This is a genomic window from Paenibacillus sp. FSL K6-1122 (genome assembly GCF_037977015.1).
Classification (GTDB): Bacteria; Bacillota; Bacilli; order Paenibacillales; family Paenibacillaceae; genus Paenibacillus; species Paenibacillus amylolyticus.
Genome location: NZ_CP150272.1, coordinates 4,662,751 through 4,720,421 on the forward strand (window position 1 = coordinate 4,662,751; position 57,671 = coordinate 4,720,421).

General features: G+C 46.2%; 54 protein-coding genes (2 of these 54 only partly in view). 8 read left to right on the forward strand and 46 right to left on the reverse strand.

Annotation, left to right across the window (positions count from 1 at the left end):
• The 10 genes from accC to spoIIIAA all read right to left on the reverse strand — a co-directional run.
• Positions 1 to 710 carry the 5' portion of an acetyl-CoA carboxylase biotin carboxylase subunit gene (gene accC / locus NSQ20_RS20975; RefSeq protein ID WP_036614375.1) on the reverse strand. Its footprint begins 634 nt before the window's first position, so the window shows 710 of its 1,344 coding nt (coding positions 1-710); it begins with the start codon at positions 708 to 710; the stop codon falls past the left edge of the window.
• Between the two features lie 55 nt (positions 711 to 765).
• Complete coding sequence (gene accB / locus NSQ20_RS20980; RefSeq protein WP_036614903.1) at positions 766 to 1,230, reverse strand: acetyl-CoA carboxylase biotin carboxyl carrier protein; 465 nt, start codon at positions 1,228 to 1,230, stop codon at positions 766 to 768.
• A 139-nt stretch (positions 1,231 to 1,369) separates the two neighbouring features.
• Positions 1,370 to 2,200, reverse strand: coding sequence for a SpoIIIAH-like family protein (locus tag NSQ20_RS20985; protein ID WP_036674997.1), 831 nt, complete (start codon positions 2,198 to 2,200; stop codon positions 1,370 to 1,372).
• Between the two features lie 66 nt (positions 2,201 to 2,266).
• Positions 2,267 to 2,905 carry a stage III sporulation protein AG gene (spoIIIAG, locus tag NSQ20_RS20990; RefSeq protein ID WP_036614381.1) on the reverse strand — a complete coding sequence of 213 codons (639 nt, stop codon included), beginning with the start codon at positions 2,903 to 2,905 and terminating at the stop codon, positions 2,267 to 2,269.
• 15 nt (positions 2,906 to 2,920) lie between these two features.
• Positions 2,921 to 3,751, reverse strand: a complete 831-nt coding sequence (gene spoIIIAF / locus NSQ20_RS20995) for a stage III sporulation protein AF (protein ID WP_036674995.1) — start codon at positions 3,749 to 3,751, stop codon at positions 2,921 to 2,923.
• A gap of 31 nt (positions 3,752 to 3,782) precedes the next feature.
• The gene (gene spoIIIAE / locus NSQ20_RS21000) at positions 3,783 to 4,973 is read right to left on the reverse strand and encodes a stage III sporulation protein AE (RefSeq protein ID WP_036674993.1); all 1,191 of its coding nucleotides are present in this window, start codon (positions 4,971 to 4,973) and stop codon (positions 3,783 to 3,785) included.
• Between the two features lie 20 nt (positions 4,974 to 4,993).
• A complete protein-coding gene (gene spoIIIAD, locus NSQ20_RS21005; RefSeq protein ID WP_017687586.1) occupies positions 4,994 to 5,383 on the reverse strand; it encodes a stage III sporulation protein AD in 390 nt (129 codons plus the stop codon).
• A gap of 31 nt (positions 5,384 to 5,414) precedes the next feature.
• Complete coding sequence (spoIIIAC, locus tag NSQ20_RS21010) at positions 5,415 to 5,618, reverse strand: stage III sporulation protein AC (RefSeq protein WP_017687585.1); 204 nt, start codon at positions 5,616 to 5,618, stop codon at positions 5,415 to 5,417.
• A gap of 29 nt (positions 5,619 to 5,647) precedes the next feature.
• Positions 5,648 to 6,166: a stage III sporulation protein SpoIIIAB gene (gene spoIIIAB / locus NSQ20_RS21015; protein ID WP_036674991.1), complete on the reverse strand. Its 519-nt coding sequence runs from the start codon at positions 6,164 to 6,166 to the stop codon at positions 5,648 to 5,650.
• Positions 6,159 to 7,163, reverse strand: a complete 1,005-nt coding sequence (spoIIIAA, locus tag NSQ20_RS21020; RefSeq protein ID WP_036674989.1) for a stage III sporulation protein AA — start codon at positions 7,161 to 7,163, stop codon at positions 6,159 to 6,161. Before spoIIIAA ends, spoIIIAB begins: the two co-directional genes overlap by 8 nt.
• Positions 7,164 to 7,426: 263 nt before the next feature.
• Between spoIIIAA and NSQ20_RS21025 the strand changes: the two genes are divergently transcribed.
• Positions 7,427 to 8,176, forward strand: coding sequence for a 2-phosphosulfolactate phosphatase (locus tag NSQ20_RS21025; RefSeq protein ID WP_047843624.1), 750 nt, complete (start codon positions 7,427 to 7,429; stop codon positions 8,174 to 8,176).
• Positions 8,177 to 8,262: 86 nt separating this feature from the next.
• Here the strand turns inward: NSQ20_RS21025 and NSQ20_RS21030 are convergent, their stop codons facing one another.
• The 5 genes from NSQ20_RS21030 to NSQ20_RS21050 all read right to left on the reverse strand — a co-directional run bounded on the left by NSQ20_RS21030 (position 8,263) and on the right by NSQ20_RS21050 (position 12,766).
• Complete coding sequence (locus NSQ20_RS21030; protein WP_036614392.1) at positions 8,263 to 9,516, reverse strand: aspartate kinase; 1,254 nt, start codon at positions 9,514 to 9,516, stop codon at positions 8,263 to 8,265.
• A 190-nt stretch (positions 9,517 to 9,706) separates the two neighbouring features.
• Positions 9,707 to 10,264 carry an elongation factor P gene (gene efp, locus NSQ20_RS21035; RefSeq protein WP_036614394.1) on the reverse strand — a complete coding sequence of 186 codons (558 nt, stop codon included), beginning with the start codon at positions 10,262 to 10,264 and terminating at the stop codon, positions 9,707 to 9,709.
• Between the two features lie 290 nt (positions 10,265 to 10,554).
• Entirely contained in the window at positions 10,555 to 11,628 is a 1,074-nt protein-coding gene (locus NSQ20_RS21040) for a Xaa-Pro peptidase family protein (protein ID WP_036674988.1), read from the reverse strand.
• 39 nt (positions 11,629 to 11,667) lie between these two features.
• Positions 11,668 to 12,111 carry a type II 3-dehydroquinate dehydratase gene (aroQ, locus tag NSQ20_RS21045; RefSeq protein ID WP_036614400.1) on the reverse strand — a complete coding sequence of 148 codons (444 nt, stop codon included), beginning with the start codon at positions 12,109 to 12,111 and terminating at the stop codon, positions 11,668 to 11,670.
• A 76-nt stretch (positions 12,112 to 12,187) separates the two neighbouring features.
• Entirely contained in the window at positions 12,188 to 12,766 is a 579-nt protein-coding gene (locus NSQ20_RS21050; RefSeq protein ID WP_047843627.1) for a YqhR family membrane protein, read from the reverse strand.
• A 213-nt stretch (positions 12,767 to 12,979) separates the two neighbouring features.
• Here NSQ20_RS21050 and NSQ20_RS21055 point away from each other — a divergent pair, with 213 nt between their 5' ends.
• Positions 12,980 to 13,972, forward strand: a complete 993-nt coding sequence (locus NSQ20_RS21055) for a DUF1385 domain-containing protein (RefSeq protein WP_036614405.1) — start codon at positions 12,980 to 12,982, stop codon at positions 13,970 to 13,972.
• Between the two features lie 5 nt (positions 13,973 to 13,977).
• Entirely contained in the window at positions 13,978 to 14,310 is a 333-nt protein-coding gene (locus NSQ20_RS21060) for a hypothetical protein (RefSeq protein WP_036674980.1), read from the forward strand.
• Between the two features lie 61 nt (positions 14,311 to 14,371).
• On the opposite strand, the gene NSQ20_RS21065 is transcribed toward NSQ20_RS21060, so the two are convergent.
• The 3 genes from NSQ20_RS21065 to mntR all read right to left on the reverse strand — a co-directional run bounded on the left by NSQ20_RS21065 (position 14,372) and on the right by mntR (position 17,714).
• Positions 14,372 to 15,373, reverse strand: a complete 1,002-nt coding sequence (locus tag NSQ20_RS21065) for a patatin-like phospholipase family protein (RefSeq protein WP_340030812.1) — start codon at positions 15,371 to 15,373, stop codon at positions 14,372 to 14,374.
• A 91-nt stretch (positions 15,374 to 15,464) separates the two neighbouring features.
• Complete coding sequence (locus tag NSQ20_RS21070) at positions 15,465 to 17,075, reverse strand: family 10 glycosylhydrolase (RefSeq protein ID WP_340030813.1); 1,611 nt, start codon at positions 17,073 to 17,075, stop codon at positions 15,465 to 15,467.
• A 210-nt stretch (positions 17,076 to 17,285) separates the two neighbouring features.
• Positions 17,286 to 17,714, reverse strand: a complete 429-nt coding sequence (mntR, locus tag NSQ20_RS21075) for a transcriptional regulator MntR (protein ID WP_036614415.1) — start codon at positions 17,712 to 17,714, stop codon at positions 17,286 to 17,288.
• A gap of 192 nt (positions 17,715 to 17,906) precedes the next feature.
• Between mntR and splB the strand changes: the two genes are divergently transcribed.
• Positions 17,907 to 18,977 (forward strand): spore photoproduct lyase, encoded by a 1,071-nt coding sequence (gene splB, locus NSQ20_RS21080; protein ID WP_036614416.1) that lies wholly within the window; start codon positions 17,907 to 17,909, stop codon positions 18,975 to 18,977.
• 147 nt (positions 18,978 to 19,124) lie between these two features.
• Here the strand turns inward: splB and NSQ20_RS21085 are convergent, their stop codons facing one another.
• The 17 genes from NSQ20_RS21085 to adhE form a co-directional block, all read right to left on the reverse strand.
• Positions 19,125 to 19,838 carry a cytochrome c biogenesis protein CcdA gene (locus NSQ20_RS21085; protein ID WP_127551282.1) on the reverse strand — a complete coding sequence of 238 codons (714 nt, stop codon included), beginning with the start codon at positions 19,836 to 19,838 and terminating at the stop codon, positions 19,125 to 19,127.
• A 49-nt stretch (positions 19,839 to 19,887) separates the two neighbouring features.
• Positions 19,888 to 20,691 carry a metal ABC transporter permease gene (locus NSQ20_RS21090; RefSeq protein ID WP_017687569.1) on the reverse strand — a complete coding sequence of 268 codons (804 nt, stop codon included), beginning with the start codon at positions 20,689 to 20,691 and terminating at the stop codon, positions 19,888 to 19,890.
• A gap of 46 nt (positions 20,692 to 20,737) precedes the next feature.
• Positions 20,738 to 21,496 (reverse strand): metal ABC transporter ATP-binding protein, encoded by a 759-nt coding sequence (locus NSQ20_RS21095; protein WP_036614907.1) that lies wholly within the window; start codon positions 21,494 to 21,496, stop codon positions 20,738 to 20,740.
• A 99-nt stretch (positions 21,497 to 21,595) separates the two neighbouring features.
• Complete coding sequence (locus NSQ20_RS21100; RefSeq protein ID WP_036614909.1) at positions 21,596 to 22,585, reverse strand: zinc ABC transporter substrate-binding protein; 990 nt, start codon at positions 22,583 to 22,585, stop codon at positions 21,596 to 21,598.
• A gap of 312 nt (positions 22,586 to 22,897) precedes the next feature.
• A complete protein-coding gene (metG, locus tag NSQ20_RS21105) occupies positions 22,898 to 24,958 on the reverse strand; it encodes a methionine--tRNA ligase (protein WP_076318961.1) in 2,061 nt (686 codons plus the stop codon).
• Positions 24,959 to 25,376: 418 nt separating this feature from the next.
• Positions 25,377 to 25,628, reverse strand: coding sequence for a membrane protein insertion efficiency factor YidD (gene yidD / locus NSQ20_RS21110; RefSeq protein WP_017687565.1), 252 nt, complete (start codon positions 25,626 to 25,628; stop codon positions 25,377 to 25,379).
• Positions 25,629 to 25,630: 2 nt separating this feature from the next.
• A complete protein-coding gene (locus NSQ20_RS21115) occupies positions 25,631 to 26,095 on the reverse strand; it encodes a Fur family transcriptional regulator (RefSeq protein ID WP_017687564.1) in 465 nt (154 codons plus the stop codon).
• 338 nt (positions 26,096 to 26,433) lie between these two features.
• Positions 26,434 to 28,689, reverse strand: a complete 2,256-nt coding sequence (locus NSQ20_RS21120) for a stalk domain-containing protein (RefSeq protein ID WP_036674972.1) — start codon at positions 28,687 to 28,689, stop codon at positions 26,434 to 26,436.
• A 275-nt stretch (positions 28,690 to 28,964) separates the two neighbouring features.
• The gene (gene nagZ, locus NSQ20_RS21125) at positions 28,965 to 30,593 is read right to left on the reverse strand and encodes a beta-N-acetylhexosaminidase (RefSeq protein ID WP_036674971.1); all 1,629 of its coding nucleotides are present in this window, start codon (positions 30,591 to 30,593) and stop codon (positions 28,965 to 28,967) included.
• A 28-nt stretch (positions 30,594 to 30,621) separates the two neighbouring features.
• Positions 30,622 to 32,253 (reverse strand): response regulator, encoded by a 1,632-nt coding sequence (locus tag NSQ20_RS21130; protein ID WP_047843637.1) that lies wholly within the window; start codon positions 32,251 to 32,253, stop codon positions 30,622 to 30,624.
• Positions 32,250 to 34,085: a sensor histidine kinase gene (locus NSQ20_RS21135; protein ID WP_036674969.1), complete on the reverse strand. Its 1,836-nt coding sequence runs from the start codon at positions 34,083 to 34,085 to the stop codon at positions 32,250 to 32,252. Before NSQ20_RS21135 ends, NSQ20_RS21130 begins: the two co-directional genes overlap by 4 nt.
• A 32-nt stretch (positions 34,086 to 34,117) precedes the next feature.
• A complete protein-coding gene (locus tag NSQ20_RS21140; RefSeq protein ID WP_076327972.1) occupies positions 34,118 to 34,948 on the reverse strand; it encodes a carbohydrate ABC transporter permease in 831 nt (276 codons plus the stop codon).
• A complete protein-coding gene (locus NSQ20_RS21145) occupies positions 34,948 to 35,832 on the reverse strand; it encodes a sugar ABC transporter permease (protein ID WP_076327973.1) in 885 nt (294 codons plus the stop codon). Before NSQ20_RS21145 ends, NSQ20_RS21140 begins: the two co-directional genes overlap by 1 nt.
• 51 nt (positions 35,833 to 35,883) lie before the next feature.
• Entirely contained in the window at positions 35,884 to 37,251 is a 1,368-nt protein-coding gene (locus tag NSQ20_RS21150; RefSeq protein WP_076327974.1) for an extracellular solute-binding protein, read from the reverse strand.
• A gap of 449 nt (positions 37,252 to 37,700) precedes the next feature.
• On the reverse strand, positions 37,701 to 38,453 hold the full coding sequence (pflA, locus tag NSQ20_RS21155) for a pyruvate formate-lyase-activating protein (protein WP_036614436.1): 753 nt from the start codon (positions 38,451 to 38,453) through the stop codon (positions 37,701 to 37,703).
• An 89-nt stretch (positions 38,454 to 38,542) separates the two neighbouring features.
• Positions 38,543 to 40,801, reverse strand: coding sequence for a formate C-acetyltransferase (pflB, locus tag NSQ20_RS21160; protein WP_076327975.1), 2,259 nt, complete (start codon positions 40,799 to 40,801; stop codon positions 38,543 to 38,545).
• Positions 40,802 to 41,747: 946 nt separating this feature from the next.
• A complete protein-coding gene (adhE, locus tag NSQ20_RS21165) occupies positions 41,748 to 44,360 on the reverse strand; it encodes a bifunctional acetaldehyde-CoA/alcohol dehydrogenase (protein ID WP_076250984.1) in 2,613 nt (870 codons plus the stop codon).
• A 430-nt stretch (positions 44,361 to 44,790) separates the two neighbouring features.
• On the opposite strand from adhE, the gene NSQ20_RS21170 reads away from it, so the two are divergent.
• Positions 44,791 to 45,507 carry a Crp/Fnr family transcriptional regulator gene (locus NSQ20_RS21170; RefSeq protein WP_036614443.1) on the forward strand — a complete coding sequence of 239 codons (717 nt, stop codon included), beginning with the start codon at positions 44,791 to 44,793 and terminating at the stop codon, positions 45,505 to 45,507.
• Between the two features lie 87 nt (positions 45,508 to 45,594).
• Here the strand turns inward: NSQ20_RS21170 and NSQ20_RS21175 are convergent, their stop codons facing one another.
• From NSQ20_RS21175 to NSQ20_RS21200, 6 genes are all read right to left on the reverse strand, one after another.
• Positions 45,595 to 46,308 (reverse strand): hypothetical protein, encoded by a 714-nt coding sequence (locus NSQ20_RS21175; RefSeq protein WP_017687552.1) that lies wholly within the window; start codon positions 46,306 to 46,308, stop codon positions 45,595 to 45,597.
• A 197-nt stretch (positions 46,309 to 46,505) separates the two neighbouring features.
• Positions 46,506 to 47,237, reverse strand: a complete 732-nt coding sequence (locus NSQ20_RS21180; RefSeq protein WP_340030815.1) for a hypothetical protein — start codon at positions 47,235 to 47,237, stop codon at positions 46,506 to 46,508.
• A 194-nt stretch (positions 47,238 to 47,431) separates the two neighbouring features.
• Complete coding sequence (locus NSQ20_RS21185; protein WP_074096966.1) at positions 47,432 to 47,728, reverse strand: helix-turn-helix domain-containing protein; 297 nt, start codon at positions 47,726 to 47,728, stop codon at positions 47,432 to 47,434.
• A 331-nt stretch (positions 47,729 to 48,059) separates the two neighbouring features.
• Complete coding sequence (locus tag NSQ20_RS21190; protein WP_017687549.1) at positions 48,060 to 48,788, reverse strand: trehalose utilization protein ThuA; 729 nt, start codon at positions 48,786 to 48,788, stop codon at positions 48,060 to 48,062.
• Between the two features lie 24 nt (positions 48,789 to 48,812).
• The gene (locus tag NSQ20_RS21195; RefSeq protein ID WP_036674961.1) at positions 48,813 to 49,781 is read right to left on the reverse strand and encodes a sugar phosphate isomerase/epimerase; all 969 of its coding nucleotides are present in this window, start codon (positions 49,779 to 49,781) and stop codon (positions 48,813 to 48,815) included.
• Between the two features lie 201 nt (positions 49,782 to 49,982).
• A complete protein-coding gene (locus NSQ20_RS21200; RefSeq protein ID WP_340030816.1) occupies positions 49,983 to 51,095 on the reverse strand; it encodes a Gfo/Idh/MocA family oxidoreductase in 1,113 nt (370 codons plus the stop codon).
• A gap of 190 nt (positions 51,096 to 51,285) precedes the next feature.
• Here NSQ20_RS21200 and NSQ20_RS21205 point away from each other — a divergent pair, with 190 nt between their 5' ends.
• Positions 51,286 to 52,104 (forward strand): AraC family transcriptional regulator, encoded by an 819-nt coding sequence (locus tag NSQ20_RS21205; RefSeq protein WP_036674960.1) that lies wholly within the window; start codon positions 51,286 to 51,288, stop codon positions 52,102 to 52,104.
• 25 nt (positions 52,105 to 52,129) lie between these two features.
• On the opposite strand, the gene NSQ20_RS21210 is transcribed toward NSQ20_RS21205, so the two are convergent.
• Together NSQ20_RS21210 and NSQ20_RS21215 are read right to left on the reverse strand one after the other, a co-directional pair.
• A complete protein-coding gene (locus NSQ20_RS21210) occupies positions 52,130 to 52,444 on the reverse strand; it encodes a hypothetical protein (RefSeq protein ID WP_036614451.1) in 315 nt (104 codons plus the stop codon).
• Between the two features lie 31 nt (positions 52,445 to 52,475).
• Positions 52,476 to 53,414: a Gfo/Idh/MocA family oxidoreductase gene (locus NSQ20_RS21215; RefSeq protein WP_340030817.1), complete on the reverse strand. Its 939-nt coding sequence runs from the start codon at positions 53,412 to 53,414 to the stop codon at positions 52,476 to 52,478.
• A gap of 199 nt (positions 53,415 to 53,613) precedes the next feature.
• Here NSQ20_RS21215 and NSQ20_RS21220 point away from each other — a divergent pair, with 199 nt between their 5' ends.
• Both NSQ20_RS21220 and msrA read left to right on the forward strand, forming a co-directional pair.
• Positions 53,614 to 54,225 carry a VTT domain-containing protein gene (locus tag NSQ20_RS21220; protein WP_036614914.1) on the forward strand — a complete coding sequence of 204 codons (612 nt, stop codon included), beginning with the start codon at positions 53,614 to 53,616 and terminating at the stop codon, positions 54,223 to 54,225.
• A gap of 181 nt (positions 54,226 to 54,406) precedes the next feature.
• Positions 54,407 to 55,369 carry a peptide-methionine (S)-S-oxide reductase MsrA gene (msrA, locus tag NSQ20_RS21225; RefSeq protein WP_340030818.1) on the forward strand — a complete coding sequence of 321 codons (963 nt, stop codon included), beginning with the start codon at positions 54,407 to 54,409 and terminating at the stop codon, positions 55,367 to 55,369.
• A gap of 103 nt (positions 55,370 to 55,472) precedes the next feature.
• On the opposite strand, the gene NSQ20_RS21230 is transcribed toward msrA, so the two are convergent.
• The 3 genes from NSQ20_RS21230 to NSQ20_RS21240 form a co-directional block, all read right to left on the reverse strand.
• Positions 55,473 to 56,708, reverse strand: a complete 1,236-nt coding sequence (locus NSQ20_RS21230; protein WP_340030819.1) for an MFS transporter — start codon at positions 56,706 to 56,708, stop codon at positions 55,473 to 55,475.
• A gap of 81 nt (positions 56,709 to 56,789) precedes the next feature.
• Positions 56,790 to 57,398, reverse strand: coding sequence for a TetR family transcriptional regulator C-terminal domain-containing protein (locus NSQ20_RS21235; protein ID WP_340030821.1), 609 nt, complete (start codon positions 57,396 to 57,398; stop codon positions 56,790 to 56,792).
• Positions 57,399 to 57,535: 137 nt separating this feature from the next.
• Positions 57,536 to 57,671, reverse strand: the end of a protein-coding gene (locus NSQ20_RS21240; RefSeq protein WP_340030822.1) for a lipid II flippase Amj family protein. The gene runs 665 nt beyond the window's last position; the window shows 136 of its 801 coding nt (coding positions 666-801); its start codon lies beyond the right edge, outside the window — the gene reads right to left on this strand; its stop codon occupies positions 57,536 to 57,538.

Consider the following 57,671-nt stretch of genomic DNA (forward strand, 5'->3'; position numbering starts at 1 on the left):
TGGCGACGACGCTGAACCGAGCAATCACGCTCTCCCAAATGTGCTGCATTTCCGTGTTTATCAGCAATGATCTGAATTTCCACGTGTTTCATACCTGTCAGGAATTTCTCCAGATATACACCTGCATTGCCAAATGCCTTCTGTGCTTCCTGCTGAGCAGCGGTAATCTGCTTAATCAGCGTTTCTTCATCTTCGGCAATACGAATTCCCTTACCTCCGCCACCAGCAGTAGCTTTGATAATGATAGGATATCCGATATCTCTAGCAATCATGATGGCTTCATCCATATTTTCAACAAGGCCGTCTGATCCAGGAATAACAGGTACTCCTGCATCTTTCATCGTCTGTTTGGCAACAGCCTTGTCTCCCATTTTGGTAATGGCTTCGGGTGAAGGCCCGATGAATGTAATATTGCAAGACTCACAAATTTCCGCAAAATCAGCATTCTCCGCCAAAAAACCGTATCCAGGGTGGATTGCATCACATTCCGTCAGCGTAGCTACACTCATCAGGTTTGTGAAGTTGAGGTAACTGTCCTTAGACAGTGTCGGTCCGATACAATAAGCCTCATCTGCAAGACGAACATGCAGAGAATCCTTGTCCGCTTCCGAGTAGACGGCTACCGTTGAGATACCGATTTCACGGCAGGCACGAATAATACGTACCGCAATCTCTCCACGGTTCGCAATCAGTATTTTTTGAAATTTCATTTCGTTTTGTCCTCCTTCGAAGCTCATGCGGTTAGCTGTTAACCAGCTATAACGGTTATTCCGGTTTCACCAGGAAAAGGGGCTGCCCATACTCGACCAGCTGTCCGTTCTCAACCAGCACTTCAACGATTTCTCCCTTGATGTCCGCATCAAGCTCGTTCATCAGCTTCATAGCTTCGATGATACATACCGTTGTTTTCTCAACAACTTTATCACCAGCGCTCACAAAAGGACCCGCTTCCGGCGAGGAAGCTCTGTAAAAAGTACCTACCATCGGAGATACAATTTTATGTAAATGACTTGTAGTATCGACCTGCGGTGCAGCTTCACTTACCACTGCTGCCGGCTGTACTTGCGGAGCAGCAATCATTTGCGGTTGCACAGCAGCTGCTTGAACATACTCCGTTTTGCCCGGTTTGCGGATTGATAACCGTGATCCTTCATTTTCAATTTCCAACTCTTGAACGGAACTTTCATCTACCAGTTTAATCAGTTCTTTGATTTCACTCAATTTAAACATTTCCATTATTCACTCCTTCGGCATCATGCCAGTCTCACTAGGACGGTCATATGGCTTTATGTATTATATCATAATCATTAAAAATGGAAAGAGCCCGAGAGTACAACCAGCTCCCGGGACTGCATTTCCATGATTTGGATTACTGTTCTGTGACGTATTGCACGCTGATTTTGTTCTGTGAAACCGCCAATTCTTTCATGACCAGATCTACAATGGATACCGCCTGTTTTACATCCAGTTTGTCACTGAGGACCACAACTTTATACTTGTCGGCATCTTCTTGAACGATCGCATTAGCGAACTGTTGAGAGAGCGTCTCCTCAATGCCAGTGATTTTAGCTTCTTTTTCTTCCAGTGTACGGAGTTGCTCGGTTGCTTTGGCATTCTCCTCTGGCGTTTTGCTCAGATCACCTGCCACGGTCATCAGTTCCTCATACTTACGATTGTTGCTTTCCTCACGTTGCCACTGGTAGTTCTGGAACTGGCTGCTCGCAGATGCTGTCGTATTCTGCTCTTCCATTTCCTTGAGGACTTCCTCATCTGTCTTGGTTGCAGTGCCGCCTGCCTGACCGTCTGTCTCCGGTGTAGTTGTTGCGCCTTTGTCGGTCTCTTTGTTGGTTTCTTTGCCTGTCTCACCCTTATTTTCGCCTGGTTCGACAGCAGGTGTTTTCTCTGTATTTCCAGCTTCTTTACCTTCCGTAGCCGATGGTTCCTCCACAGCGCCAGCCGCACTTGGATCACTTTCAACTTCGCCGCTATTCACCACTTCATTTACAACCAAACCTTCTGTAGGATCAAGAATGCCTGCCGTCTCCTTTGCTTCCCCCTGCTTGATTCCATCCACTTGCTGACTGTCAGCCACCGGCGCGTTGACTGGACCGGAATCCTCAGTGAACAGATAATACGCGGACAAAATGACCATCAGACTCAGCATGGAAACGAGCCATACCGTTTGACGTTTGTTATTCATTAGAACTTCCTCCTCAAATTGGCTTCAATCTTATGAGAATTGAATCTTGTGATTCAACACATCAGATTAGTCTTGTTTGCGCGGTACAACTGAGATCCGGTAGGCTGCCACATTCAGTCCTTTTTCCACAGCATCGGTTATCAGGTCCTTCACAACCTTGTTCTCTGCACCCCTCGCAACCACAAGCACCCCACGGATCTGCGGTTTGAGCTTTTTGGTCACTATAGGTGTCTGATCCCCTGCTATTTCGTAAGTAATAATCTCGCCATCACGGGTATATTGCGTCATATGCCGTTTGCCCCCGCTAGCATCGGTTTCTTCGGTAAGTTGCTGAGAATCCTTCACGTTCCGCTGAACGACCAATTCTTCTGTGGAATCCACGGTAACCATCACATCAACCGTTCCCACACCAACAATGTTTTCCAGCACACCTTTGATTTTGTCTTCAAATGCAATTTCGATCGCCTGAAAAGGATTCTGTTCCGACGGATCACTCTGTATGGATGCCATGGATGTTGCCGGGTCCGGTGGTTCCCGACCGATATTTTCGGAATCAATTTTTTTGACATTGACGAAGGAATTGAACAGCATGATTCCCACCCCGATCAAACCCAGGATAATCAGCCAGCGGAAGGTTTGACTTCGCCTTGCCCCACCCTCTCCGCCACCCATCCAGGTTTCCATCTTTTTGAACCATTGTTTCATCGGACACCCTCCTTCTCAGAGCACTTCAGCACTTTTTGGTTCTGTCACTTGAACGTTGTTTGCATCAACATCCCACTTTTCAGTCAACAATGTAATAATCTGCACCGCATGTTCGGACCTTGTGGATGTCTCACCTTGCTGCTTCGTCTCATCTGCTTGATCACGTATAACAGGCTCCGAAGACGCTTCATTTCCATCACGTTGCCCTCTACTCACATCAATCTGAACATCAGGCACTTCAATCTGACCGATCTGGATGGGCTGCTGTATTTGATGTGATTTATCCTTCTCGACTTCTGTGTCTGTTCCAAATATGGGTTGTGTGTTAGCAGCGACTTCTTGCTGCCCTGCCTTCACTTCTCCTTCTACACCCTCTCCGGCCATCTCGACCAACACACGCTGGATCACAGGCAGTTCGACTGATGAGGCAGCTTCCATCTCCGTTTCATATTTACTCATGGTCAGCTGTACCTCTACGGACCGCACCTTGGCTCCTGTTGTTTCTTCAATCTGACCTTTCATGACATTAGCCAGTTCTTTGGCTGTCCATTGTAAGGATTGTTCCTGTTCATTGGATTGTAGCCGTTTGCCCTGAGCTAATATCTGTTCGAGTGTCGCATTCCCATTCGATGGAGCATCCATTGCAGACATTGCCCGTTTCAGTTCGCCAACCGGATCACTTTTGAGCAGCTTGGTTATGGGTGATAAAAGGGTCAGCAGGATGAGAAGGCTCAGCACAAGCTTGACATAACGTTCCATGGATCGATTGGGCAACAACATATCCACAAAAGTCGCCAGCAGAACGATCATAATCAATTCCTGGAGCCAGTTGCTCAGCCACCCCATCCTTTCCACCCCCTTTCTTGCCAACATACATTCAGCGCATCATGACAGTCAGATTGCCCGCGGTCAGCAAGATGGTAATGGCCAGGAAAAACATCAGCCCGACGGCTGCCAGCGCCGCAAATACGTAGATCATGCTCTTGCCGATGGCCTGGAGGCATCCTACAATCGGGGTGTCTCCTAGCGGTTGCATAATGGCACCAGTTACGTTGTATATCAAGGCAAGAGCCAGAATCTTGAGTGCCGGAAAGGCACATAGAAACAAAATGATGATCACTCCGGTGAGTCCAATTGCATTTTTGACAAGTAAAGAAGCTGTAATTACAGTATCCGTCGCATCCGCAAATGTTCTGCCCACGACAGGGACAAAGTTGCCTGCGATGTATTTGGCGGCCTTCAGGCTAACTCCATCCGCTACGGAGCCCGATGCTCCCTGAACCGAGATTACACCCAAAAACATCGTCAGCAGGATACCCAGCAGTGCCACACTAATATTGCGCAGGAGGTCTGCCAGCTGTGTCAGCTTGTACTTGTCAGACAATGAACTGACGAGATGCAGAACAGCTGAGAAGAAGAGTAACGGGAATACCAGCAAGTGAATCAACGTACTCACCAGATGAATCATGAAAATGATGAGTGGATGTGTCACCGAGACGGTGATGACATTACCCATGGACGCAAGCAGTGTGAATAACAAGGGAACCATGGCCATCATGAAGTTGATCATGCCGGTTATGGCATCCTTAGCATATCCAATCGCCACACTGAAGCTGTTAATCGCAATAATGATGATGACCATATAACAGATGGAATAGGCGATTTTGCTAATATTATTTTTCTCAAATGCGGTCTGAAGTGTCTCCAGAATCATGCTGAGTACACTTAACATCACAATCGTGACCAGAAGTTTGCCATTATATAAAATTTCATGCAGCATGAAGGTTCCTATCGCTACAAACACCGATTTCAGGCTGAACCCTTCATTGCCGGGGATTAACATATCCATGAAGGAAGGGGTCTTCCCATCCGGGAAGAAACCACCGTATTGTTGCATCAGTTGATCCCAGTATTTCTCCACCTGATCCTTGGGAAGGTGATCGGCCTGCTGCTCCATCCACTCACCGGAAGGCGAGGTTGCAGTAACCTGTCCCAGGATACCAAACAGAAAACAGAGCATCAGCACAACCGTAAGGCGCCACTGCGGCTTAAGATGCATTGATTTCATATGAAGTCCGCACGCCCTTTCTACACCGGCATCAGCTTCATGACGGTTTCGATAATAATGCTGATGATCGGTATAGCAAGTACAAGGATCAGTACCTTACCAGCCAATTCGATCTTGGACGCAATGCTTTCTTGACCTGCATCCCTGACAATCTGTGCGCCAAATTCAGCGATGTACGCTATTCCAATAATTTTCAGCACCGTTTTCAGATAAATACTTTCCATGCCTGAATTCTCGGCAAGCCGCTTCAACACTTCGATGACTGCTCCGATTTTGCCAATCAACAACATGAAGATGACAATGCCGGTTGCGGCAGCAATCAGAAAGGCAAACATCGGTTTCTGTTCCTTAATGACCAGAATAAGCACTGTTGCGATGAGCGCCAAACCTACAACTTGGATAATTTCCACAGGTCACCACCATCCGGCTTCATGACCGATTTCATTGAAAAAGAAATATCGATTTGATCTCTTGTAGCAGGCTGTCCAGCATACGGACCACCATGAACAATACAACGACAAATCCGATTACGGTCACCCAGTGAGCCATATCTTCCTTTCCCATTTGTTTCAGTACCGTGTGAATCATGGCGATGATGATTCCGATACCCGCAATTTGAAAGATTGCGTTCACTTCTAGATTCATGACCTTGGCACCTCACTATCCCGGCTATTTCAGAAGATCAGAATGACGATTAACGCTCCGACAAGCATCCCGAGGCTTCGGCTCATTCGTTCATATTTCATTTGATCGGCCTGGGCGCGGGATTCCTCATGCATTAGTTGTTGAATGGCTAACGATATATGTTTGGTCTGATCCTGACGGTCACTTGTGCCAAGGCTGAAGCTTAATTGCAGCATCACTTCCTTCTCGTCAGCCTTCATGGCCGATCTTCCCCACGCCAGATTCACGCCTGACTGCAGACTTTCCCGGGCAGTGAGTCCATGAGGAGGTTCCATCTGTGTAGCTGCATGAAGAAACAACGTCTTTACAGGTTCTTTGGTCTGTGCTCCCATCTTGCCCATGGCATCGGGAAGTGGAGTGAGCCCATAGTTAATCTCCGTCATTAGTCGCTGGAGGGCTGCAATGAGTTCTCGCAACTGTCTCGGTCTTAATGCATACTGTCTGGCCTTGTAAAATCCGGCGAGGGTGCTGGCTAACAGAATAATTACCGCACCAAACATGTTAACCAAAGGCTTCACCTCCTGCCCCGGTCTGCTGCAACCCACGCATTTTGCCATCAGCCAGCCGAAAGGTCATGCCCCGGCTCGTCCGTTGCAGCTGGACATAACGTTGAAACATCTGCTCCGTAATTAAGGTTCTGAGGGCGGGTCTGGCCGACAGCTCCGATAGGTCACGGCCATGCGCAGTCGCAATCACTGAGACTCCTGCATGCAGGGCTTCCATCACCGCCTCGGCATCCTCCGGACGACCGATCTCGTCCACAATCAGGACATCGGGCGACATGGAGCGAAGCATCATCATCATGCCCTCAGCCTTCGGACAACCGTCCATCACATCTGTTCGGGGACCTACGTCGAAGCCAGGTACTCCTTTGTAGCTACCAGCGATTTCGGACCTTTCATCCACAATGCCCACTTTCAGACGTGGACGTATTCCCTGAACCAGTTCAGTTCCCCCTGTAAGCTTTGTACCACTACTAATTTGTCTCGCCAGATCTCGCAGCAACGTCGTTTTCCCTTGTTGTGGTGGTGATAGGATCAACGTGTGCAGGACCTGTCCGCTCTTCATATCGAGAAGATAAGGAAGGATACGATCAGCCACTCCATGTACCTCACGGGCTACCCGAACGTTAAACCCGTTGATGTCACGCAGGTATTCGACACGTCCACCGCTTAGTACCGTTCGTCCAGCAAGCCCGATTCGATGTCCCCCAGGTATGGTGATGAACCCTTTGCGCAGTTCCTCTTCCAATGTATAAAGTGAATGGTTACTGATCAGGTCCAGCAACCTGTGCGTCACTTCTTTCTGAGGAACATACGCTTCTTCAGGATTCCCGGTCGGACAACCTTGAGGTGTCAGGAAGTGGTATGTGTTGCCTGCATTAATCTCCAGGGGTCTGCCTTCTCGAATACGTACTTCCTCCACTTGTTCCAATAGAGCGGGTGGCATTCTTCCAAGAATGGTTCGGATCGGTTCCGGAAAAAGTTCCCTCCAGTTCACCTTCATGAGTAGGCTCCTCCAACCTTGAGATCATTTGGTTCACACTTCTGGCGCTTGTTCATATCTCAAGTTTATGCCTGTACATTTAATTTATGACGCTGAAATCTATCAATTCTTCAGAATACGGTTGAGAGTTGAAACCATAGATGCACCTTCTGTTCTAGGCACCCGTCTAGATGTGCATGCATATAGTAATTGCAGATAGGTAAGTTCCATTTCGGTTCAAAACAGAACTACCGATCCCCAGATACAGAAAGGAGTTGTGGGGAGTGCGAGTTGATGTCGTTGGCAATGTGAATGAAGTACGTACCATTGATATTGCAGGGCGAAGTGCAGTTGTCATTGATGTATTATGTACGACCAGTACGATCGTTACGGCTCTGGCGTATGATGCTTCGGCTGTGATTGCCGTAGAGACCGTTCCACAAGCCAAACAAATGGAAGTGAAAGATTGCATTCGAGGCGGGGAGCGTTTTGACAAAAAAATCACCGGATTCGAAGTGGGGAATTCCCCCTATGAATATATGACTGCAGGCATTGCAGATAAAACAATCATTCTAACCACAACCGATGGAACCCGAGCTTTGATCAAGGCTTCCAAGGGGAAACATGTATTTGCTGGTTCATTTCTCAATGTGCAGGCTGTTGCAGCAGCTCTATGTGAACTTCAACGAGATGTATTGCTGTTATGTGCGGGGAACCAGGATGAATTTGCTCTGGAGGACGGCTTGTGTGCTGGATGTATCATCGATGAACTGCACCGTCAATCCTGTTCTCCCCTCCAGCTTAACGATCTCGGCATAGTGCTTCATCAGGCGGTATCCCAATGTCAGGAGAGCATCCCGGAGTTGGTGCAGGGGTCTGTTAGCGGGCGGAGGCTTGAAAAGTTAGGCAGGGTTCATGATATTTCGTATTGTTCTCAATTAAACCTGCTGGATTGTGTTCCCGAGATGGGGGAGGGGAACCGCATGCAGCCTTATAGAGGCATACGCGGCGGAAAGATGTTCAAGTTGATGTGAGAATTGCCATGAGAAAAACAAAAAAAGGTGTACTGCTGCCCGTTGGCAACAGTACACCTTTGCTAATTTACATATATTGAAGATACTTATCTGCGATCTTGAGGTCCACCGATAACGGCTTGCTCGGCAGTGTCGAGATCATATGCTGTATGCAATGCCTTAATGACGTCATGCAGCTTATCTCCGTCAATAACACAAGATACTTTGATCTCGGAAGTGCTCACCATCTTGATACTCACGCCTTCAGCCGAAATGACTTTGAACATCTTCGCAGCTACACCAGGATGACTGACCATGCCTGCGCCAACAATGGAGATTTTAACGAGGTTCTCCTCAGATGTAACTTCACGGTAAGGCAAGCGGCTGTGAAGGCCTTCAATGACACGTAATGCGTTCTCACGATCAGACAGCGCCACAGAAAACGAGAAGTCCGCTTTGCCATCCATCACACCGCTCTGAACGATAATGTCCACATCCAGCTGATTGGATGCAAGCGCACCAAATACTTCGGCCAGAACTCCTGGTACATCCGGCACACCCAGAATACTGATGCGAGCCACGTTTTTGTCATAGGCAATACCACTAACCACTACGCCTTGTTCCATTGCTGCTTCCTCCTTCACAACCGTTCCTTCATTATGGTTAAAGCTGGATCTTACAATTAAAGGTACACCGGAATGCTTCGCGTACTCTACTGCACGCGGATGCAGCACCGCTGCTCCCAAATTAGCAAGTTCCAGCATTTCGTCATACGATATTTCCTTCAGCTTGCGCGCAACCTTAACGATCCGCGGGTCCGTAGAGTATATTCCGTCTACATCCGTATAGATCTCACACGCATCAGCCTTAATCGCTGCCGCCAGCGCTACAGCTGTTGTATCCGAACCACCACGACCGAGCGTTGTGATCTCGCCGTCTTCCGTCATGCCCTGGAAGCCTGCAACAATAACAATGTTGCCCTCGGCAAGTGCTGCATTCACACGGTCAGGTTGAATATCATGAATACGTGCTTTTCCGTGAACCGGCTCTGTGCGGAACCCCGCTTGCCAGCCCGTAAACGATACTGCCTTACGTCCAAGCGCTTGAATAGCCATCGATAACAAAGAGATCGAAATCTGTTCTCCTGTCGTTAAGAGCATATCCATCTCACGAGCAGGCAGTTCACTATTCAGTTGTTTTGCCTGATCAATCAAATCATCTGTTGTATCCCCCATGGCCGAAACCACAACTACACACCGATGTCCTTCATCAGCTTTTTCTACAACACGCCCGGCCACACGCTTCATGCGTTCTGTATCTCCGACCGAGCTGCCCCCAAATTTCATGACGTACAATGACAACGCAAATCCACTCCCTACCTTGTGCAGTATGCATAATTAATGTCCATCGTCATTATTCTCTACGAGAAATGACTTTAACCCAGTATATTACGAAAGCGCCTGATAGGCTAATCTTTTTTCGAAAAAACCCTCTGCCAAAGGAATGGCAAAGGGTTGTTAATAACCTTTTTTAGCTTACAAGCCGTGAAAGTTACGCACGGGAAGAGTATTTACCTTCACGTGTGTCAATCAGGAGAACGTCACCTTCGTTAATGAACAAAGGAACCTGTACGTTCAAGCCTGTTTCCACTTTTGCATTTTTGGTAGCGCCTTGTGCAGTGTTACCTTTAACACTTGGCTCAGTCTCGATGACTTTCAACTCAACGCTTGTTGGCAAGTCAATTCCGAGAATTTCACCTTGGTAGCTAACAATCTTAACGACCATGTTTTCTTTCAGGAAGTTCAATTCCCATTCCAGTTGTTCACTAGTCAATGTGAACTGATCATATGTTTCGTTATCCATGAACGTGTGCTCTGTACCGCTTGCATACAGGTAGGATACGCCACGGTTTTCGATGATGGCACGACCAATCGTTTCGCCTGCACGGAATGTTTTTTCAACGGTGTTACCGTTACGCAGGTTTTTCAATTTGGAACGTACAAAGGCAGCGCCTTTACCTGGTTTAACGTGTTGGAAATCAAGCACGGTATAGATATCGTTATCTACTTGCACGGTCAAGCCTGTTTTAAAATCGTTTACTGAAATCACAAAAAATCCCTCCTGATATGGTTAAAAAGTAGGTGATATAAGACGACGGGTTAATGTTATATGTAAAATGAGCCCAAGAATGACCACCTCGTTCACTTCGAGTGCAGTACCATCCTCCGATCGCTGTTATCCCCAGATTTTTTTGATCCCATTATCAATGGGAAAATCCGGTGATAAAGGCGAACGCTTCGCTTCTTCAGATTGGTTCTGCACTCTTCGTTATGGTGAAATTTCTTATTTTCAATTTAAATAACACATTAAAAATCGTCTTATATCCCTGTGGCTGTAATTTAGCCGATTACGGTGAACTTCTTGTCCGACTTCGTGAGAATATGAATACCCGTCTCGGTAATCACTACGTCATCCTCGATACGCACGCCGCCAAGCCCGTCAATATATATACCCGGTTCAACGGTAACAACCATACCCGGTTTCAATACATCGTCGCTAAGCTTGGACAAGCGAGGAGCTTCGTGAACTTCCATACCCAGACCGTGGCCTGTGCTGTGTCCGAATTGATCTCCATATCCGTGACCTGCAATGATATCACGAGCCAATGCATCTGCTTCCCGTCCGGTCATGCCCGGTTTCAGGTTCTCCAGCGTATGTAACTGAGCTTCCAGTACAATGTCATAAATTTTGCGCAGTTCAGGTACAGGTGTACCTGTTGCAATGGTACGTGTCAGATCTGAACAGTATCCGTCCAAAAGTGCACCAAAGTCAAATGTAATTAACTCATTCTGTCCGATGACCTTGCTGCTCGCTACACCGTGAGGCATAGCAGAACGTTCACCCGATGCTACAATGGTGTCAAACGAAGAGGACGTTGCTCCATGCTTGCGCATGAAAAACTCCATCTCCAGATCCACTTCACGCTCCGTCATACCTGGTTTTGCAAACTGCAAAACGTGGCTGAACGTGGCATCCGCCAGATCTGCTGCTCTCTGCATGACCGCGATCTCATCTTCATCCTTGAACATACGAAGTTGTTCCACGATCCCGGATACAGCTTTCAGTTCAATAGACTGCAGTGCTTCAGCATAAGCGGAATGCGTGCCAAATGTAACACTATCCTGCTCGAAGCCCACTTCTTTGATATTAGCGGATGTCAGCAATTCGCGCACTGTATCCATCGGCTTGGCTCCATGCTCCACAACGGTGAATCCTTTGGCTTGTTGAGGCGCTTGTGACATATAACGGAAATCAGTCAGCAGATATGCATCCTGTTCCGTAATCAGCACATATCCCGCCGAGCCTGTAAAACCCGTCATATAACGACGGTTAATCGGGTTTGTAATCAGCATTGCAGTGAGTTCATGCTCACGCATGGCTTCACGCAACTTATTTACTCGTTTGTTTTCCATCGGTAACCCTTCTTTCTCTCACATTCCCGGGTTCCCGGCTCAGGTTTGTTTGTCCAGATGACGCACAAGAGCCAGCAATCCCAGTTCATAGCTTACTTCGCCAAATCCGGCAATCTGCCCGATTGTTTCCGCTGCAATCACTGAATGATGTCTGAACGCTTCGCGTGCATGAATGTTGGATAGATGTACTTCCACTGTAGGGACTTTTACAGCATTGATTGCATCACGTATAGCATAGCTATAATGGGTAAATGCTCCGGCATTCAGTATTATTCCGTCTGCCTCACCCATCGCTGCATGAATGCGGTCAATGATGTCCCCTTCATGGTTCGATTGATAAAAAGCGATGGAGACGCCAATTTCATCAGCCTGTCTGCGAATTTTGTCCTCAATATCCTTCAGACTAAGCGTTCCATAGATGCCCGGTTCGCGTACACCAAGCATGTTCAGGTTCGGACCATTGATCACAATAATTCGTTTCATCGCTGCTCCACCCTCTCTGCAAATAACCATCTGCTATTTTAACACAGGCATTGCCGGATTGAGAAGCTTTTTTGCGCTATGCCCCCGCTTGCTCCGGCTCGCGTTTGCGTTCGTCTGTGTACTCCATGGCTACCGTGTAACCAATGAACAGCCCCCATAGCAAAAAGAAACAGAGTTCCGTGATGATTGAATCCCACGTTAAACCGTTCAAAGGTTTCATCATCCCCAGTTTTGGTCCTACCAGTATAAAGAGAATCAGCCACCAGACGATTCCATATACCATGCCGGGTAAAGGTCCTTTCAGTTTTCTAATCGTGAACGTGTAGAGTAAGGATGCCAAGATGGAAAAAACGATAAAAAACAGCCAGCCTGTCAAATGTCCTGCTGCGGTATATATATATTCATGTTTGAAAAAAGGCTCGGCCAGAAATCCGACAGGTACAATCGTAAAATGCAACAGATAGAATAGCCAATGTAGCCCACCCCAGATAAAACCGGCAAAGAAGCCAAGCTCTAACGCAAAGGAAAATGGCTTGGTGTAGTAGTGTGCTTGACCTTGCCTCTGGGTAGGGCGCCTGCCCTTGTCTTTTGACTGCCGTTCTTTCGGACGTTGACCTTCATCTTGTGATGTATCTTCATGCTTACGTTCTGTCATCGATATTCTCCTTCATTCAGTTGATAATCCCGCATTATGCCTCGAATTTCCGCTCCGATTCTACGAGGTAGTATGTTCAAAACAGGACAATCTTAACAACATCCTTCAAGGTTTGACTCACAAACTAGAAATTGGTCTCAAAATTCGATACAATAGGGTTATTAAACTGCCTTTGATCGCGAAGGCCTAGAACAGAATAGGAAGGTGAATAATTTGCCTCAACAATCCAAGCCTGTCAGCTATGGGGGGCAAGCTGTCATTGAAGGCGTAATGTTCGGTGGGAAACATGTCAACGTTACAGCTGTTCGTAGAAAAGACGGCGAAATTACGTATCTGGAAGTTCCCAAGCAAGACAAGTCCTGGGTCACGAAATTGCGGCGGATTCCTTTATTACGCGGAATTGTCAGCATTATAGATTCAAGTGTCAAAGGTAGCAGACATCTCAATTATTCTGCTGACGCCTATGCTGATGATGAACTGGAACCGGAAGAGAAAGCCAATCAAAAAGAGAAAGAAGGTTCGGGCTGGAGCCTTAGCATGATCATTGGTGTGACCGCCGTTGCCATCCTTTCATTCCTTTTTGGTAAAGTTGTGCTCACATTGCTTCCTGTTGTTATCGAGAATTTTCTATTCAAAAATGCATTCGACAATCAGTTTTTGCATAATTTACTGGAAGGCGGCATTAAGCTGATCCTGTTACTCGCTTATCTGTGGTTAATCTCACAGACGCCGATGATTAAACGTCTCTTCCAGTATCATGGAGCGGAACACAAAGTAATCAGCGCACATGAAGCTGGTGAAGAACTGACACCGGAGAACGTGCAAAAGTACAGCCGACTGCACTACCGCTGCGGAAGCAGTTTCATTATGTTGACTGTCATTATTGGAGTGTTTCTATACTCCCTCTTCACGTACGATAACCTCTGGGAACGGATGGGTCAGCGTCTATTGTTATTGCCAGTTGTGCTAGGCATTTCTTTTGAACTGTTAAAGCTCACGAATTCAGTACGTGATATTCCTGTACTGCGTTATCTCGGATACCCGGGATTGTGGCTTCAATTGCTGACAACAAAAGAACCGACCAACGAACAGGTAGAAGTATCCATTGCTTCGTTTAACCGTATGCGTGAGTTGGATGCCAAGCTTGCCAATGTCTCTGCTACGTCAGAAGTACCTGTTGCAACACTCGATCCTGTGAAAGGGTGAATGATATGAACAAGCAGGCAATCTTATTTTGGACGTTCATCGCACTAGCTGCTGTTGGAGTCTTGACTTGGCTGGGGAACGCTAGTCCATCCAGGATCATTATTCCTCTGGTCGTGTTCGGAGCTGTATTCCTGCTGTACAAATATCCGCCTCGTCGCTGGGCAAGCAAAACCAAATCACCAAAGATTAAGCCATCTGCACGAACCATGGCAAAAGTCAATGCACAGTCCAGTGCCAGAAAGAGCAACGGCTCTTCAAAGAAACGCAAGGATTATCCTTTCCAAGTGATTCAGGGACAAAAAGGGAAAAGCGATGAAGATATACCGAAATTTCACTAAAAGGTACTGAACAACCAAAAAAGCAATTCTCCCAACATGCGGAGAATTGCTTTTTTCACGTTTATACAGGAATCAGAGGTGGAGCTTCTGCTTGTTTCTTGCGCAATTCTTTTCGTTGTTTGTCCAACTGTTCACCATACATTTTCGTATTCCATCCGTTGAAAAATTCGCTCCCTGCGGTAGCGCCTGATCGATATAAGGCTGTGCTGTCCTGTAACGATAAATGAAATTGCGTCGGTTTAATGCCAAGCGTTGGTATCTTCACTGTACGAAACCGGTTAATCTGTTCGATGTAGCGTTCATCATGTGCTGTGAGCATCGTCTCCACAAGGGCCTGAAGCATGCTTAGCGGTCCTTTAATCCGGGCGGGTTCTACTTCCGTCTTCCCCACCATTTTGAATCCAACAACCGGAATGACGTCTCCTCCTCGTTCCGAACGATCACCATCGAAGAGCCACAACGGAAAATTGCTAAGCAATCCACCATCCACGACATACACAAACTGATCTTGAAAAGGAAGGCCTTTGGAGAATACTGGTGATTTACGTATGACTACCGGATCGAAAAAATACGGGATACTGCAACTCATACGTACCGCCTTTGCAACATCCAGCTTCGCAGGGTCAATGCCGAACCGTCGAATATCGTCTGGTAGCACCAGAATGGTCCCATTGGATATATCGGATGCGGTAATAAGCAACTTGCCTTGTGGCAGGTCAGCGAATGTGCGAATCCCTTTCTGCTCAAGCATCTTGCGAATCCATGATTCCAGCGCTTCTCCCGAATATAGTCCTTTCTTCAAGAACAGCCTTGCCGCGGGTCCGATCCATCGGGTATTAAATATGGGGGAACGACGCAGCAATGAAACAAAGGGGGTATTCTCAATAATGACTTTCATCTCCTCGGCCCTGTAACCAGCCGCTAGCAGAGCAGCTACAATGGAACCGGATGATGTGCCTGCCACTCGATTAAACTGAATGCCGCAGTCTTGAGCACCCTGCACAGCACCTGCAAGCGAGATCCCTTTGACGCCTCCACCTTCAAACACCGCGTTAATTAACATAACAAAAAACCCCCGTTCTCCAGGCAGCCACGTTTCTACTGCCACTCTATGAGAACAAGGGTTTGTCTTATCACTGTATTGTTAAAATGTTTTATAGACCATAGTAGGCTTTTAATTTGGCAATCAAGCCAAGGGGATTCTTCGTCAGGTACTGTGAACTGAAGAATATATCCCCTTTAACCGAAGAATACTTCTTGTTGTAATTCAGCTGATCGATGATCTCCTGTGAAGTCTGCCAGCCAATTTCCGGCGTACCTAACTTATAAGGCGAGTGGCCGATATACAATTTTACATTTGTGTTAGCCACTTCATTCGCCCACCAGTCCACGACTTTGTCGTATCGGGCTACGTTCAATGTCATACTCCAATATACCTGAGGGGCAACATAGTCAATCCACTCCTGATTAATCCATGTCCGCACATCTGCATTCATGCTGTCATACGCGGTTACCCCTGCTTTGGTATCAGAGCCTGTCAGATCAAGGGATTTATTACGCCATACACCAAATGGACTAATTCCATATTCAACGTTAGCTTTCACGCTGTGAATGCTCTGCCCGAGCTGCTTAACGAACTGATTGATATTGTCCCGACGCCATTCAGCACGGTCTTTAGTATTTAATGTGTTGTAAGTTTTGAAGGCTGCATCATCATTAAAAGTCACATTGGACGGATAGAAATAATCATCCAGATGTACACCATCAATATCATACTGATTGACCACTTCCATGATCGTATCGATAATATGCTGTCTGGCTTCCGGGATACCCGGGTTAATGTACATTTTGCCGGATGCATTCACAATCCAGTCGGGATGAAGCTTCGAGATATGGTTTGCAGCCAAGTTTGATGTACTAGCTGAGTTCGTTGCTCTAAACGGATTAAACCAGGCGTGGAACTCCAGGCCCCGTTTGTGTGCTTCCTCAACCATAAACGCGAGGGGATCATAACCTGGATCTTTACCTTGTGTTCCTGTCAATACGCTGTTCCAAGGTACCAGACCTGAAGGATAGATGGCATCCCCATTGGCTCTCACTTGGACAAATACGGCATTAATGCCCATACCTTGCAACGTATCTAGCTGTTTCGTATACTCCTGTTTTTGCTTCTCTACATTTCCCTTGGCACCAGATGTAGGCCAGTCTCCATTCACAGTGGAAATCCAGGCTCCCCGCATCTCTTCAGAAGCTGGTACAGTGCCCGTGCCTCCAGGCTCCGCTGGGGTTACCGGAGTTGGTTCAGGAGTTGGGACTGATTCGTCTCCTGTGTACAGATCAATGGTCTGGGCAGCCTGATTCCAGTTCACTCGAATGCCCAGGTTCTCACTGACGAATCGAATGGGTACCATGACCCGACCCTGTTTCAATTCGACCGATGCATCCAGACCAACTACAGCGTTATCCACCGTCGCCTGCTGGCGTCCGCTCGTCATAGAGATGACCGAATCGGATTTCTTAATGGTCACGGTACGAGTAGCTTGAGACCATAGAACAGACGCACCCAGTCCTTCGCTAATAACACGCAGAGGCACCATCGTTACATTTACTTTGGGCAAGATGTAGGGTGATACATCCGATTCCAAACGGTTGCCGTCTAGAAAAATAGCGATTTCCTTCTGCCCGGCCGCTTGTGCCGTCATACCTGCTGTCTGTAATCCAAGTACAAAAATGAGCAGCAGCATCAATCCTTTACGAACGTTCATTAGTGCAGTCCTCCAAAATCATTATAAATTTGCGGTAAATTCTACTAGTTTAATAGACGCTCCTACCGTTCGTTTAGTTGCGAAAATCACCAAATTATGGTGTGATTTCACACAAAAAAATGCTTCCTGCCATTGAAACGGCAAGAAGCATCCTTTGAATCACGGGATACGATTCGTTGTATATCACCATGTGTATTCCACTGCTGAAACTTAAGATTCTGTATTACTCATGACATCCTGAAGGTTTTTGAGGTCACGCAACCGGCTCTCATCCTGACGGAAGTATTCAACCAAGGACTCGATGCATGTAATGGAGTCCCAGCTCAGATGATGTTCAATGCCTTCAACATCATTGTAGATATTTTGTTCCTGAACACCAATCGTTGTCAAAAATTGTTCAAGCAGATGATGGCGCTCCATCAAACGTTTGCCCATCTTTTTGCCTTTTGGCGTAAGCACCAGTCCACGGTACTTTTCATAGATCAGATACTCGTCTTTGTCCAGCTTTTGGATCATCTTCGTCACCGATGAAGGATGTACTTCCAGTCCTTCAGCTATATCAGACACACGAGCATAGCCCTTTTCATCAATTAATTTGTATATACGCTCCAAATAATCTTCCATACTGGGCGTTGGCATCTGCTTCCCTCTTTTCTCTCTGACCGGCCCCTATTCGTGCCTGGTCCCTATCTTATAATGATACATGTTATCAATACGCATTGGCAAGTCCTGTACAGTTCGGAGCGCGCTGTTACACAAGTAATTGGCAGGCGTGACTTCTCCCCAAATGAGGCAAACTAAGCAAAGTTCCGCATCGAAAGGAGTGATTTCGTGAGTACAAGTGTAGCCTCACCGCCAGTTCGTAAAGCAAAAGGTACTAAACCCTTTATTCCCGATTTGGTGTATTTTGAACCCGGTGCGTTGGAATATGATAAGGGCAAACGGATTATGGAATGGGTGACATCCAAAAACATACCTTATCAGATGACCACATCCCATAACCGAATCACAAACTTGCCGGGTGAAACCGAACAAGAAAAATATCGGATGGCAAAACGTACTCTGGTCGTTGGTGTGCGCAAAACACTCAAGTTTGACCAGTCGAAACCTTCAGCGGAATATGCCATTCCCATCTCTACAGGCTGTATGGGGCACTGCCATTATTGTTATCTTCAAACTACACTTGGTGCGAAACCTTATGTCCGTGTCTATGTCAATACCGAGGAGATCATTCAGGCTGCCAAAGGATACATTGAAGAACGCGCGCCTGAAATTACACGATTTGAAGCTGCCTGTACGTCTGATCCCGTAGGACTCGAGCATATCACGGAGAATTTAAGTGACCTGATTCGTTTTATGGCGGAAGAAGAATATGGGCGCTTGCGATTTGTAACCAAATATCATCACGTTGATCCGTTGCTGAACCTTAAACATAACGGCCACACCCGTATCCGGTTTAGTGTCAATTCGGATTATGTCATCAAAAACTTTGAACCGGCTACCTCCAGATTTGAGGAACGCATTGAAGCTGCTGGCAAAATTGCACACGCCGGTTATCCCCTGGGATTCATTATCGCTCCGATCATGTGGTATGAAGGCTGGGAAGAAGGATACTCGGATCTGTTGCAGAAGCTGGCAGATACGCTTCCAGAGGAAGCAACCAAGGACCTTACCTTTGAGATGATCCAGCACCGTTTTACCAAAACGGCCAAAGCAACCATTGAGAAACGTTATCCTAAAACCAAGCTGGAGATGGATATCGAGAAACGTAAGATGAAATGGGGCCGCTGGGGTCAGTACAAGTATGTGTATAAGGATGACCAGCAAGATGCACTGCGCGAATTCATTACGGAACGAATCTTTGAACATTTCCCACTAGCCAGTATCGATTACTTCACCTAAACGAACAACAGGATTGCCCAAAATTATATGCAGTTAAACAGCATTCCTAACAAACGATTAAAAAGCAGGTTACATGACCCAGATTGACTCTGGTAACATGTAGCCTGCTTTGTCATGCATTTTTAAATTCAAATTGAGTTCATCCGTTTAAATAATCATCCAGTCTGGTGTAATCTGCTGCAACCAGATCGTAATCTTCGTCATCTGATCTGTAAAAAGCAATATACCAAGGAACAACATTAATGCTCCCCCAACTTTCATCATGACATTGGAATACCGTAAGATCCAGCGTGTTGAACCGATGAAAAACGCCAAAATGAAAAACGGGATTGCAAACCCTGCCGTATAACCTGTAATCAGCGCCAGCCAGGTTGTGGGCTCACTTGCAGCCATCGCAATGATTGTTGCCAGAATGGGGCCAATACAGGGCGACCAGCCTGCCGAGAAACCGATGCCAAATATAAAAGAGCCCAGATAGCCTGCTGGTTTCCATTTCATATCCAGCTTGCGTTCCTTCATCAGAAACTGTGGCTTGAACACACCAAGCAAAAATAACCCCATAAGCATAATCAAAATCGCAGACAATTGCCGAATCAGTTCTCGGTTATCATTGAAAAATTGGCCAAACAGTCCAGCACCCAGGCCAAGCGAATAAAATACAGCCGAGAAGCCTAAAATAAACGCCAGCGTATGCGTCATGGTCTTAAAGCGGACTTCGCGCTGATTGCGGTCATCCTTCAATTGTTGCACCGTCATACCTGTAATGTAGGAGAGGTATGATGGATACAGCGGAAGACAACATGGTGATATAAATGAGACTAAACCTGCTACAAAAGCCATCCATACATTAACATCAGGCATGAAGCGGATGTCTCCCTTCCCCGGGCTCACGTGCTTTCTCGTTCAGTCGTCAGGCTCGGAACCCTTTTTTTCCAATCATCGTCAGAATCAGCATCATGATCAGCAATAATACAATCGTTGCTCCAGGTGCGAGGTTCCAGATACCTGCTACAACCAGTCCAAGGACTACGGCAATTTCGCCAATCACCACGGACAAAATAATAGCGGATTTGAAACTTCGGGCCATCAACAGGCTGACTGCTACCGGAATCGTCAATAGCGCTGACACCAGAAGCGCACCGACAATCTTGATCGCCGTGCTTATGACAAGTGCTGTCATCACAGTGATCAACATGTTCAGAATTCTCACAGGCAACCCTGTAACCGCTGCCGCATCTTCCTCAAAGCTGAGCAGGAAAAATTCCTTATGTAACAATGCCACTACAATCACCACGATCAGCGTAACCACACCTACAAGCTTCAGATCCGTAGCGTCTAACGTATATATACTGCCGAACAAATAACTCATGACATCTGCATTATATCCTTTGCCCAGCGTGAAGAACAAGGAAGCAAGGGCCACGCCACCGGACATGATAATGGCAATCGATAATTCGGCGTAACTCTTGTACGCTTTGCGCAATTTCTCTATCGCAAATGAAGCAAGCACGGCAAATATCAAGCCTACCGCAATGGGATACACTTCAATCAGGAATCCAAGTGCAACACCGGCAATGGTCACATGAGACAAGGTGTCTCCAATCATGGATAACCGCCGTAAGACCAGGAACAGTCCGATTAACGGAGCGGTAATGCCAATTAACAACCCACCCGCCAGGGCACGCTGAAAAAAATCACTCATTAATATTTCCAAAACAAACACGACTCCTTCGGCCTTACTCTAATCTAATGGAATACGGCTAGCGTACCTGTGCAGTGGTATGTTGCAGATTGGTCTCAGCACAATCCTGTACCTCATGCGAATGACGGACATGAAAATTAATTTTTCCATTCGTTACCACAGCTTCAGAGCCCAGATAACTCTCCATCCGATCCATATCATGAGACACCATTAGAAAAGTCATTCGGTGATGTTCATGCATATGGGTAATCAGTTCAAAGAAACTGGCCTGTGATTCAGCATCAATACCTACGGTAGGTTCATCCAGAATCAACAGATCCGGGTGATTGATAAGCGCTCGTGCCAAAAATACACGCTGCTGCTGTCCGCCGGACAATTGACCAATACGTTTGTTCGCCAGATCCTCGATCCGCATGACCTGCATCGCATCCGTGCACTGTTGCTGACATTTGCGAGACATACGACGGAACATGTTTTTGTTATTATACAAGCCTGACATGACCACTTCACGAACGGTCGCAGGGAACAACGGGTTAAATGCATTCTTTTGAGGCACATACCCGATTCGGTCCCAGTCCTTGAACCTCCGGATCGACTGTCCGAATAGTTTGATATCTCCCTGCGCAGGAGGAAGAAGTCCTACCAGCATGCGCAGCAATGTCGTTTTACCAGCCCCATTGGAACCGATAATCCCGACAAAGTCCCGTTCCTGGGCCATAAAATCGAGATTCTCAATCACTCGCTGGTCCCCATAGGAAAATGATAGTTTCTCGATCTCTATAATTGGATCATGACATAGTGGCATGATTTGCTGCATGGCAAAGCCGCCCTTCATTATATATAAGAATCCCATAGCGTCCTAAGAGCCTTCACCGTGAACGGTAAAGACTCTTCGCTCTGAATTCTTCATTATATCTTATTTTAATGCGATCAGCAGATTTTGCAAATTTTTCTCCATGAGGGTGAAATAATCATCCCCGTTTGTTGCCTGCTCCTTGGTCAATCCCTCAACCGGATTAAGGACCATGGTCTCCACTCCTGCTTCACTTGCCAATGTTTTCGCCAATTTGTCAGATACCAGCTCTTCGAAGAAAATGTATTTAATGCCTTCATCTTTAACGAGTTTCGCAAGCTTCACAATATCCTGTCCTGTCGGTTCAGCATCCGGGGAAAGTCCCATAATGGCATGCTGGGTTAATCCATAATCACGTGCAAGGTAGCCAAACGCTTGGTGCGAGACAACAATTTCGTTGTTTGGTACGTTAGCCAATTCATCTGTAAAACGCTGATCCAGCGTCTCAAGCTTGGTACGAAGCTCTTCATAACGTTGTTCGTAACCTGCTTTGTGATCAGGATCTGCCTCGACCAGACTATTTTTGATGTTTTCAGCCATGATCATGGCTGATTTCGGACTAACCCACGTATGTGGATCAATATGATGATCAGCGACATCTTCACTTGCAGCCTCATCAGTATGTTCATCTGCATGCTCGTCTTCGTGCTCTTCGCCGTGACCGTGCCCATCATCACCCTCAGCAGTTAACAGCTTAACACCTTCACTGACGGCAACAGACTTCACCTGTGTATCGCTATTCAGCGACTTCAGGAAATTCGGAACCCATCCTTCCAGTCCAGCTCCATTATAGAGAAACAGCTGTGCCTTGGACGTATTAACGATATCCTGACTCTTCGGAGTCCAGTCATGTGGCTCTACTCCCGTTGGCAGCAGGTTAATAACATTGGCATCCTCACCACCAATTGCAGTCGTAAAAGCATATACAGGATAAAATGTCGTCACAACGTTTACCTTGCCTTCCACAATCTTCGCATTATTGGAACTATCCTGCCCACACGCTGACAATACCAGCAAAGTGAGAATAAGCAAACCCGTCCACAGTAACTTCATGTTGCCTCTTTTGCTCGTCTTCCCTATCCGGTTATCCTGAGCTTGATGTTGCACTTTATAAAATGTCATTATGATTCACTCCGCATCTCTTAATCGTAAACATTACTGAAAGAATTATAGGTAACCTGAACCTACTTGTCAAGCTATCCCGTCCTATTCATTCTTTCCTGAAGTACGGAGTTCATAACAGTATATGCTTGTTCTCTTCCCTTAAGATGCGATTTATATCAACAAAAAAAGGGGCCCGAATTACATCGGGCCACCTTGAGTCATTTTTATGACAGAATTTGAATCAATTTCATAACTAAATTCTTATTTCACTTGTGCGCCATTAGGCATGTTGTCTGGTACTGTAGCAAGTGTAAGCTGGTCGCCATGCGATGCTGCAAGGATCATTCCCTGAGACAGTTCACCACGAAGTTTCACCGGTTTGAGGTTGGTCACACAGATGACTTTGCGTCCAACCATCTCTTCTGGCGAATAGAACTTCGCAATTCCAGATACAACCTGGCGCTGCTCATAACCCAGATCGAGCTGCAATTTCAGCAACTTATCCGCTTTTTTGACCGGTTCGCAGGCAATGACTTGCGCGACACGCAGTTCAACTTTGGCAAAATCGTCAATACCGATCTCTTCGGTACCTTCAGGTGCAGTTACAGGTTCAACAGCTGCTGAAGCTCCAGCATTTGCTTGACTTACTTCAGGCTGTGCCGCTTTTTGGCCACCAGTCATTGCTTCGGAGATATAAGCAATTTCCTGTTCGGAATCCAAACGCGGGAAGATTGGATCACCTTTTTGCAATGCGTTTCCAGCTGGAACCAGACCCCATTGCTTGGCTGTATCCCAAGCCGTAAGTTCACCTTCCTGAATGCCGAGCTGTGCCCAGATTTTATGAGGAGCACGTGTCAGGAACGGTTGCAACAGAATCGAAGCAATTCGCAAGCTTTCGATCAGGTGAGCCATAACGGATGCCAATTCATCACGTTTTGCTTCATCACGAGCCAGCGCCCATGGCTGCGTCTCGTCAATATATTTGTTGGTGCGGCTGACAAACTGGCTGATCGCTGTCAGTGCTACGGAAAACTGCAGGTTTTCCATCGCCTGTTCCACTTTTTCCACCGTAGCATGGCCTGCTTCTTCCAGCGAAGCATCAAATTCCGTTACATTCGATGCAAACGCAGGGGCTTTGCCTTCAAAATATTTGTCTACCATGGCAACGGTACGGTTCAACAAGTTACCCAGATCGTTTGCGAGGTCGGAGTTAACACGTTCTACGAAGCTCTCTGGTGTAAAGGTACCATCGGAACCAAACGGTACTTCACGCAGCAGGTAATAACGCAGTGCATCGAGACCGTAACGGTCAATCAGAGTCACTGGATCAACGACATTGCCTTTTGATTTGGACATCTTGCCGTCCTTCATCAACAACCAGCCATGTGCAAACACTTTCTTCGGCAAAGGCAAGTCCAGCGCCATCAACATAATTGGCCAGTAGATCGTATGGAAACGAACAATTTCTTTCCCTACTAGATGAACATCCGCAGGCCAGAACTTGTTATACAGGGATGCATCGGATGAACCGTAGCCCAGTGCTGTAATATAGTTGGACAACGCATCAATCCACACATAAACCACGTGTTTTGGATCGTCTTTAACTTTGACGCCCCATTCAAATGTAGTCCGCGATACGGCCAAATCTTCAAGACCTGGCTTGATGAAGTTGTTGATCATCTCGTTCTTACGGGATTCCGGCTGAATAAAGCCCGGGTTCTCTTCATAATATTTCAACAAACGATCTGCATATTTGCTCATACGGAAGAAGTAAGATTCTTCTTTGACCAATTCAACCGGGTGTCCGCTATCCGGGCTCTTGGCCGAGATAATCTCACCCTTCTCATTTTTCTCTACATCCACCAGTTGAGTCTCTGTGTAATACGTCTCATCCGGAATGCTGTACCAGCCTTCGTACTCACCTTTGTAGATATCTCCCTGTTTCAGCAAACGGTCAAAGATATCCTGAACAATGGTTTTGTGACGCTCTTCGGTTGTACGGATAAAGTCGTCATTGGAAATGTCCAACTTGTTCCACAGTTCCTTGATCCCCACAACGATATCGTCGATAAAAGCTTGCGGTGTTTGTCCTTTCTCTTGTGCCTTGCGCTCAATCTTCTGGCCATGTTCATCGGTTCCTGTCAGATAATGAGCATCATAACCGCGTAGACGCTTGTAACGAACCATCGCATCTCCCGCCACAGTTGTATACGCATGCCCAATATGCAATTTGTCACTCGGATAATAAATCGGGGTTGTCAGATAAAATGTTTTTTGGTCAGCCATGAATGACTTCTCCTCCTTCAAATGTTCCTGCTTCATGTGATCCCTTCGTCCAAAACAACTAAAAAAGAACACAAAAAACTCCCGCCCCTATGGGACGAGAGTTGCTCTCACGTGTTACCACCCAAATTCCCCATGTTTTTCACAAAACACAGGCTCTGTCGGTCCTTCGACCGCCCATTAACGCTGGATCACGCCTCAGCCTTACGACAGCAGCTCTGAAATCACTGTCTGCACGCTCGAAAGAGGTTCCTCCGGGACCATATTCCATCCTCCTCCCAGACCGGTTCTCAGCTCATCCGGCTCTCTGCACTGGGGGTGTGTCTGTACTTATCCCTTCACTGGAAATCATATAGGAAAAATATACTGAAATGCGGACCCCTTTGTCAAGTGGACAGCATACTCAAGTTCAATCCTGGCCTGCTTCCAGGCCACCCGAATACTTCAAGCTACATCGTTACTCTGATACCATCATGGATTTCTCCGCCTTTGGTGGCACCAGATCTACACCGCCTGGATGAAACGGGTGACATTTGGCAATACGTTTCGCTGTTAACAACGAACCTTTGAGCGCACCGTGCACTTCAATCGCCTCCATGGCGTAAGCCGAACAGCTCGGATAGAACCGACATGTTGGCGGTGTTAATGGAGAGATATAGTTGCGGTACACCCGAATGGGTGCCTGAGCAATTCTGCGCGATAACTTCATGGTCAGTGCTTCCCATGAGCGTGCGTATGTCCCGATGCCGCTTTGGCCGGAGCATGCTCAGCACAGTCCTTGCAATATCCAAATACCTCGAACTTGTGGTCCACAACCTGAAATTGCTCAGGCGCATCCGCAAGCTGCATCGGGCAAAAAATAATAGGATATGTCTTCTGACACTTCAGACAGATCATATGATGGTGATGATGATCTTCACTACAGTGCGCTTTGAATTTAACGCCATCTTCGAAGATGACCTGTTCCAGTACACCCAGTTCCTGCATCACCCGCAAATTACGATATACTGTGTCAAAACTCAGTCCGCTGTATGTCTTACCCATATATTCATAGACGTCCTTGGGTGTAAGATACCCGGGAGACTCAGCAAATAACCGGGCCAGTGTTTTCCGCTGATCGGTAATGCGAAGCCCCTGTGAGGACATGGTCGAAATAATCTGTTCTGTCGACAGCATGATCTAAAGCACCTCCTGTCATACGAGCATTTTGCATCATTCATAGAGCGACAGTTTATTCGGCAAAAGCAAAAACTTTTGCTTTCTTGTATACCTCTAATAATGCATCAAATTACGATTAGAGTCAACGAAGACACCGGGTTAAGTCATTTTAACATCACATAAAAAGGACTCCATGCACATGCATTGCCATTAGTCTAGCTTGAGCTAATGACATTACATTTTGATGGAGTCCCTTCCTGACGGTTCAGATGATCAATCGTTCGGGCGACTTTTGGGGTGAACGGGTATATATGATATAAGCTTTCACTCCAAACCGTCCGTGCATGTTCATGGTATTACTTTTCAGCCGGAAGCGGCGTGAACAGCAGGTTAACAGGCAAGTTACTTCCTGGTGCCGCCGAGAAGAGAATAGTTACACTCTCGCCGTACGAACCTGTGCGATACATAACACTTTGCTCATTAGGTGCAGTTACAGATTTACCTGTGGAAATCTGAACGACCTGTCCATTCACGAGTGCCACACCTGAATATCTGCCTCCACGAGGGTTGAATGAAATCAACGTGCGCGGAGCAACATTATTCAATGTAATTTTGTACAATACACCGAAGTTACCCGCGTTGGACGCTTCAGTGAAAGCCATAGGGTCCGTTCCTACAAGGTTTGGATCACTTGCATTGTCTCCAAGTGGAAGACGTGCAGGTTTCGACCCTACTTCTTGATCATACGTAATGATCCGTGTTGCATTTGGATAGGTACCACGGTTGTGAACTCCATCACGATCCAGAACCGGCAGGCTCGATAACACTTCCATCGGGTCCTTGTTTTCTTCGATCATGATAATGTTGTAATCCAGTTCATAGTCACTGAATACATCCGAATACAAGGAAATGACTTGTCCCTGTTTCATCGGAAGAACGCTCAGATCATTAAGAATAAGCTTGCTTTCTCCTGGCTGGATGTACACTTTCTTTTGTCCGGTACCATTCTGCATCGACTGGAACCAACGGTCAATCGACAGCTTTCCAGCTACCGTTGCAAAAGGAGACGGTCCTGCAAAACCCATGTTTTGCTGGTCAATGGATGCCGTGTATGCATTGTTGTTTGTCGCTACAACATACATTTTTACGCTTTTGCCCGTGTTGTTCACATGGTGAATCATGAAGCGTGTCTGTCCAAAGGAAGATTCCTTGTACACAATGCCTTCCGTATTCACGGTTTCCGGGCTGTTACTGCGGATCAGCAGACTTGGTTCATCATAATAAGTGAAAGGTACTTTCTCCAATGCCGGTACTCCACCACCGTCAAAAGTGAACTTCTCACCGACTGGTGTGAACAATTGATTAAAGTCAGTCACACTATAAAGTGTTTCTCCCGTAATATTGATCATCTTGGTATAGCTATTGCTAGCACCATGTTTATCGGTAACTGTAATCGTTACGGTCTTCGGTCCTGGAACAAAGAATGCAAGTGCATTGTTATCCCATTCGGTTTTTACAATTGCATTCTCATCATCTGTGCTTTGATCAATATAAGTGATTTTCTCACCCATTTTGTATTCTTCTTTATCTGTCGTAAACATTGCCACAGGTGGCAAATTCGGTCTTTCAACCTTAATAGTAACCGAATACGGATCGCTCCATTGACCACTTGAATCCTGGACCGCATAGGTTACTGTGTATACACCTGGTTGGTCGAATGAATCCTGACGGCCTGTCCAACGCTCATCTACAATGCTGAGTCCCTTGGGAGAGCTGGATCTGGTTGTGTAGGTTACCTGGTCTCCGGCAAAGACCTCTTTTTGTACCGTGAAGCTTGCCACCGGTTTGGTACTCAGATTCAATACAACCGTTTTGGCAGATTGATTTACTTTATACGTAATGTCCAGAGCCTGTGTAATTGAAGTCAACGGCACCATGAACGTATTTTTTTGTTGATAAGCCGCGCCCTTCATCGTTCTGGACACACCATTAACGGTATAGATCTTGCTGTTTGTTTTGAAACGCAGCTCATCTTCACCACTAATAATGATCGTTTCTTTAGTTGTGTTATCATATTTGACATCATAGCCAACCCGATCAACGAGAGCACGGATCGCTACATAGGATACACCATTTTTTACAGCCATCGGCTGTCCAGCAAGATATGTTTTGCCATCTTGCATCATTTTATTACTGTTCATATAAAGAGTGAGGTCTCCACCCCGGCCTCCAGCAACAGATGAACCGCCTGTAGATGGTTGCTCCACTTCTACTGGTGCAGGTGCTGGTGTTTCCTCAGCTGTACCTTCTTCGTCCATAGGTTCAATTACCGGCTCAACAGGAGTCGCGTCTGTTCCTGTAGGAACATCTGTCTCAGGAGGGTTCACTTCTTCAGTTGTTTCATTATTTGATGTTGGAGTGTTTGTTCCGGATTTCACTTCGGATTCCGCGATGGTCTGTTCTTTCTTCACAACCTCCACGGATTTAACTTTGGCTGTATTCACTGATGTAGTATCGCTCTGATCTGCTGATTGTGCATTGGCAGGAATCACTGCAAACGCCTGAAACACAGCAAAAGCGGTAAGTATGGACAATTTCTTCTTCAAATTCATTCTTTGTCTTTGGCTCCTTCTGCTCCCATTTTATAAATATCCCCCTCAAAAAGTCATATTATTAGACGCTTGGAACCGGGAAAAGTTGCTAAAAAGTTAAGAGGAGAATTGTAAACTTTTAATAGAAGGAAAATACTATGAAAATAGTTATCTATCAATTATCTTTTTGGCATTCATATCCCAAAATTAACCAATAGAAAATTCCAACAAAAAAATCTCTCCAGGAGATGGTCAATCAGCACCATATCGCAGAGAGATGTAAGGATTAAATAGGTCTAGCGCAAACGGACAGGCAGACTTCCTGTTGGCTGCAGTCCACCGGTTAACACATGGGACAGTACCCGAACAACTGCAGGTGTATTCTCATACGTACACACATAACTTCCCGGCCTCGAAATCTCCAGCAGATCATATGGATTGCGCAGAGCAATTACAATCAGCGAATGATTTTCACTAAGCTTTTCAACCAAAAACTGTTGCCCTTTCGGAAGATGACCTGCCGATGTGTACGTACATACGATAACTTGTTCACTATCTGACACATCAGCCAATATCCGATCTGTTTCATCATAAGTGGGCTGCGTTGTAATTTTGTGCTCACGAACTCTGCCTCGCAGCTGCGATAACGCCATACCCAACGATTCTGTATGGGACCATGGTTCATCCACCTCTGTCCGTTGCACAACCTCAGGCCAGATGACATATACGCCCTTCTCTGGGTCCAACGGCAACAGCCCATCATTATGAACGATGGTAATACTGCTTGAAGCAATCTTGAACAACGTCAATTCGTTGGGCTCAGTGGGTTTAGTGCAATCAACAGGTTCAACATCGGTTGCTTCGACCGTTTCACTCGCTTTCGGCGAAACCAGATGATCATTCTGCTGGCCACAGCGCTTTTTTTTCCATGTCATAATGCGTTCAACCGCCTGATGAATAACCTCTTCCGAGATCCGGCCCGTTCGAACTGCTTCCACAATGGCTTCCAGCGCAGCAACCTGATCTTGCAAGGTATGACTCACCAGAATCAGATCTGCTCCTGCCTCCACAGCACGAATAGCAGCTTCAGCTACCCCATAGGGTTTGGATATTGCATGCATTTCAAGACAGTCTGTAATAATAATGCCTTCAAAACCCATTTCCTCACGTAGCAGACCCGTTAACACCTTATGTGACAACGTAGCCGGAATGGGCTCGGGCTCAATCGAAGGGAACATCACATGAGCTGTCATAATAGCATCAACTCCGGCCTCAATCGCCTTACGGAACGGTAACAACTCCATCTGTTCCAGCCTGTTTCGATCATGAGGTACCGTAACCATACCAAGATGAGAATCTACAGCGGTATCTCCATGTCCAGGAAAATGTTTGGCAGTAGCAGCTATGCCCTGTGATTGATATCCGGTGATGGCTGCTACGCCATGAGCGGCCACACTTTCAGCATGTTCACCATACGAACGCACACCGATAACCGGGTTAAGCGGGTTGTTATTCACGTCGACCACTGGCGCAAGGTTCATATCAATACCGATGTTTTTTAACTCACGACCCAGAATTTGAGCACACTCCAGAGTATATTCCGCATTGCCTGTCGCACCAAGCGCCATATTACCCGGCACTTGGGTCATTCCCTCTTGGTCAATCCGTGCAACCATGCCACCTTCCTGGTCCACCGAAATCATGAGTGGTAGAGCCCCTGCTTCAGCAGCCATCTCTTGCAGTTCGGCGGATAGCCGTGTCAATTGATCTACACTTTCGACATTACGCCGGAAATAAATGACACCCCCGACGTGATAGTCACGGATTAAACGAGTAATCTGTTCATCTGCGTGCTGACTGTGAAATCCACACATCAACAATTGTCCTACCTTTTGCTCCAATGTCAGATCATTCAAGGGTTTCATTCGACCTCTCCTCCCGTTTCCCTTGGTACTACAAACCCAATTGTTTACTCTGCCTGTACTCTGAGGGTTTCATGTGAAAGTGTTTATGAAACACCTTGGAGAAGTAACGGCGCTCCTTGAACCCTGTTGCTTCCCCAATCGCTGTTATGCTCCATTCGGTTGTACTCAACAATAAAGCGGCACTTTCCATCCGTTTCTGCGTCATATATTCCACAAAAGTAACACCCATTTGGGTTTTAAATAGCTGGCAAAAGTATCCCGGGCTGATTCCAAGCCAATCTGAGACTTCATCTATTCCCAAGTCCTGTTGCAGCCGTGCGTCCATATACTCACATGCAGAGAGGATCAGTTCCGATACAGAAGGACGTGGTTGCGTTTGTTTGCCCTGAGAGGCATGGGTAACGACCTCTGCAAGTTCAAGGAGTTCCCTCATGGATACAGCTCCTTGCAGTGCATTCCAAAAGTTCACTTCGTGCTCTTCAGCGAGGGCCTGTATTTCACGCAGTTCCCGAAGCATGTGTACAAGCATAAACCGAAGATTGGTTTCATCTATCCTGTTGAAGGATTGTCCTGAATTTCCCATTTGCTGTTTAAGCCGCTCCAATACATCACATAACCCCTGCTTGTTCCCTTGACGAATCCACCGAGTAACAAGCTCCAGATCTTCTCTTGTAATCCATGAGTTAGCCCCTTTGGAGGCCGTATGATCATACGATAAGGTGGTTTCGGGACAACTCGCCTTCAGCACCTTGTCTTCACTCTCCGAATGGGACATCAGTATTTTTTGACAATGCCGGTATCGCTCCAGAATTTCACTTTCCAGGTTCACGGGCACAGCACCCTGAACAACCCTGACCTTCACACTTGAATCCAAGGACAATATCGCATTTAATTCGAGACACAGTTGATGGGCCAGTTCCTCTGAGCGACGTTTCCACTCACCTGATGCCTCCAGCAAGATGCACCACTCCCCTTTGCGAGTCGAAAGAATCTGACAGTCCCCCTCAATTCTCTCTGCTACTTCCCTAAGTCTGGAACTTAAGGTCTCATGCCATCGTTGGTGCTGAAGCTCGGACCAGCCGATAGAATGGCGAAAATAACCGACCGCATCCACCAGCAGCAACGTATACGGTGTAGCAGTTGTTATGAATTCAGGAACAGAGGCAGGATAGGCAACCTTCAACGGTGCTTCTCCTCGCAACAGGTCAATCAACTGTTTGTGTCTGATCCAGCTTTCCATCTCTTGGCTGCGATAACGTTGCGATTCGTTTTCCAGACGTCTCTTCTGGATCTGTCCGGCAAGTTCACGCAGTTTATGTTCCAGATTCAAATAATCAATGGGCTTACATATGTATTCATGTACGTTATACTTGATAGCAGTTCGAGCATATTCAAACTGCTGATACCCGGTCAGCAAAATAATCTCACACGTTTCACCCTGCTCTCGCAGCAAACGAATAAGTTCCAATCCATCCATAGACGGCATTCGAATATCACACAAGAGAATGTCCGGATGACTTTCTGTTACTTTCCCCAGCGCTTCTACACCACTTCTCGCTGTACCTGTGATTTCAATCCCCATCTCTTCCCAGGGTAAAATGTAGTTCAGATTCTCCAGAATCGGCAGCTCATCGTCGACCAGCATTGCAGTCAGATTCATCCGGCTTCCTCCTGCTCATATAATGGAATGATGCATCGAATAACTGTGCCATACCCCGGTGCTGAACATATAAATATGCCATACCCGGCCCCGTATTGAATACGAATTCGATCTGCCACACTTCGTAATCCCAATCCCCTGCGTTCCGTTATGGACGATAATGATTCCGCCCCTTCCGCGAGCATATCTTCCGGTGGATCTTCTGCCATATACTCAAATCGTGCGAGCATTTCCTGGGGAATACCGATCCCATTATCCTCAACACATAACACCAGATGACCCCGTTCTGCATATGCGCTTATCCGCAGTACACCTGGATAGGTGATCCCCTCAAACCCATGTTGAATGCTATTTTCCACCAGAGGCTGAAGGGTAAGCTTAAGCAGAATTGAGCTGTATAGATGGGGTGGAATGTCAATCTCATAGGTGAACAAATCACTGAACCTGTACTGTTGAATCTCCAGATAACTCTGCAAATGTCTTATTTCCTCACCCAGCGGAATCTCCTCCTGATCCTGAATGCTGATACGAAGCATATTGCCAAGTCTGGTCACCATCTCGCTTACTTTACGGCCCTCCCCACGCAGCGCTAATCCATTAATGGATTCCAATGTGTTAAACAGAAAATGAGGTTTGATCTGGGCCTGTAATACACGTAGTTCCGCTTGGGCCTTCTGCTCTTGCTCTGCACGAACACGACGGAATAATCCCCCGATCCGATCCAATAGTTCATTGAACCCTTGCGCAAGCAGCTGCATTTCATCGAACCCTTTTCCTTCCACCCTTGCATTAAAATCACCATCATCCACACGACGCATAAACCTTACAAGTACAGCAATGTTACCCGTAATGCGATTCATGAAAAAAAGATTAAAGATCATCGCTGCGAGCAGACATGACAGAATAATGATGACAGACCAACCTGCAAAGGCATTGGTTTCCGCAGATAAGGCTTCCCATGAAGTCACACTGACGAGACTCCAGTTATAGTTCTTCAGATGATATTGTGAAATGATGCTCTCCTTGCCGTCAAAGACCGTTCTGACGCTACTAAAGCCAGGACCGTAACGGCTGGATTCAGCACCAAGGTTTTGCATGTTCTCACCGTTATAGATCCCTGCAGGATCATAGACAATGAGCCCTTCTTCGTTAATTAACAGGAACGACGTATCCTGTGCCGAATCGCTGATTTGCAGGTGACGGAAGATCCGGTCGATCTCTCCTTTTTTGATCTGAACAACAAGCACGCCGATATTTTGAAAATAACTGAGTTCTTTGACCAGTCTGATCTGGGTGAAGACAGGTTCTACCCCGGTTAATTCGGGATATTCCAGAGGTGCGAGCCATTTGGGCACACCATTAAGTTGCTGAATTTCGTTAAATAAGGGATGCACTTTGAATTGTTGAAAAGGAAGGGCTTGAAAATTTTCTTTAGTGAAGATGGAGACAATCTGGTTGTTCTCGGACGAACGCAAATCATATAAAAAGGCATAACTGATGAACGGATAATTATATAGAAGGGAACGGAAATTGCGCTGGCTGGCATTCAGGGATAACTGATTACCGGTTCCCAGATCCTGCTTGGTCGGATCTTTGGCATTCAACGCCATTTGAAAAACCGATGTCGCTATCCCGTTGTCGGTCACATTATTAATCTGCTGAAATACATTCTCGATATTGTAGCTGATGGCCTGAAGCGCATATTCGGCCTGTTGATTGTATTTTTTCTCAATCGTATGTGATGTGACCAGAAACATGCCAATGCCCAGCGCACACATCGGTACAATAATCAGCAGCAGAAATGCCAAGGCCAGCTTCATTCGCAAGTTCATATCCCGTTCTCCCTATTCACTGGTTCATGGTATTAACCTTTGACACCACCTGCAGTTACTCCTTCTATAATTTTCTCCTGGAGTATAGCGTAGATCACAAGTACAGGTACAACGCTGTATACAATACCTGCCGACATCTGAGCATAGTTCATCTGATATTGATCCCGAAACTGGACCATGCCCACTGGCAGCGTACGCAATTTATCGGTGGATAAAAAATAGTTGGCGAGCAAAAATTCGTTCCAGTTGCCGAGGAAATTAACGATAAAAACCGTAACAATGGCTGGAACTGTAAGAGGTATCACTATTTTAGCAAAGATACCCGGGGCCCTCAAGCCGTCCATGACCGCCGCTTCCTCAATCTCCCCAGGCAGAGAACGCATAAAAGCCGCCAGGATAATAATTGTAAAGGGGATCGCATTGGCCACATAGGGCACGATCAATGCCAGATGTGTATCCAATATGCCCATTTTGCGTACAAGCAGATAAATCGGCAGCATAAGTGCATTGTTAGGAATAAGCATACCCGCCAGAATCAGGCTGTACAGAAACAGGCTCCATCTCCGGTGTCTCATCCGGGTTACGGCAAAAGCAAACATGGCACCGAGCGCAATCGTACACGCCGATGATAAAATCGAAATGTACAGGCTGTTCCAGAAATACGTGCCAATCTTGGCATTCACCCAGGCCTCCACGTAATTGTTAAACTCCCATGTTGTAGGCAAACCGAATGGATTCAGGGCGATTTCATTGTTATCCTGCTTGAAGGAAGAGAAAATTACAAATAAAAAGGGAAACAAAATCGCGATCAAATACAACATTAACAACACATGAGGTATACTGCTTTTTATGCTTTTCGCCATCAATATTCCACCTTCTCGCCCCGCCTCGCCACCAGCAGTTGATACACCACAGTGAGCACAAGCGTCAGAGCAAAGATCAGCACTGCAATGGTATTGCCATAACCATATTTGAAGTTGGTAATTGCATATTTGATCATATATGTCGCCAGAACCTCGGTGGACCCAGCGGGCCCACCTTTGGTCATGACAATCACGATGTCGGCTGCTTTCATGGCACCTGCGATGGACAACATGATCACCACCGAAATGATCGGCCGGATCAGCGGCAACGTAATTCGCATTGCACGTTGTACCGCCGTTGCCCCATCAATTGCAGCCGCTTCATCCAGATCACGGGGAATCGCCAGTATGGCCGCCAGCACCATGACAATGTAAAATCCCGTCCACTGCCAGGCATTGGTCACCAAGATGGACAACATGGCAAATCGGTTATCCGATAACCAGTAGATTGGATTGATTCCCAGCACATGAAGCATTTTGTTTAATAGCCCGATATTCGGTTCATAGATGAATCCCCATAAAATACCGATAACGGCTGTCGACATGATGGATGGTAAAAAAACAGCGGTTTTATACAGACCTTTCAGCCTTTTCACATTGGCAATCAGAAGCGAAAACAGGACGATTAGGGGTACCTGAATCAGTACCGAAAATCCGATGAAAAATCCGTTATTCCGTGTGGAAATCCAAAAACGTTCATCGGTCAGTGCCTTTACATAATTGGATAAACCCACAAAACGTGGCTCAGCCGATACCCCATTCCAACTCGTCAGACTGTAATACAGGGAGCTACCAATAGGGTATAGAAAGAACATTACAAACAGAATTAGGGCTGGCATTACAAACAACGTATAGATTAACGGGCTGCGGAGTGAAGTATTCATGGTCAGCCTCCTTCAGTCACTTCAACGATCGCAGTTTCAACTTGAATTCGTTTATTCCACTGAGGCGTTTGCTTCCTCTTGCACCTTTTGCAACTCTTCTGCCATTTTCTCTGGGGTGGTCTGCCCACCAATCAACTTCTGAATCTGCAGATTGCTGATCTCTGTCGTCACATCGGCCTGAACAAGTGCATCAAATGCCGGGAACGACGTCTTGGACGCATTAAGCACAGCCACAATTTCTTTCATCAGATCATCGGTAATGCTATCGGTCAGCACTTTCTCGTCCAACTTCATGGCAGGCAACACACCGTCTTCCACAAGGCCGCGGATCTGCATATCTTCATTGTAGAAATTTTTGATAAAAGCTTTCACTGCGTCCAGCTTCTGCGGGTCATCCGCCACTGCTGCCGAGAATCCGTATCCATTGTTCACATCCCGCATCAAAGACGTCTGATCGCCTGCTCCGTTCTCTACCGGAGGCATATTGAAGAATCCAACCTTGCCAATGAGCGATTCACCGCTCTGACCTTCCTTAAATACAGATGATTTCCATGTTCCGTCATACATTAATACCACTTCTCCACTTGTAAATTGCGTGGTATATTCGGCATACTCAAAGCCCAGTTCACCTTTTTTGAAATAACCCTTATCCACCCATTCCTTATGTTTGGCAAAACCTTGCACAACACCCGGATCGGTCCACTTCGCTTCACCTGTTGCAAACTTTGCGGTAATCTCCGGCCCGGCATACCGGGACCACAGATGGTTGGTTAACATAAGCGGCACCCAGCCCGCCTTAGATGCGGAAGCAAGCGGCACTTTGCCATCAGCCTTGATCTCAGCCAGTATATTGTCCAGTTCAGCCATGGTAGTTGGGGCTTTCCATCCTTTTTGTTCGAAGTACTCTTTATTATAGAAAAAACCTTCGCCCGAACCGCCAATCGGCAGTCCATATACTTTGCCTTCATACGTAAACGGTTCAAGGGATGTAAACTGGTCTTGAATGCCCAGCTCTTGCAAGATCGGAGTCAGATCAAGCAGCATACCTTCCTTGGCATAAACTTTGGAATCCGGGCTACCGAACAGTTCAAATATATCCGGCGGGTTACCGGCGGCCATCTCTCCGCGAAGCTTTTCCTTACGATTCACATCGGATTCGACGCCATCCAGCGTAAAGGTCAGATTGGGTACCTCTCCCTCCACTTTGTCCACAACATCCTGCAGAATGGCCAGTCTTTTCTGTTTGTCGGCTCCCACCTGCGTGTGGCGGAGAAGCATTTCAACCGGTTCCTTACTTGTTTCCTCCACAGGTGTATTGCCTGCGCCTTGCTGTGGCTCGTTACTTGAGCTTGCACATCCCGCCAAAGTCCATGAAGTGATAAGCAATAATGAAAGCAGTAATGTCATTCTTTTTTTCATCTGGTTGACCCTCCTCAAGATATTGAGCATTTGGCTTTACACTCTGATTATAAAAAGCCGGAGCTTACATCGTAAGGATGACAATTCATCAATGGAGGGATAAAATCCTTCACTGGACCCATAATCTTGCATTTACAATGGATAACAGCAAAAAAAAAGCCCCTGCGAAACATGTTCGCAAGGACTGCTTGGGTTGAAATATAAGTTGAACTTAAAAATAATTACACTTGCCACTCCGATGACAGAACAACCTTCCGATCGCTGTTATCCCCAGATTATTTTTAATTCACTTTTACAAAGGTGAAAATCTGGGGATAGCATATGCTTCCGATGTAGCTTTCTTGCAGAAAGCTTTTAGGCGAACGCTCCGCTTCTCCAGCTTATTTCTGTCCTCTACGTTCTCGTGTAAATAGTTAGTTCAAATTATAAGGTCTTGTAAATAACGGTAGTTACTTACCTGAACAAGCCATGCCAGCCGTTTCCTGGCGACCTTGTTCGATCAGGCGATACGCCCGCTCCACTTCTTCTTCACTTGGTGAAGGAACTCCATCCAGTGGATATACTTTACCGAGCGCCTCCCATTTGTAGATCCCCATCTGATGGTATGGAAGAATTTCGAACTTCTCGACGCCATTTAATGTTCCAATAAACCGTCCGAGGTTAAGCAAATCCTCTTCCTCGTTATGAATGCCAGGCACATACACGTGGCGTATCCACATTTTCCGACCTTGCTCCGATAACCACTTGGCCGTTTTCAACGTTCTCTCGTTGGATTTGCCTGTCAACTTGATATGTTTCTCATCATCAATATGTTTGAGGTCCAGCAGAACCAGGTCTGTGTGATCCAGGAGATCGTGAATCCGTTCCGGTTCGTTAAATCCGTTGCTGTCCAGTGTCGTATGCAATCCCCAGCGCCGCTTCACTTCCTTGAAGATTTCGGCTACAAAGTGAGCCTGTAACGTTGGTTCTCCACCAGATATCGTGAGCCCGCCTCCGGAGCTGCGGTAGTAAGACAGGTAAGGCTCAATTTCAGCCAGTACCTCCTCAAGCGTCATTTCTTTTCCACCATCCAGCGCCCAAGTATCAGGGTTGTGGCAATATTGACATTTGAGTAGACATCCTTGCATAAAAAGCACAAAGCGGATGCCTGGGCCGTCAACCGTCCCGAAAGTTTCGAGTGAATGAATATGTCCGTTAACCATGCTGCCTCTTCCTTTCTGTATCCGCATCCGCTGTGCGTTTAATATGATTTGGAATACCTTGCTCTAGCGGTCTTCTACTAGCAAATTACTTACATCGAGCCATGGAACGTACGGTTGATGACATCCAACTGTTGTTCACGAGTCAATTTAATGAAGTTAACGGCATATCCGGATACCCGTATAGTCAGTTGTGGATAGCTTTCCGGGTGATCCATCGCATCAATCAATTGCTGACGATCAAATACGTTAACGTTCAGGTGATGAGCGTTTTGACCGAAGTAACCATCCATCATCGCAGTCAGATTGGATTTACGTGTAGTCTCCTCTTTACCCAATGCTTTTGGCACGATGGAGAAGGTATTGGAAATCCCGTCAAGACTGTGTTCATAAGGCAATTTGGCTACCGAGCCAAGGGATGCCAGTGCACCTTTTTTGTCACGACCATGCATTGGGTTTGCACCTGGAGCAAATGGTTCACCTGCTTTACGACCATCCGGTGTAGTCCCTGTTTTCTTACCATATACCACGTTGGAAGTGATCGTCAGAACGGATTGTGTTGGAACTGCGTTACGGTAAGCTTTGTGCTTGCGAATCATGCCCATAAAGTTCTCGACCAGTTCAACAGCAATGCTGTCTACGCTGTCTTCATTGTTACCGTAACAAGGGAAGTCTCCTTCGATTTCGAAATCAACAGCGATGCCTTGTTCGTTACGAATTGGTTTTACTTTGGCATATTTGATCGCACTCAGTGAATCTGCTGTAACCGACAGACCAGCGATACCGCAAGCCATCGTACGTACAATGTCACGGTCATGCAATGCCATTTCGATACGCTCATAGCTGTATTTATCGTGCATGTAGTGAATGACGTTGAGGGTGTTCATATACAGCTTAGCCAGCCACTCCATCATTGGTTTGAAGCGTTTCATAACCTCATTGTAATCCAGCACTTCGCTAGTAATGGCAGGATACTCAGGTCCAACTTGTGCTCCGGATTTCTCGTCACGACCACCGTTGATCGCATACAGGAGAGCTTTTGCCAGGTTGGCACGAGCGCCGAAGAATTGCATTTGTTTCCCGATCTTCATCGCCGACACACAGCAAGCAATACCGTAATCGTCACCGTAGATCGGACGCATCAGATCATCATTTTCATACTGGATTGAGCTGGTTTCGATGGATACTTTACTGCAATAATCTTTGAAAGCTTCTGGAAGTTTCGTTGACCAGAGAACAGTCAGGTTCGGTTCTGGTGCAGGACCCAGGTTGTGCAGCGTATGCAGGAAACGGAAGCTGTTTTTGGTTACACGCGTTTCACCATTCACGGACATACCACCGATGGACTCAGTCACCCATGTTGGATCTCCACTGAATAGTTCGTTGTAATCCGGTGTACGCAGGAATTTGACAATCCGCAGTTTCATTACAAAATGGTCAACTAATTCCTGAGCCTGTTCTTCGGACAAAATGCCCTCTTGCAGGTCACGTTCAATGTAGATATCCAGGAAAGAAGATACACGTCCCAGTGACATCGCAGCACCGTTTTGTTCTTTGATCGCAGCGAGATAACCGAAGTACAACCATTGGAACGCTTCTTTTGCTGTTGTCGCTGGCAAGGAAATATCGAACCCGTGCATATCGCCCAATTGTTTCAATTCTTGCAATGCACGAATCTGTTCAGACAATTCTTCCCGCAAACGAATGACATCTTCATCAATAACATCAACTTCGAGTGCATTCAGTTCGCCTTTTTTGTTACGAATCAGGAAGTCTACCCCGTACAAAGCTACACGACGATAGTCACCGATGATCCGGCCACGGCCGTAAGCATCTGGCAGACCTGTAATAATTCCTGCTTTACGCGCTGCACGCATGTCGGAAGTATAAGCATCGAATACACCCTGGTTGTGTGTTTTGCGAATGTTTGTAAATATATCAATGACGCCCTGTGGCATTTCAAAGCCATATGCCTCACATGCGTCAATCATCATGCGAATTCCGCCTGTTGGTTGAATGGAACGTTTGAACGGAGCATCGGTCTGAACGCCGACAATCTGCTCTTTGGATTGATCCAGATAACCGGGTTGGTGAGAAATAATAGTACCTGGTGTGTTCACGTCAACGTCAAGGACACCGCCGTTATCCCGTTCTTTTTTGGTCAGATCAGATACGATCTCCCACAATTCTTTGGTATTCTGGGTTGCACCTGCGAGAAATGCTTCGTCACCGTAATACGGAGACAAGTTGTGTGCCAGAAAATCATTCACATCTACGGATTTGGTCCATGTTCCTTTGGTAAAGTTTCTCCAGCCTGTTTGTTGTTTGACATCTTTTTCAATCACCGACATCGTAATCCCTCCACTAATTTGGATTTCTGGACACATAACATCTTGCTTCATTCGTAGCATTGTGTGCCCAGAGCCGCGATTAATGTGAATTGTTTCACATAAACCGGAACATGTTCTCTCTACTTGGGAACCGGAACCGCGGGATGAATGTTTTTCTTACATTTTCAGTATACGACTTGGGGCTTTCATCATCTGTGATTTTTGTCACAAAGCCAGTGAACTAACTCACTCCACCTGCGCTGTGTCCCATTGAACCCTCTTTAGTTTCACACTTAGTCACTGCGCGGGCAGAACAACTTCCGATCGCTGTTATCCCCGGATTTTTTCAATTTTATATTTCAAAGGGGAAAATCCGGGGATAAAGGCGAACGCTCCGCTTCTTCAGTTTTTTCTGCCCACTCCGTTATTGTGTGAACATCTGGCTCAAACAGCCACATCACGGATTCCGTGTAACCTCTATAGAACCCTTTTGCTCCTCTACGCTCGGAGCAAACCAAATCTTAGAATAAATCCTGAAAAACAGGTGCTTCGCTCTTCTGTTTTTCTGCCCACTCCGTTATTGTGTGAACATCTGGCTCAAACAGCCACATCACGGATTCCGTGTAACCTCTATAGAACCCTTTGCTCCTCTATGCTCGGAGCAGCAAATCAAATCTTAGAAAAAATCCTGAAAAACAGATGCTCGCTCTTCTGTTTTTCTGCCCACTCCGTTATTGTGTGAACATCTGGCTCAAACAGCCACATCACGGATTACGTGTAACCTCTCTAGAACCCTTTTGCTCCTCTATGCTCGGAGCAAATCAAATCTTAGAATAAATCCTGAAAAACAGATGCTCGCTCTTCTGTTTTTCTGCCCTCTCGTTATTGTGTGAAAGACGGCAATCGGGGCTCCCCTCTCGGGGAACCCTGATCTTCTTGCCGTAAAGCACGCTTTGTTCTAAATTTATTATTCAAACTTTCCGTAGAAAGCGTTGCGGTATACATCAGCCAGTTCAGTTACCAGCGGCAACTTCGGATTGGCGGTTGTACATTGGTCTTCGAAGGCACGGTCTGCCAGATAATCGACATGTGCTTCAAAGTCTTTGGCATCGAATCCGATCTCTTGGAACGATTCTTCAATACCCAAGATTTTGTTCAGGTTACGGATGGCATTGATAAGACTGGTTACCCCTTCTTCTGTCGTGCGAGCAGGCAATCCCAAGATACGGGCAATTTCGGCATACCGCTCATCCGCTACAAAGTGCGAATATTTCGGGAACGATGCAAATTTGGTCGGTTTTTTCGCGTTGTAACGAATGACGTGTGGCATCAGAATGGCATTGGTGCGTCCGTGTGCGGTGTGATACTGACCGCCCCATTTGTGCGCCAAGCTGTGGTTAATGCCCAGGAATGCGTTGGCAAACGCCATACCTGCAATCGTGGAAGCATTATGCATTTTCTCACGTGCCAGTTTATCACCTTGCAGCGCAGATTGCTCCAGGTATTGGAACACCAGTTGGATTGCTTTGATCGCAAGTCCATCCGTGTAATCATTTGCCATAACAGATACATAAGCTTCAATCGCATGCGTCAGTACGTCCATTCCTGTGTCGGCAACCGCTGTTCTAGGCAGGGAATATACGAATTCTGGATCGACAATCGCTACGTCTGGAGTCAGCTCATAGTCGGCCAATGGATATTTGGTGTTACCTTGATTTTTATCTGTGATAACCGCGAACGATGTCACTTCAGAACCTGTACCCGATGTGGTTGGGATCGCTACAAATTTCGCTTTTACGCCGAGACGTGGATATTTGTAGATCCGTTTGCGGATATCCATGAATTTTTGTTTCAGATCGTTGAAGTCCGTGTCCGGATATTCATAGAACAACCACATGGCTTTGGCAGCATCCATCGGTGATCCACCGCCGAGTGCGATAATGCAGTCTGGTTGGAAGCGGCGCATCATTTCGGTTCCGCGATCTACCGTTGTTGTGGATGGATCTGGCTCAACATCGGAGAATACTTCGATGGCTACCGGCATTTGGCGTTGACGCAGATAGTGTTCTACCTTTTCAACATATCCAAGCTTCACCATCATGGCATCCGTAATAATCGCCACACGTGTGATGTCAGGCATTTTGGCAAGATACTGCGTTGCCCCTTTTTCGAAGTAGACTTTGTTCGGCACTTTGAACCATTGCATATTCACGGTACGGCGAGCCACCCTTTTCACATTGATTAAGTTCACAGCGGTTACGTTGGAAGAAGTCGAGTTACGTCCGTATGATCCGCATCCCAGTGTCAATGACGGCATGTTTGTGTTGTAGATATCCCCGATGGCACCATGTGTGGATGGTGAGTTCACAATAATCCGTCCAGTTTGCAAACGATCTGCGAATTTGCCGATCACTTCTTCATTTGTGGAGTGGATAACCGAGGAGTGACCCATGCCGCCAAAAGCAACCACTTCTGCTGCACGTTCAATGCCCTCTGCTGCCGTTTTAACTTTGTAACAAGCCAGTACCGGGCTTAATTTCTCAGCCGACAATGGGAATTTGGTACCTACCCCTTCAATCTCGGCCACGAGAATTTTGGTGCCTGCTGGAACTTCAATACCGCACAATTTCGCAATGCTTACCGCAGATTGACCAACAATCGCCGGGTTCACCGCACATTTCTCGGTATTAATCGCACCTGCTGTCAATTTTGCTGCTTCATCTTTGTTAACAAAGTAACAGCCATTTGCAATCATTTTTTTCTTCACTTGATCAAAGATCGGTTCTTCAATGATGACCGCTTGCTCGGAAGCACAGATCATGCCGTTATCGAAAGACTTGGACAGGATCAAATCCGTTACTGCCTGATTGATATCCGCGCTTTTCTCGATAAAGCAAGGTACGTTACCCGGTCCTACGCCCAGTGCAGGTTTACCACAGCTGTACGCTGCACGTACCATGCCTGATCCGCCTGTTGCCAGAATGAGAGCCACATCATTGTGATTCATCAGTTCGTTTGTACGATCCATGGAAGGATCATCAATCCACTGAATGCAATCTGCTGGTGCACCATGTTTCACAGCCGCTTCCAGCAGGATTTTGGCAGCTTCCCGGCTACAATTCTGTGCAGATGGGTGAAAACCAAAGATGATCGGGTTACGCGTCTTGATGGAAATTAATGCTTTAAACATCGTCGTTGATGTTGGGTTGGTAACTGGTGTAATACCCATGATGATGCCGACCGGCTCCGCAATTTTCTGGAAGCTTTCATACTCGTTATCTTCAATCACACCTACGGTTTTATCGTACTTGATACTGTGGTACACATATTCTGTTGCAAATATATTTTTGGTGATTTTATCCTCATATACTCCGCGGCCTGTTTCTTCTACGGCCATCTTGGCGAGCATCATGTGTTTATCCAGACCCGCAAGCGCCATTGCTTGCACAATCCGGTCAATCTGCTTCTGGTCCATCTTCATGAATGCGGCGTGTGCTTTATTCGCTTTGTCGATTAACGTTTGAATATACTGACCTGCTGTCGGTTCTTTTGCTGGGGCGACTTCGTTCTTTACAGCCATCTCCCTCATCCTCCTAAAGGTTCGTATTAGTTTGTCTCTCTCGTTTACATTCACATCGTAACATGACAATAAACTTAATTATGTGATTTTTTTCACAAAGTATAACAAATTTAATTTAAGTTTTGTAGTGTCCTTCATACGACCATTTTCACTTCCTATTTAAAATATAGGGCTGTAAAATTCATCCTCTCCATTAAAAGTGAATTTTATCACAATGTTTGAAATTTCGTCATTTTTGCCCCCTTTCCTTCCCCCTCAAACGGTAAGATTAGGTATATACTGAACTTAAAAATTGAACCACCGCAATTTGTACCGTCCTTCCTCCCGGCCGAGATGACCCTGATCAGGACGGCAACGGTTTGCGGCGAACCTCGGAGGCTACTGCTTACTACAGAAGGTCGTCCGATGGACATAAAGGGGAGATAGACTTATGAGAGAACTAACAACTGTACTGGAAAAGCGCGGTAATACTAACTGTTTCTCGGAAGCAAATTTCAACCATCTGCTGGTTACCATGAAAGATAGAACCTATCCGGAAGGTACACATCTGTACTGGGAAGGCGACATCTCTGACAAACTTTATTATATGAAACGGGGCCGTGCCCAGATCACCAAATCCACGGATGAAGGCAAGGAACTGATCATGTACATGTATCAATCCGGTGATATGATTGGGCAGGCTGATCCCTTCTTTGGCTCTAAACACAGCTTCTCAGCGGAAGTATTGGAGGACAGTGAGATCGGTGTACTGGAACATAAAGACCTGGAAATGTTAATCTGCCAGCATTGTGACTTCGCGATCGATTTTATGAAATGGATGGGCATCCACCACCGGTTGACACAGACCAAATTCCGGGATCTTATGTTATATGGCAAACCGGGTGCACTTTGCTCCACCCTCATTCGGTTGTCGAATTCGTATGGTGAGCCTCATGGAGAGCATGTCATTATTCACAAAAAAATTACCCACACGGACCTGTCCAATATGATTGGAGCCACTCGTGAAAGTGTAAACCGCATGTTAAGCGACCTGCGTAAGAAAGACGGGATTGAATATGACAATGGCATGATTGTCATCAAAGATCTGAAGATGCTACAAGGAATCTGTCACTGTGAGCTTTGCCCGAACGAGATCTGTCGTATTTAATATTTGACTATGCTGAACGGATCTTGTTTATATATTTAATGAAAAAAAGCCCAGTTCTCTAAAAAGAGATTGGGCTTCTTGGTATACTTAGGATGCATTGGTCAATTCAAGCTTTACCGCATCACGTGGATTTAATTTCATGTCCAGACCATTTTCCATTAATTCTTTGTCATTCACCATAATGACCCACCGCTCATTCATACGAGGCGTGACATTTTCGACCGAAACGACAAATTTGTTGTTCTCCGACATTCTTACAATGCCGCTGGACTTCAACACATCGCGAACTGTGCACTCTTGAACGTAGACACCGGCATATTGACGATTAAGGGTTGGCATAATGTTCCCACCGCTAACCTTGAGTAACGTTGTCTGATATGCAACGCCATCCCCCCCACTGTCAGCGGCTTTCACGTAAATGATCACTTCATCTTTGGCATGAAGCTCCATGTCCCAATCTTCCTGTTCAATATCCTTGCCGTTTAATTTGACAGCCCAGCTCAGCGAAGAATCCAGAGAAACTTCACCCACGGATTGAATCCGCTTGCCATCTGCCGTAAAATCAACCAGTCCGCTATTGAGTAATGCTTTTTTGAGTGTCAAACCCTCACTAAAATCTCGCTTAATGGACTTTGTTGCATCAGGCAAAAACGTACTGCCATCTACAGCCACTGTGATTGTATTCGCTGTTTCTGTCTCTTTGACAATTGGCTGCTCAGAAGGCTGAGTCTCACTACAACCAGCCAAGATCGCCAGTAGGAGCAAACATACACCTATGTAACCGGGGATTTTCTTCATCATGTAGGTAACACCACCCTGCGTAAAATCATTCACCCTGTTGTCCATAACCTCTATTATGGCACAACTTTCGGCAAAAAAAAGTGTCAAAGCCGTTACTTTTATAGGGTACCGCCTCCAAATAAGGCTTGTACAAGAAAGAGAGCCTGCACACAGGCTCTCCAATCTATATCATTTTTATGTTCTAATTGGTTACGTTATCATTGGACACTAGCCTGCATGTATGTCCGTCCTCCATCGCCATCTTTCAGATATGGATTAAGCCCGAAGAACTGCTCCTCAGATACGTATACACCTGTCAGCAATCGCCCTTCAAGCAATCCACCGTCAACCTGCACGCAACATGAAGGTGCGTCTACATACTCCTGATACAACGGAATCTGCCCATATTGTTGATGGACCTTAAATACCTTGCCTTGCTCATGCAAAGGCCGTTCCGAGAAATAGGTAGGCACAATATAACGGGCAATGACATCCAGCTCCTGCACGCTATAAAAGGGTTCATCACCAAGCCATGGCGCAAACATTCGAATCTTCTCATATTGAGACCAGACAACCGCCTGAATCAGCATTTCTGCCTGAACCAACCGACCTTCTCCCACATCTAAAGCCAATTGCTTACCACGGATAGTTTCTTCCATCTGAGACATCGTTGAATCAGGTTGTCCCAGCTCACATCCGATACACTTCCAGCCCCTGGACGTTTGAATCCATTTTTGCAGCACCGCCGGAGCTAATTTCAGACCATCGCTGTTCACAGAATGCGTATTCACTTCGGCAAGATCATCCTTAACCGAACGGGAATATGCTGTGCGCTTAAACAACTCTGCAGCTTTTTTGTAAATGAGATGGACCTGAATGGATGCGCTCTCAAGTTCTGCAATATCTTTTTTGCCGTAGCGTACTTCACGGGATAAGCTTTCTTCTCTCATGACAAGTGGGCCTCCTTCGCTCCGGCCGTCTGTGGCCATTTTCTATAGATTATACTACAACTCATGACAACATGTGCATAGCCCAAGAGAAAAACGCCGATCAACATAGTACTTAAGACAAAAACCCCTGATTTCCACAGAAATCAGGAGTCTATGTCATTCATGCAACAAAAGTGGGTGATATTGCTTATGCGTTAGTCAACCCACTGCTCAGCCCAGTCTTGAATTTGATTCATGACAGGCTGGAGCGCTCTACCTTTATCCGTCAGTTCATATTCAATACGAACTGGCGTCTCGGGATAGACGTGACGAACCAGAATACCTTCACTCTCCAGATCTTTCATCCGTTCGGATAACATCTTATCACTCATGGATGGAATCAGATTGGAGATATCCTTGAATCGCTTCGAACCACTCATCAATGTTTGAATAATTAAACCATTCCAGCGCTTGCCCAAAAAAGAAAACGCCGTCTCAAAACGCGGACACATCCGCAAGTCTTGACCTTCCACATTAATCACCTCTTTAGAGATCACTCAAATCAACTTACATTTTGTTAGTATATTTCATAATAACATATTTAAGCTTCAAAGAAAACGCCTGCAACTAAAAAGTTTAAATTTTAGAAGCATATCATCCAAAATGGATCATACATCCCAGTATACATTACACGCTACGTCGTCACCATGGGAAATATCGTATAACTTCCCCATAGTACTATCTTACCCAAAAAGAACCCAGCTGCCACAGTCATCAATGACTCGGAGAAGGGTTCTTTTTGAATAAAACTTATAATTTCCATTACACGATTGAGTTAGTGAATTAGACCAGCACGCCACCAAATGGTCTTACAGGTTCGCTCTTGCCAAATTCCGGCTTAAAGCTGCGGGCAGGATATGCCCATTTCACTGCGTTGCTGATCACTCTTAATATTTCCGGTTTGTAATAGGTCGGATACGTCTCATGACCTGGTCGGAAATAAAAGATTTTACCTTCACCACGCCGGAACGTACATCCGCTCCGGAATACTTCCCCACCCTGGAAGTTGCTCACAAACACCAGTTCATCCGGTACTGGAATATCGAAGAATTCACCGTACATCTCTTCTTTTTCCAATACAATCTTGCCTTCGATGCCATCCGCAATCGGATGAGATGGGTTAACACACCATACAATTTCCTGCTCGTCAGCTACACGCCACTTCAGATCGCAGCTTGTTCCCATCAGCGCTTTGAATGGTTTGGAGAAATGACCTGAATGGAGCACAATCATTCCCATCCCGTTCAGCACTCGCTGCGCAACCTTCTGTGAGATCTCATCGCTTACGCGATCATGTGCCATATGTCCCCACCATATGAGCACATCTGTGGAATTCAGCACTTCATCACTTAATCCATGTTCAGGCTGATCCAGTGTAGCTGTACGAATAGCAAAGCCTTCGCCGCCAAGTCCGTCAGCCAGTGCTCGATGCAGACCATCCGGGTAGACTTCCCTTACTTCATCGTGAATTTTCTCATGGACAAATTCATTCCAAATGGTGACGTTGATCATATTCAATTTCCCCCTAGTGTAGCTCTAAACCCACCACATATCGCCCAGCGGTTCTTCGATTAATACTTGCTGGAGATTTTGCACAGCTTTAGAGAATCCTTCTTCAACCGACATCAGACCGTCTTCGTGTTCAATACTTACTACATAATCATATCCGACCAGACGCAAGGCACTCATAATGTCTGCCCATGTCTTGTTATCATGTCCATAACCAACCGAGCGGAACTGCCAAGCCCGATCCAGCATATTGGTATAGTCCTGCATATCCGTTACACCGTGTTTGTTCACGTTGACCGGATCAATCGTTGTATCTTTTGCATGGAAGTGATGGATGGCTCCTTCACGTCCCAGGATGTGAATTGCCTGAACCGGATCAATACCTTGCCACCACATGTGACTTGGGTCCAGATTGGCTCCGATCACTTCACCTGCTGCTTCACGCAGTCTCAGCAAGGTTGCTGGTGTATGAACGGAGAATCCACCGTGCAGCTCCAATCCAACTTTTACGTTACGATCTGCTGCAAATTTACCCCACTCTGTCCAGTAAGGGATAACTTTGTTCTCCCACTGCCACTTCAGGATTTCCTGGAAATCATTCGGCCATGGTGCAACAGGCCAGTTCGGATATTTGGCATCCTCATGGTCTCCCGGACAACCGGAGAATGTATTCACTACAGGTACTTCCAGCTTCTCAGCCAGTTCTACCGTTTTAACAAAATCATCGTGAAATCCTTTGGCAATATCCTTTTGCGGATGTAGCGGGTTACCATGACAGCTGAGTGCACTGATCGTCAAACCACGTGATTCCACTGCATTTTTGAAATTTTTCAATGCTGTAGGATTACTTAACAACTCATCTGGCTTACAATGTGCATTGCCTGGATGTCCACCTGTTCCGATCTCTACTGCTTTTAATCCCTTGGATGCTACATAATCAAGAGCATCCTCCAATTTACGTCCTCCGAATAGTACCAAAAATACGCCGAGTTTCAAGTGCGATTCCTCCCTGGATTAGATATCGTATGATTGCTGAATTCATGAATATTGAACTGTATACAATTACCGTTCAGATCACATGCCTGTTTGATTAGTGTGGAAAATCGAGAGTGTTTCTATCCTGAAATTGAACGTAAGAATACTGGTTATTCTGCTTCACTCGTAAGAGCATCAAGCTTCGAACACTTATTGCTCAGACTAGTGGGATTCCACGGTTTCAATCTCAGTTTGAACTGTGCGAGTTACTGCAAAAGAATCATAGCTGCTTTCCAGATGTATGTGCTTGCCTTCAAGTGAAGAACGCTGGAATGAATGCATGGCTTCCAGTACGTGATAAGCAAGCTTGCCACTGGCTTTGTGTTCCCGTCCGGCACGAATGGATTCAACCATTTCCGTTACGCCGATGCCTCGTTCGTTTTGTCCACTTTCGAAGACTGGTTTGACCGTCTCCCAAGTGTCTTGACCGTATCTGCGAACCTTCACTTCCCCGTTAAAATAATTGGGGTCCGGTACACTAAGCGTACCTTCTGTACCATAGATTTCAATACGTGGCAGATCCGAAGCTCCACGAATATCAAAACTGGTGATCATGGTTGCAATGGCACCCTCTGCAAAATCAATGGTTCCTGCCAAGTGGGTAGGCGTCTCTACTTGCAGTGCTGTGCCTTCCTTCGGCCCAGAGCCAATCTTGCGATCTGCAATCTGTATGCCTGCCGAGGCGCTGATTCTGCGTATCGGTCCAAGCAGCGTAATCAGAGCGGTCAGGTAGTAAGGTCCCATATCAAACATCGGTCCGCCACCTGCGACATAAAAGAACTCCGGATTAGGATGCCAAGCTTCTGGTCCTCCACCCATAAAGAATGAAGTCGCTGCAACCGGCTTGCCAATGAGCCCATCCTCAATGGCTTTACGAGCTGTCTGTATGCCTGAACCAAGGAAGGTATCCGGTGCAGAACCAACATACAATCCCTTTTCCTCAGCCAACTCAACAACCTTGCGACCATCCTCAAGAGAAATTGCCAGCGGCTTCTCGGCATACACATGTTTGCCTGCTTCGAGTGCAGCCAGATCGGTCATGGCATGACTGCCAGGAACCGTAAGGTTCAACACAAATTCAATTTCGTTATTTTGCAGCAACTCATCTACATTGTAAACGTTTGCGATATTAAATTCATCTGCCCGTTCCTGAGCGCGTTCACGAATCAAATCCGCAACAGCCACGACTTCAATGACCGGGTTGTTTTTGAGATTTTCCAAGTAGATGGCGCTGATGTTACCACACCCGATGATGCCTGCTTTCATTTTCTCCACTGTGATGTTCATCTCCTTACGCATGGTGAAAATCTGCGTTTGAATGGTTGAGATACATATGTTTTGTTGGATGTTTCCTGTTCCTTAAATCTAATACTATGGTATTCCGTTTCAGCTTCAATTAAAATGAATAATATGATTGAAACATGAACTATCTGGTCATAATTTTCAAATTGCAAGGAGTATGCCCATGCCGACAGATCAAACCTGCCAAGTTCTTACAGCAGGCTTTTCATTTCATCGAAAACCCTACGCTATGGTGCAGCCTGAAGGGGTGAAGAACTACCTGTTAAGACTGCAAACAGACGGACGTTGCCGTGCACGCATAGACGGGGACATGTCCCTGGTGGATGCGGGCGATCTGCTTCTTTTTGATCCTGACGAACCCTATGAGCTGAGAATAGACAATGAAACCAATCCGATGGGAGAACGACTGGTGGAGAGTGGTGACTATCACATCTTCTTTAATGGTTCCTGGGTGGATGAGTGGTGGAAACGGCACAAACGGCCGACCCGGATCAAAGTCGAACTGACGGAAAGTCTCTTGGTCCTGTTTCGACAGCTCGTACTGGAGCAGCGCCGCATCTCCAATCCTTATCCGGAAATTTCAAGTTATTATATGCGAATTTTATGTCTCGAAGTGGATCGTCTGCTCGCGGAGCATCCGACGATAACCAACACCAATTATGTGGCTTATGAGATCAAAAACTACATTGAAGAAAACGCTTCCTCTTTATTCAAGCTCGATGATGTGGCAACACATATTGGTATCAGTGTCTCACGGGGTGTTCATCTCTTCAAAGAAGCGTTTGGTAAAAGCATCATGCAATACACGCTTGACGTACGGCTGAATATGGCCAGGGAACGGATTATTTTCAGTCCAATGACCCTGGAGCAAGTGTCTGAGTCTTCCGGCTTTAACAACTATACCTATTTTCATCGGGTATTCCGTTCCCGGTTCGGCATGTCTCCGAAGGAATTCCGCGTCATTCACCGGGAACAGATGTAATCATACCAGTATACGTAAGTTGAACTTATTTGCGCGCGGCTATGGCCTCGGATACAACCATCGCCAGATCTTCATTGCCAAACATGGACAACACGCCAAGTACCGTATCATCCGGGATCTCACCGGCTTCCTCCTTGGATACAATCAGCTTCTGCACCTGCTGCAAACGCTCGTTGCTCTGCTGATTCGGGTAGGCTTGCCGGTACATCTCTTCCGGGTCCAAACCATTATTGACACACCACTGGGCAAATACGAGGATCATCATCTCTTCTTCCTGTTTATAGGTTTCTACAACAGCTTCCTCGATCTGTTTATTACGTTCCTTTTCATATTCATCCATGACTTGTATCCTCCGTATGTGTATTCTGCTCTTATTTGCGAATCAATTGTTCCGCCAGTTCATGACTGTCCATGACATGACTTGCACTGATCAGGCAATCATCAGGTGATTCCAGACAAGCCAGGAAATTATCAACTGCTCCGCTAAAACCTCTGCGTGTTAACACGGTGTCCCAGCTCCCGAACGTTTCTTTGGTTTCCAGACTCCCCTGTTCCATGCAGCTGATCGTGTCCATGTTCACCACTTCAACAGATCGTCCACCACCATGCAATTCAATCTTCTCCAGATCTGCTCCAGCTTCACGCACCATATCGAATCGACCGTAGGCTGTTCTGCCCAGCTTAGCCGTTCCGGTTGCATGCAGCAGTCTGTCCAGATCATTCTTCCGAATCCATTGATGAAGCAACTCCACATTATGATCCGAGTACCACAACATCAGATCCAGTATATGGATGAGATCATCATAGATGGTTTCTGCCGCAGGACGATCCTGAATGCCTGTACGATGTTTGGTCACTGTCAGAGACTCGAAGCCTTTTCCAGCCTGCATCCATTCTTTCGCTTTTTGGTACATCGGTGCGAATCTGCGGTTGAAGCCCACTGCCAGCAACAGCCCTTGTGCCTCGGCAAAAGCAGTCATCTCTTCCGACTCCCGAATCGTATAGGATAACGGCTTGTCTACGTACACGGCTAATCCCTGTTCCAGACATTGCATGACAATGTCAAAGTGCGCTTCCGTTGCTGTATGTACAAACACCGCATCCAAGTCCCAGGACAACAGTTCTTTCAGATCCGTTGTTCCCCGTTCTAATCGATACGCCTCCTGAACGGCTTTGACCGGCTCCGGAGATCGGTTCATAATGCCTACAATCTCCACGTTCGGATGAGCTGTTAACAGCGGCAAATATACTTTACGTGCAATATCGCCGAGGCCGATAATTGCAACTCGTTTACGTTGGGTTGTTTCCATGATGATCATTCCACCTTCAGTTCGGTTCTATATTTCCACGTCCTATAGTGTAACCCTTCGGACAGCAACTTGCCAGTGATTGCAGCACACTTCGCACGAATTGTTCAGACAATGGGCGAACGTGGTAAACTTAGGAGGAACAGCAGTACAGATCGGGACACGACCAGACCTGCCTGATCTGAAAGGAGCGTTTGGGATTTTGCGAAAATGGTTATGGCTTCTGTTATATGTTTTACTTGCAGGAGTCACGTTTATTTACAGATATGAACTGCTGGCCTGGACAGATCTTCATCAGTCCATTCCGCTGTTACTCGCCATGGCAACATTGTTTGCTCTTGTGCCTGTAATTCCTTATAAGTTTGTTATTATCGCCTTTGGTTACAGTTACGGTACCACCACGGCAGCCTGGATATGCTGGCTTGGCACCACACTTGCAGCCATGCTCGTGTATGGCGGAGCAAGAACCATCTTCAGACATCAGGCGAGATCGTACCTCGAACGTATTCGGGGTCTGAACCGTTTTACCACATGGATGGAAGCACATCCGTTCATGGGTGTCATGTCGATGCGACTGTTGCCGATCGTGCCTCAGATGGCCGTTAATATCTACGCAGGTATAACGTACACGCCATTCTGGGTCTTCATGCTTGCCACGGCCATTGGGAAAATGCCAGCGATTTTTGTATTTGCCTATGCAGGTGCACAAGCTGAAACCTCAATCTGGTTGAGCTTGGCCATCCTTGCCGGATATCTGGTGTTCATGGCCATTGTATTGCTCTTATTTCGCTTTCGGTCACGCAACAAAGCCTGAATTCAGAATTAGCAAACCGTTCAGATTCAGCTTGTTTTCATTCCGGCTTGGTTGGCTTGCCAATTCAGGATATAATAGAAGAGCAAGCCTAATGCTTGTGTAACAAGTTTTAATAAAACGGTAGATTGCTGGAGCTCGAACACGAGCGCTAAATCTTCATCAGAAATGGAGTGACTATAGCATGGAACAACATTCAAGTGAGTTAGCAACTTTTGCAGGCGGATGCTTCTGGTGTATGGTATCCCCCTTTGAAGAACTGCCCGGTATTCATAAGATCGTATCGGGTTATACAGGAGGACATACCGAGAATCCAACATATGAAGAAGTCTGCTCGGAGACAACAGGACATGTAGAAGCTGTGCAAATTACGTTTGACCCTGCCATCTTCCCTTATAAGAAACTGGTTGAACTGTTCTGGCAGCAGATTGATCCTACGGATACAGGCGGGCAATTCCATGACCGTGGATCTTCCTATCAGACGGCCATCTTCTATCACAGTGAAGAACAGCGCCAGATTGCGGAAGCTTCCAAAGCGGAGCTGGGACAAAGTGGACATTTTGATAAACCAATCTTCACTCCGATTTTGCCAGCCAAACCGTTCTATGAAGCGGAAGAACATCACCAAAATTATCACCGGAAGAACCCTGCCCATTACAAACGCTACAGCAAAGGTTCTGGACGTGTAGATTTCATCGAACGCAACTGGACCGGTAACGTGGATAAAGGCGGGCTGAAAGAGCGTTTGACGCCGCTTCAATATGAAGTTACGCAGAACAGCGCGACCGAGCCTGCATTCCATAACGAATTCTGGGATCACCACGGTGATGGTATCTATGTGGACATCGTATCTGGCGAGCCATTGTTCAGTTCTACCGACAAATACGACTCCGGCTGCGGCTGGCCGAGCTTCACACGTCCATTGCGTGACCACAACGTGAAGGAAAAAACTGATCTCAGCCACTTCATGATTCGTACCGAAGTGAGAAGTCGTGAGGGCGATTCCCATCTGGGTCACCTGTTCAACGATGGTCCTGCCGAAGCAGGTGGAATGCGTTATTGCATCAACTCTGCGGCACTTCGTTTTGTACCCAAAGAAGAGTTGCAAAAAGAAGGATACGGTGAGTACGCCGTCCTTTTCCAATAAGTTATAATACAAATACAAAAAGAGCAGTGGGATGATCCCGCTGCTTTTTTGTTGTACATTCTTGTTTTCATAGACGAACTATTGTTGCACAAGAATGCATTGATTAGGTTTGGCTCGAAGAGATTTCCGAATTCAATTGATTGGCAGGAGCCGTCTGATCATTACGAAATTGAATTCGCATCGCTGGAACAATACCCAGGATCATCACGGTAACCGAGATTGCGTAGACGATAAAAATGGATGTGCTGTTCATCAGTACACCTGCCATGGAAGATCCAAGAAGCATACTTCCTATGAATAAAGGTGTGATGGTGCCGTTCACTCTCCCGATCAAATGCTCATCGATCCGAGTGACCAAGTATGTGGAGATGATGACGTTGATGAATGCCATACTGATTGAGCTTAAGAAGCTGATCAAAAGGGTCAACCAGAACCAACTGGATAACACTTCCCCCATCGTGGCTACAGCCAGACACAGCACACCTACAAGCAGAGTTAAGGTCTGGTTCAGCTTGGCACTTACAGCAGCCGCAATACCTCCTCCAATCAATAAACCTATTCCGGACGCTCCAGAGAGAAACTGTAACGACGTTGCTTCAAGTCCCAGACGTTCGGTGATCAGAAATATTCCAAGTGGGCTGATGAGACCCGCAGAAAGCCCTATACAGATGAATACCAAACTAAGCATTTTTAACGAGCGAGATCGAGCAACATATTGCCACCCCTCTTTGATATCCGCTAATAATGAGGTATTTGTTTCCCGCTGGGTGGCGTCTTTAGGCAGAAATGTGAGTAGAAGCGCAGAGATGAGGAATAAAGTGAGTAATGCGTACATGGATGCCTGAATGCCCATTGCAGTGTATATAAACGTTCCGACGATTGGTCCGAGAATTAAAAACAACGATTGACCACTCTGGGTGATAGCAATTGCAGACTGCAAATGTTCTCCCTTTACATTTCGCCTCACAATCTTTAGAGAGGATGGTTGAGAAAACTGGCTAACGATAGAGGATACAAACGTGGCTACGTATAGAATCTGCCAATACCCAGAAGATAAAACGCCAATAATCATGACAATAGACAACGCACTCAGAATATCCCCCAGTATCATCGTACGTTTGTGATTCCAGCGATCAGCAAGTGCACCGCCTATGATGGAGAAAACAAAAATCGGTGCATATTCAAGTACGGTAATCAGCGAGACAGCTATTGGACTTCCTTGAGTTCGATCCATTACATAATAGAGGATTGCCATATTCCGGATCCATATCGCCAGATTTTGCAGCAGATCAGACCCTGTCACGATTAAAAAAGCTTTGTTTCTGAACAATGTGTTCATATTCCATCTCCTCTTTTAAACCGACTGTCCGGTTTATTAATATTTAAAAAGAAAAACTGACGTTACATCAGCTTTTCATGGTTAACGTTGTTGAATGCCTGCCAGCAGACCGGCCATGCCTTTGTGGTAAATACGACGAATCTCCGTCAGGTCCTTCTCATAATAGAGTGTAGTCAATCCGCTAAACAGACCGTAGATAATGTGCATTACATCCTGTGGGTCATCCGGTTTTAACTCCCCATCTTCCATCCCTTTAGTAATAATGGACTCGTATGTCGCATACGGAATTCGGATCAGGGAAAGCATCTCATCAAGCATCTCCTGACTGACGACCTGACCCGAGACAAACTCGTTAATGGCGTGATTCAGCGGGTTAGCCAAATCATCCACGTAATGATCAGCAAGTCCGTACAATTTGTCTATGGCAGTCTTATACCCGGATTCTTTGTCCAGCCAAGCATCCATCCAATCTTCATTGTTAAGCTTGATTAGATACATGAATAACTCTTCTTTGCTTTTGAAATGATAATAGATGCTGCCTTTACTCCGATTGTTAATCGTACATATGTCTTCCATGGAAGTTGCACTATATCCCTTTTGGGCAAACAGTTCCTTGGTATTACGTGCAATGTCTTTCTTTATCTGGGTAACATCTTTTCTTCGTTTAACTTCGATTGGAAAAACCTCCATAAATTAAACCGACTATTCGGTCTAATATTATCACAGCACAAATACTCCGTCAATTCATTTTGCACAGGCACCCTCTCATTTGCTGTTTCAAAAGGATGTACAAGAGAGTGCCTGGCTACAATTCAGGAAAGAAGAAGTCACATCATACTTACAATCCAACCGATCCAATACGCAAATGGAATTAATAACAACTGTGCCAACAGTGTACCGAATAAACGGGATACGAGCATGCAACCATAAATCTGATTCATGCGATCCAAACGGATCTCGCCA

What these genes read in the sequence shown, in the direction of transcription:
- NSQ20_RS21050 (WP_047843627.1), bottom strand. Translation starts at nt 12,766, where the DNA reads ATGACAGAACGTAAGCATGAAGATACATCACAAGATGAAGGTCAACGT.
- NSQ20_RS21180 (WP_340030815.1), bottom strand. Translation starts at nt 47,237, where the DNA reads ATGAGAGAAGAAAGCTTATCCCGTGAAGTACGCTACGGCAAAAAAGAT.
- msrA (WP_340030818.1), top strand. Translation starts at nt 54,407, where the DNA reads ATGGAACAACATTCAAGTGAGTTAGCAACTTTTGCAGGCGGATGCTTC.
- spoIIIAC (WP_017687585.1), bottom strand. Translation starts at nt 5,618, where the DNA reads ATGAATCTAGAAGTGAACGCAATCTTTCAAATTGCGGGTATCGGAATC.
- NSQ20_RS21130 (WP_047843637.1), bottom strand. Translation starts at nt 32,253, where the DNA reads ATGAATCTGACTGCAATGCTGGTCGACGATGAGCTGCCGATTCTGGAG.
- adhE (WP_076250984.1), bottom strand. Translation starts at nt 44,360, where the DNA reads ATGGCTGTAAAGAACGAAGTCGCCCCAGCAAAAGAACCGACAGCAGGT.
- NSQ20_RS21070 (WP_340030813.1), bottom strand. Translation starts at nt 17,075, where the DNA reads ATGAACGTTCGTAAAGGATTGATGCTGCTGCTCATTTTTGTACTTGGA.
- NSQ20_RS21040 (WP_036674988.1), bottom strand. Translation starts at nt 11,628, where the DNA reads ATGGAAAACAAACGAGTAAATAAGTTGCGTGAAGCCATGCGTGAGCAT.
- yidD (WP_017687565.1), bottom strand. Translation starts at nt 25,628, where the DNA reads ATGAAGTTATCGCGCAGAATTGCTCAGGCACCCATTCGGGTGTACCGC.
- nagZ (WP_036674971.1), bottom strand. Translation starts at nt 30,593, where the DNA reads ATGAAACCCTTGAATGATCTGACATTGGAGCAAAAGGTAGGACAATTG.
- spoIIIAA (WP_036674989.1), bottom strand. Translation starts at nt 7,163, where the DNA reads ATGAAGGTGAACTGGAGGGAACTTTTTCCGGAACCGATCCGAACCATT.
- NSQ20_RS21135 (WP_036674969.1), bottom strand. Translation starts at nt 34,085, where the DNA reads ATGAACTTGCGAATGAAGCTGGCCTTGGCATTTCTGCTGCTGATTATT.
- NSQ20_RS21170 (WP_036614443.1), top strand. Translation starts at nt 44,791, where the DNA reads ATGAGAGAACTAACAACTGTACTGGAAAAGCGCGGTAATACTAACTGT.
- spoIIIAE (WP_036674993.1), bottom strand. Translation starts at nt 4,973, where the DNA reads ATGAAATCAATGCATCTTAAGCCGCAGTGGCGCCTTACGGTTGTGCTG.
- NSQ20_RS21140 (WP_076327972.1), bottom strand. Translation starts at nt 34,948, where the DNA reads ATGGCGAAAAGCATAAAAAGCAGTATACCTCATGTGTTGTTAATGTTG.
- NSQ20_RS21205 (WP_036674960.1), top strand. Translation starts at nt 51,286, where the DNA reads ATGCCGACAGATCAAACCTGCCAAGTTCTTACAGCAGGCTTTTCATTT.
- mntR (WP_036614415.1), bottom strand. Translation starts at nt 17,714, where the DNA reads ATGCCAACGCCCAGTATGGAAGATTATTTGGAGCGTATATACAAATTA.
- NSQ20_RS21095 (WP_036614907.1), bottom strand. Translation starts at nt 21,496, where the DNA reads ATGCAGCAAATCATGCCACTATGTCATGATCCAATTATAGAGATCGAG.
- NSQ20_RS21145 (WP_076327973.1), bottom strand. Translation starts at nt 35,832, where the DNA reads ATGAATACTTCACTCCGCAGCCCGTTAATCTATACGTTGTTTGTAATG.
- NSQ20_RS21175 (WP_017687552.1), bottom strand. Translation starts at nt 46,308, where the DNA reads ATGATGAAGAAAATCCCCGGTTACATAGGTGTATGTTTGCTCCTACTG.
- NSQ20_RS21185 (WP_074096966.1), bottom strand. Translation starts at nt 47,728, where the DNA reads ATGTGTCCGCGTTTTGAGACGGCGTTTTCTTTTTTGGGCAAGCGCTGG.
- aroQ (WP_036614400.1), bottom strand. Translation starts at nt 12,111, where the DNA reads ATGAAACGAATTATTGTGATCAATGGTCCGAACCTGAACATGCTTGGT.
- spoIIIAG (WP_036614381.1), bottom strand. Translation starts at nt 2,905, where the DNA reads ATGAAACAATGGTTCAAAAAGATGGAAACCTGGATGGGTGGCGGAGAG.
- NSQ20_RS21065 (WP_340030812.1), bottom strand. Translation starts at nt 15,373, where the DNA reads ATGTTAATTAACGCGGTGTTTGAAGGTGGAGGCGTCAAAGGGATCTCG.
- NSQ20_RS21190 (WP_017687549.1), bottom strand. Translation starts at nt 48,788, where the DNA reads ATGATCAACGTCACCATTTGGAATGAATTTGTCCATGAGAAAATTCAC.
- metG (WP_076318961.1), bottom strand. Translation starts at nt 24,958, where the DNA reads ATGAAGCAGGAACATTTGAAGGAGGAGAAGTCATTCATGGCTGACCAA.
- NSQ20_RS21115 (WP_017687564.1), bottom strand. Translation starts at nt 26,095, where the DNA reads ATGCTGTCGACAGAACAGATTATTTCGACCATGTCCTCACAGGGGCTT.
- NSQ20_RS21100 (WP_036614909.1), bottom strand. Translation starts at nt 22,585, where the DNA reads ATGAAGTTACTGTGGACGGGTTTGCTTATTCTCACTTTGCTGGTATTG.
- NSQ20_RS21150 (WP_076327974.1), bottom strand. Translation starts at nt 37,251, where the DNA reads ATGAAAAAAAGAATGACATTACTGCTTTCATTATTGCTTATCACTTCA.
- accB (WP_036614903.1), bottom strand. Translation starts at nt 1,230, where the DNA reads ATGTTTAAATTGAGTGAAATCAAAGAACTGATTAAACTGGTAGATGAA.
- NSQ20_RS21230 (WP_340030819.1), bottom strand. Translation starts at nt 56,708, where the DNA reads ATGAACACATTGTTCAGAAACAAAGCTTTTTTAATCGTGACAGGGTCT.
- NSQ20_RS21120 (WP_036674972.1), bottom strand. Translation starts at nt 28,689, where the DNA reads ATGAATTTGAAGAAGAAATTGTCCATACTTACCGCTTTTGCTGTGTTT.
- NSQ20_RS21215 (WP_340030817.1), bottom strand. Translation starts at nt 53,414, where the DNA reads ATGGAAACAACCCAACGTAAACGAGTTGCAATTATCGGCCTCGGCGAT.
- NSQ20_RS21060 (WP_036674980.1), top strand. Translation starts at nt 13,978, where the DNA reads ATGAACAAGCAGGCAATCTTATTTTGGACGTTCATCGCACTAGCTGCT.
- pflB (WP_076327975.1), bottom strand. Translation starts at nt 40,801, where the DNA reads ATGTCGGTGATTGAAAAAGATGTCAAACAACAAACAGGCTGGAGAAAC.
- NSQ20_RS21210 (WP_036614451.1), bottom strand. Translation starts at nt 52,444, where the DNA reads ATGGATGAATATGAAAAGGAACGTAATAAACAGATCGAGGAAGCTGTT.
- NSQ20_RS21235 (WP_340030821.1), bottom strand. Translation starts at nt 57,398, where the DNA reads ATGGAGGTTTTTCCAATCGAAGTTAAACGAAGAAAAGATGTTACCCAG.
- NSQ20_RS21085 (WP_127551282.1), bottom strand. Translation starts at nt 19,838, where the DNA reads ATGCCTGATGTTAATGTATGGATGGCTTTTGTAGCAGGTTTAGTCTCA.
- NSQ20_RS20985 (WP_036674997.1), bottom strand. Translation starts at nt 2,200, where the DNA reads ATGAATAACAAACGTCAAACGGTATGGCTCGTTTCCATGCTGAGTCTG.
- spoIIIAF (WP_036674995.1), bottom strand. Translation starts at nt 3,751, where the DNA reads ATGGGGTGGCTGAGCAACTGGCTCCAGGAATTGATTATGATCGTTCTG.
- pflA (WP_036614436.1), bottom strand. Translation starts at nt 38,453, where the DNA reads ATGGTTAACGGACATATTCATTCACTCGAAACTTTCGGGACGGTTGAC.